51 protein-coding genes, 1 tRNA gene and 1 pseudogene (1 of these 53 running past the window's edge) are annotated in these 57671 nt (G+C 50.8%); 33 read left to right on the top strand and 20 right to left on the bottom strand.

The window, feature by feature from the left end; translation table 11 throughout:
• From D3P08_RS23770 to D3P08_RS23750, 5 genes are all read left to right on the top strand, one after another.
• Positions 1 to 86, top strand: the end of a protein-coding gene (locus D3P08_RS23770) for a LytTR family DNA-binding domain-containing protein (RefSeq protein ID WP_119602623.1). Its footprint begins 352 nt before the window's first position; 86 of the gene's 438 nt are visible here — the last part of the coding sequence; its start codon lies beyond the left edge, outside the window; its stop codon occupies positions 84 to 86.
• A gap of 12 nt (positions 87 to 98) precedes the next feature.
• The gene (locus tag D3P08_RS23765; RefSeq protein ID WP_119602622.1) at positions 99 to 536 is read left to right on the top strand and encodes a DUF3021 family protein; all 438 of its coding nucleotides are present in this window, start codon (positions 99 to 101) and stop codon (positions 534 to 536) included.
• Positions 529 to 1443 (top strand): ATP-binding cassette domain-containing protein, encoded by a 915-nt coding sequence (locus tag D3P08_RS23760; RefSeq protein ID WP_119602621.1) that lies wholly within the window; start codon positions 529 to 531, stop codon positions 1441 to 1443. Before D3P08_RS23765 ends, D3P08_RS23760 begins: the two co-directional genes overlap by 8 nt.
• Positions 1443 to 2297 carry an ABC transporter permease gene (locus D3P08_RS23755; protein WP_119602620.1) on the top strand — a complete coding sequence of 285 codons (855 nt, stop codon included), beginning with the start codon at positions 1443 to 1445 and terminating at the stop codon, positions 2295 to 2297. The genes D3P08_RS23760 and D3P08_RS23755 overlap by 1 nt, the downstream gene beginning before the upstream one ends.
• 289 nt (positions 2298 to 2586) lie before the next feature.
• Complete coding sequence (locus tag D3P08_RS23750; RefSeq protein WP_240647727.1) at positions 2587 to 3816, top strand: MDR family MFS transporter; 1230 nt, start codon at positions 2587 to 2589, stop codon at positions 3814 to 3816.
• Positions 3817 to 3884: 68 nt separating this feature from the next.
• On the opposite strand, the gene D3P08_RS23745 is transcribed toward D3P08_RS23750, so the two are convergent.
• Complete coding sequence (locus D3P08_RS23745; protein ID WP_119602619.1) at positions 3885 to 4733, bottom strand: P-loop NTPase family protein; 849 nt, start codon at positions 4731 to 4733, stop codon at positions 3885 to 3887.
• A gap of 253 nt (positions 4734 to 4986) precedes the next feature.
• Here D3P08_RS23745 and D3P08_RS23740 point away from each other — a divergent pair, with 253 nt between their 5' ends.
• The 4 genes from D3P08_RS23740 to D3P08_RS23725 all read left to right on the top strand — a co-directional run bounded on the left by D3P08_RS23740 (position 4987) and on the right by D3P08_RS23725 (position 8089).
• Positions 4987 to 5592 (top strand): DUF4652 domain-containing protein, encoded by a 606-nt coding sequence (locus D3P08_RS23740; RefSeq protein ID WP_162848586.1) that lies wholly within the window; start codon positions 4987 to 4989, stop codon positions 5590 to 5592.
• A gap of 33 nt (positions 5593 to 5625) precedes the next feature.
• Entirely contained in the window at positions 5626 to 6351 is a 726-nt protein-coding gene (locus D3P08_RS23735) for a hypothetical protein (protein ID WP_119602617.1), read from the top strand.
• On the top strand, positions 6348 to 7088 hold the full coding sequence (locus D3P08_RS23730; RefSeq protein ID WP_119602616.1) for a hypothetical protein: 741 nt from the start codon (positions 6348 to 6350) through the stop codon (positions 7086 to 7088). The genes D3P08_RS23735 and D3P08_RS23730 overlap by 4 nt, the downstream gene beginning before the upstream one ends.
• 107 nt (positions 7089 to 7195) lie before the next feature.
• A complete protein-coding gene (locus tag D3P08_RS23725) occupies positions 7196 to 8089 on the top strand; it encodes an aminoglycoside phosphotransferase family protein (protein ID WP_119602615.1) in 894 nt (297 codons plus the stop codon).
• Positions 8090 to 8141: 52 nt separating this feature from the next.
• On the opposite strand, the gene D3P08_RS23720 is transcribed toward D3P08_RS23725, so the two are convergent.
• On the bottom strand, positions 8142 to 8636 hold the full coding sequence (locus D3P08_RS23720) for an LURP-one-related/scramblase family protein (protein ID WP_119602614.1): 495 nt from the start codon (positions 8634 to 8636) through the stop codon (positions 8142 to 8144).
• A 169-nt stretch (positions 8637 to 8805) separates the two neighbouring features.
• Here D3P08_RS23720 and D3P08_RS23715 point away from each other — a divergent pair, with 169 nt between their 5' ends.
• From D3P08_RS23715 to D3P08_RS23705, 3 genes are all read left to right on the top strand, one after another.
• Complete coding sequence (locus tag D3P08_RS23715) at positions 8806 to 9318, top strand: STM3941 family protein (RefSeq protein WP_119602613.1); 513 nt, start codon at positions 8806 to 8808, stop codon at positions 9316 to 9318.
• 73 nt (positions 9319 to 9391) lie between these two features.
• Positions 9392 to 10867, top strand: a complete 1476-nt coding sequence (locus D3P08_RS23710) for an amidase family protein (RefSeq protein WP_119602612.1) — start codon at positions 9392 to 9394, stop codon at positions 10865 to 10867.
• A gap of 36 nt (positions 10868 to 10903) precedes the next feature.
• On the top strand, positions 10904 to 11974 hold the full coding sequence (locus tag D3P08_RS23705; protein ID WP_119602611.1) for a serine hydrolase domain-containing protein: 1071 nt from the start codon (positions 10904 to 10906) through the stop codon (positions 11972 to 11974).
• Between the two features lie 372 nt (positions 11975 to 12346).
• Here the strand turns inward: D3P08_RS23705 and D3P08_RS23700 are convergent, their stop codons facing one another.
• Entirely contained in the window at positions 12347 to 12883 is a 537-nt protein-coding gene (locus D3P08_RS23700) for a superoxide dismutase family protein (RefSeq protein ID WP_119602668.1), read from the bottom strand.
• Between the two features lie 97 nt (positions 12884 to 12980).
• Between D3P08_RS23700 and D3P08_RS27125 the strand changes: the two genes are divergently transcribed.
• The 3 genes from D3P08_RS27125 (at position 12981) to D3P08_RS23685 (ending at position 15903) form a co-directional block, all read left to right on the top strand.
• Positions 12981 to 14111 (top strand): hypothetical protein, encoded by a 1131-nt coding sequence (locus tag D3P08_RS27125; protein ID WP_147381846.1) that lies wholly within the window; start codon positions 12981 to 12983, stop codon positions 14109 to 14111.
• A gap of 274 nt (positions 14112 to 14385) precedes the next feature.
• Entirely contained in the window at positions 14386 to 15159 is a 774-nt protein-coding gene (locus tag D3P08_RS27445) for a cell envelope integrity protein TolA (RefSeq protein WP_162848585.1), read from the top strand.
• A 63-nt stretch (positions 15160 to 15222) separates the two neighbouring features.
• Positions 15223 to 15903 carry a serine/threonine protein kinase gene (locus D3P08_RS23685; RefSeq protein WP_119602608.1) on the top strand — a complete coding sequence of 227 codons (681 nt, stop codon included), beginning with the start codon at positions 15223 to 15225 and terminating at the stop codon, positions 15901 to 15903.
• Between the two features lie 63 nt (positions 15904 to 15966).
• Here the strand turns inward: D3P08_RS23685 and D3P08_RS23680 are convergent.
• Both D3P08_RS23680 and D3P08_RS23675 read right to left on the bottom strand, forming a co-directional pair.
• Positions 15967 to 16040 (bottom strand) — tRNA-Pro (locus tag D3P08_RS23680).
• Between the two features lie 89 nt (positions 16041 to 16129).
• Positions 16130 to 17110: a helix-turn-helix transcriptional regulator gene (locus D3P08_RS23675; RefSeq protein ID WP_119602607.1), complete on the bottom strand. Its 981-nt coding sequence runs from the start codon at positions 17108 to 17110 to the stop codon at positions 16130 to 16132.
• A gap of 166 nt (positions 17111 to 17276) precedes the next feature.
• On the opposite strand from D3P08_RS23675, the gene modA reads away from it, so the two are divergent.
• On the top strand, positions 17277 to 18077 hold the full coding sequence (gene modA / locus D3P08_RS23670; protein WP_119602606.1) for a molybdate ABC transporter substrate-binding protein: 801 nt from the start codon (positions 17277 to 17279) through the stop codon (positions 18075 to 18077).
• A gap of 3 nt (positions 18078 to 18080) precedes the next feature.
• A complete protein-coding gene (modB, locus tag D3P08_RS23665; protein WP_119602605.1) occupies positions 18081 to 18752 on the top strand; it encodes a molybdate ABC transporter permease subunit in 672 nt (223 codons plus the stop codon).
• Between the two features lie 77 nt (positions 18753 to 18829).
• On the opposite strand, the gene D3P08_RS23660 is transcribed toward modB, so the two are convergent.
• A complete protein-coding gene (locus tag D3P08_RS23660) occupies positions 18830 to 19672 on the bottom strand; it encodes an aldo/keto reductase (protein ID WP_119602604.1) in 843 nt (280 codons plus the stop codon).
• Between the two features lie 30 nt (positions 19673 to 19702).
• Positions 19703 to 20908 carry an MFS transporter gene (locus D3P08_RS23655; protein ID WP_119602603.1) on the bottom strand — a complete coding sequence of 402 codons (1206 nt, stop codon included), beginning with the start codon at positions 20906 to 20908 and terminating at the stop codon, positions 19703 to 19705.
• Between the two features lie 176 nt (positions 20909 to 21084).
• Here D3P08_RS23655 and D3P08_RS23650 point away from each other — a divergent pair, with 176 nt between their 5' ends.
• From D3P08_RS23650 to D3P08_RS23640, 3 genes are all read left to right on the top strand, one after another.
• Positions 21085 to 21420, top strand: a complete 336-nt coding sequence (locus tag D3P08_RS23650; protein WP_119602602.1) for a winged helix-turn-helix transcriptional regulator — start codon at positions 21085 to 21087, stop codon at positions 21418 to 21420.
• A gap of 79 nt (positions 21421 to 21499) precedes the next feature.
• Positions 21500 to 22306 (top strand): polysaccharide deacetylase family protein, encoded by an 807-nt coding sequence (locus D3P08_RS23645; RefSeq protein WP_119602601.1) that lies wholly within the window; start codon positions 21500 to 21502, stop codon positions 22304 to 22306.
• Positions 22307 to 22402: 96 nt separating this feature from the next.
• On the top strand, positions 22403 to 22882 hold the full coding sequence (locus D3P08_RS23640; RefSeq protein WP_119602600.1) for a hypothetical protein: 480 nt from the start codon (positions 22403 to 22405) through the stop codon (positions 22880 to 22882).
• A gap of 59 nt (positions 22883 to 22941) precedes the next feature.
• Here the strand turns inward: D3P08_RS23640 and D3P08_RS23635 are convergent, their stop codons facing one another.
• Together D3P08_RS23635 and D3P08_RS23630 are read right to left on the bottom strand one after the other, a co-directional pair.
• Positions 22942 to 23727 carry a DUF4367 domain-containing protein gene (locus D3P08_RS23635; protein WP_119602599.1) on the bottom strand — a complete coding sequence of 262 codons (786 nt, stop codon included), beginning with the start codon at positions 23725 to 23727 and terminating at the stop codon, positions 22942 to 22944.
• Positions 23720 to 24298 (bottom strand): RNA polymerase sigma factor, encoded by a 579-nt coding sequence (locus D3P08_RS23630; RefSeq protein ID WP_119602598.1) that lies wholly within the window; start codon positions 24296 to 24298, stop codon positions 23720 to 23722. The genes D3P08_RS23635 and D3P08_RS23630 overlap by 8 nt, the downstream gene beginning before the upstream one ends.
• 181 nt (positions 24299 to 24479) lie before the next feature.
• On the opposite strand from D3P08_RS23630, the gene D3P08_RS27440 reads away from it, so the two are divergent.
• Together D3P08_RS27440 and D3P08_RS23625 are read left to right on the top strand one after the other, a co-directional pair.
• Positions 24480 to 24623 carry a hypothetical protein gene (locus D3P08_RS27440; RefSeq protein WP_162848584.1) on the top strand — a complete coding sequence of 48 codons (144 nt, stop codon included), beginning with the start codon at positions 24480 to 24482 and terminating at the stop codon, positions 24621 to 24623.
• 170 nt (positions 24624 to 24793) lie between these two features.
• Complete coding sequence (locus tag D3P08_RS23625) at positions 24794 to 27118, top strand: ATP-dependent helicase (RefSeq protein ID WP_119602597.1); 2325 nt, start codon at positions 24794 to 24796, stop codon at positions 27116 to 27118.
• A gap of 68 nt (positions 27119 to 27186) precedes the next feature.
• On the opposite strand, the gene D3P08_RS23620 is transcribed toward D3P08_RS23625, so the two are convergent.
• Entirely contained in the window at positions 27187 to 31092 is a 3906-nt protein-coding gene (locus tag D3P08_RS23620) for a glycosyl hydrolase family 18 protein (protein WP_119602596.1), read from the bottom strand.
• Between the two features lie 481 nt (positions 31093 to 31573).
• Between D3P08_RS23620 and D3P08_RS23615 the strand changes: the two genes are divergently transcribed.
• Positions 31574 to 32629, top strand: a complete 1056-nt coding sequence (locus D3P08_RS23615; protein ID WP_119602595.1) for a M42 family metallopeptidase — start codon at positions 31574 to 31576, stop codon at positions 32627 to 32629.
• 51 nt (positions 32630 to 32680) lie between these two features.
• Here D3P08_RS23615 and D3P08_RS23610 read toward each other — a convergent pair whose 3' ends face one another.
• On the bottom strand, positions 32681 to 33232 hold the full coding sequence (locus D3P08_RS23610; protein ID WP_119602594.1) for an SRPBCC family protein: 552 nt from the start codon (positions 33230 to 33232) through the stop codon (positions 32681 to 32683).
• A 156-nt stretch (positions 33233 to 33388) separates the two neighbouring features.
• On the opposite strand from D3P08_RS23610, the gene rlmD reads away from it, so the two are divergent.
• Both rlmD and D3P08_RS23600 read left to right on the top strand, forming a co-directional pair.
• Entirely contained in the window at positions 33389 to 34909 is a 1521-nt protein-coding gene (gene rlmD, locus D3P08_RS23605) for a 23S rRNA (uracil(1939)-C(5))-methyltransferase RlmD (protein ID WP_240647725.1), read from the top strand.
• Positions 34910 to 35530: 621 nt separating this feature from the next.
• Positions 35531 to 37069, top strand: coding sequence for a multicopper oxidase family protein (locus D3P08_RS23600; RefSeq protein ID WP_119602592.1), 1539 nt, complete (start codon positions 35531 to 35533; stop codon positions 37067 to 37069).
• A 496-nt stretch (positions 37070 to 37565) separates the two neighbouring features.
• Here the strand turns inward: D3P08_RS23600 and D3P08_RS23595 are convergent, their stop codons facing one another.
• Entirely contained in the window at positions 37566 to 42827 is a 5262-nt protein-coding gene (locus D3P08_RS23595; RefSeq protein ID WP_119602591.1) for a sugar-binding protein, read from the bottom strand.
• A gap of 344 nt (positions 42828 to 43171) precedes the next feature.
• On the opposite strand from D3P08_RS23595, the gene D3P08_RS23590 reads away from it, so the two are divergent.
• Entirely contained in the window at positions 43172 to 43450 is a 279-nt protein-coding gene (locus D3P08_RS23590; RefSeq protein ID WP_119602590.1) for a hypothetical protein, read from the top strand.
• Between the two features lie 118 nt (positions 43451 to 43568).
• On the opposite strand, the pseudogene D3P08_RS27985 reads toward D3P08_RS23590, so the two are convergent.
• Positions 43569 to 43921 (bottom strand): annotated as a pseudogene (locus D3P08_RS27985) (putative zinc-binding protein).
• Positions 43922 to 44055: 134 nt separating this feature from the next.
• On the opposite strand from D3P08_RS27985, the gene D3P08_RS23580 reads away from it, so the two are divergent.
• The 3 genes from D3P08_RS23580 to D3P08_RS23570 all read left to right on the top strand — a co-directional run bounded on the left by D3P08_RS23580 (position 44056) and on the right by D3P08_RS23570 (position 46974).
• Positions 44056 to 44580: a GNAT family N-acetyltransferase gene (locus tag D3P08_RS23580; RefSeq protein WP_162848583.1), complete on the top strand. Its 525-nt coding sequence runs from the start codon at positions 44056 to 44058 to the stop codon at positions 44578 to 44580.
• A gap of 351 nt (positions 44581 to 44931) precedes the next feature.
• Positions 44932 to 45285, top strand: a complete 354-nt coding sequence (locus D3P08_RS23575) for a BlaI/MecI/CopY family transcriptional regulator (RefSeq protein ID WP_240647724.1) — start codon at positions 44932 to 44934, stop codon at positions 45283 to 45285.
• Between the two features lie 9 nt (positions 45286 to 45294).
• Positions 45295 to 46974: a M56 family metallopeptidase gene (locus tag D3P08_RS23570; RefSeq protein ID WP_119602587.1), complete on the top strand. Its 1680-nt coding sequence runs from the start codon at positions 45295 to 45297 to the stop codon at positions 46972 to 46974.
• A 77-nt stretch (positions 46975 to 47051) separates the two neighbouring features.
• On the opposite strand, the gene D3P08_RS23565 is transcribed toward D3P08_RS23570, so the two are convergent.
• Both D3P08_RS23565 and D3P08_RS23560 read right to left on the bottom strand, forming a co-directional pair.
• Positions 47052 to 47528, bottom strand: a complete 477-nt coding sequence (locus D3P08_RS23565; protein ID WP_119602586.1) for a GyrI-like domain-containing protein — start codon at positions 47526 to 47528, stop codon at positions 47052 to 47054.
• 24 nt (positions 47529 to 47552) lie between these two features.
• Positions 47553 to 48032 carry a hypothetical protein gene (locus D3P08_RS23560; protein WP_119602585.1) on the bottom strand — a complete coding sequence of 160 codons (480 nt, stop codon included), beginning with the start codon at positions 48030 to 48032 and terminating at the stop codon, positions 47553 to 47555.
• Positions 48033 to 48115: 83 nt separating this feature from the next.
• Between D3P08_RS23560 and D3P08_RS23555 the strand changes: the two genes are divergently transcribed.
• On the top strand, positions 48116 to 49084 hold the full coding sequence (locus D3P08_RS23555) for a helix-turn-helix transcriptional regulator (RefSeq protein ID WP_276311189.1): 969 nt from the start codon (positions 48116 to 48118) through the stop codon (positions 49082 to 49084).
• Positions 49085 to 49306: 222 nt separating this feature from the next.
• Here the strand turns inward: D3P08_RS23555 and D3P08_RS23550 are convergent, their stop codons facing one another.
• Together D3P08_RS23550 and D3P08_RS23545 are read right to left on the bottom strand one after the other, a co-directional pair.
• Positions 49307 to 50335: an S-layer homology domain-containing protein gene (locus D3P08_RS23550; RefSeq protein ID WP_119602584.1), complete on the bottom strand. Its 1029-nt coding sequence runs from the start codon at positions 50333 to 50335 to the stop codon at positions 49307 to 49309.
• 115 nt (positions 50336 to 50450) lie between these two features.
• Positions 50451 to 52463 (bottom strand): cohesin domain-containing protein, encoded by a 2013-nt coding sequence (locus tag D3P08_RS23545; protein ID WP_119602583.1) that lies wholly within the window; start codon positions 52461 to 52463, stop codon positions 50451 to 50453.
• A gap of 452 nt (positions 52464 to 52915) precedes the next feature.
• Here D3P08_RS23545 and D3P08_RS23540 point away from each other — a divergent pair, with 452 nt between their 5' ends.
• Positions 52916 to 53917 (top strand): tRNA dihydrouridine synthase, encoded by a 1002-nt coding sequence (locus D3P08_RS23540; protein ID WP_119602582.1) that lies wholly within the window; start codon positions 52916 to 52918, stop codon positions 53915 to 53917.
• Between the two features lie 34 nt (positions 53918 to 53951).
• A complete protein-coding gene (locus D3P08_RS23535) occupies positions 53952 to 54518 on the top strand; it encodes an SF0329 family protein (protein WP_119602581.1) in 567 nt (188 codons plus the stop codon).
• A 236-nt stretch (positions 54519 to 54754) separates the two neighbouring features.
• Here D3P08_RS23535 and D3P08_RS23530 read toward each other — a convergent pair whose 3' ends face one another.
• Entirely contained in the window at positions 54755 to 55072 is a 318-nt protein-coding gene (locus tag D3P08_RS23530) for a hypothetical protein (RefSeq protein WP_119602580.1), read from the bottom strand.
• Between the two features lie 598 nt (positions 55073 to 55670).
• Here D3P08_RS23530 and D3P08_RS23525 point away from each other — a divergent pair.
• Positions 55671 to 56519 carry a hypothetical protein gene (locus D3P08_RS23525; RefSeq protein ID WP_147381845.1) on the top strand — a complete coding sequence of 283 codons (849 nt, stop codon included), beginning with the start codon at positions 55671 to 55673 and terminating at the stop codon, positions 56517 to 56519.
• Between the two features lie 677 nt (positions 56520 to 57196).
• Here D3P08_RS23525 and D3P08_RS27120 read toward each other — a convergent pair.
• Together D3P08_RS27120 and D3P08_RS27545 are read right to left on the bottom strand one after the other, a co-directional pair.
• Positions 57197 to 57436 (bottom strand): hypothetical protein, encoded by a 240-nt coding sequence (locus D3P08_RS27120; protein ID WP_147381844.1) that lies wholly within the window; start codon positions 57434 to 57436, stop codon positions 57197 to 57199.
• Between the two features lie 28 nt (positions 57437 to 57464).
• Positions 57465 to 57671: hypothetical protein (locus D3P08_RS27545; RefSeq protein WP_206099001.1), on the bottom strand; the 207-nt coding region annotated here is incomplete at its 5' end.

Genomic DNA, 57671 nt, shown 5'->3' with positions numbered 1-57671 from the left:
AGCTGGAAGCGACGCTGGCGAACAAGGAGAAGCTCATTATTAACCGCCACTATGTTCAAGCGCTGAAGGAAAAAATCGAGTTCTAGGGAGGCTGTGCGATGTCGACGTTTAAAACTTATTTTACGATAACCTGTATGTCTTTTACGTTCCTTATCCTTATTTACGCGCTGCTGTCGGAGCTGGGGCTGTTCTCGCCGATGACGATGAACGAAATTTTACTCTACTTCCTTATGACGCTTTGCGGCTCGGTATTGATCGCGCTGACGGACCGGCTGCCGATCAGCAATGGCCCGGTCAATTCGCTCGTACGTATCTTGGATGTTGCCGTATCCGTCTTCGGCATCGGGATCGCCTTTGATCTGTTCCCGCTCGAGTGGTCGTACATCCTGCCGATTATCGGCATGATCCTCATTATCTATGTCGGCGTAAGCGCCGTTGTCATGATTAAAGGCAAGGCAGACGCGAGCGAAATTAATAAGCAGTTGAGCCGGAGAATGCAGCAACCAAACAAAGCAGGGGGAGAGAAGCATGAGTAAAATCATCGAAGTATCAGGGCTTCAAAAATCGTTCGGCGAGCTTCGCGCGGTGCAAGGCGTCGACTTCTACGTGGAGGAGGGCAGTCTGTTCGCCTTCCTCGGACCTAACGGCGCAGGCAAGTCGACGACGATCGATATGCTGACGACGCAGCTTAAGCCGGATGCGGGCGAAGCAACGATCAGCGGCTATAAGCTGGGGCGGGAGGACGACGGCATTCGCTCCTCGATCGGGATCGTGTTCCAAGACAGCCTGCTCGACCCGCTGCTTACGGTGAAGGAAAACCTGTTCGTAAGGGGGAGCTTCTATAACCTGTCCCGTTCCGAGCTGAAGGCTGCCGTCGCAAGAGCCGCGGCAACAGCCGATGTCGGCGATTTTCTGAACCGCCCTTACGGTAAGCTGTCCGGTGGACAGCGCAGACGCGCGGATATCGCCCGGGCGCTGATTCATACGCCGAAGGTGCTGTTCCTTGACGAGCCGACGACGGGCCTCGACCCGCAAACGCGTAAAAACGTATGGACGACGATTCGCCAGCTGCAGAAGGAGCAGGGCATGACCATTTTCCTCACGACGCATTACATGGAGGAAGCCGCCCAGGCCGATTACATCATCATTATGGACCATGGCAAGGTGCTCGCCGGAGGCACGCCGTATGAATTGAAGGAGCGGTATGCGACGGATCTGCTGAAGCTGATGCCGCATAATGCGGAGGAGCTGCAGGCTTATCTGCAGTCCAAGGCGCTTGATTATATGATTGTTTCGGGCGTCTACCATATTCCGTTGAAGCAAACGGCTCACGCGCTGCCTATTGTTGAAGGCTGCGGGGCCAATATCGCGGGAATCGAGATCGTAAGCGGCACGATGGACGATGTGTTTTTGAATCTTACAGGTACGGAGGTCAGATCGTAATGACGGTAATCGCGAGACGTAATTTGAAGCTGTTTTTCCGCGACCGCGGCGGCGTAGTCATGTCTTTTCTATCGGTATTTATCATATTGGGGTTATATGTGCTGTTCTTGGGCGACACAATGCGGAGCGGTCTGCCGGATGTGCCGGCGGCGGATTTCCTGCTGGACAGCTGGGTCATGGCCGGCATACTCGCGGTAACGACGGTCACTTCGACGCTAGGGGCGTTCGGCACCATGGTGGAGGATCGCACGCGTAAGACGATCAAAGATTTTACGGCGGCGCCGGTGAAAAGACGGAGCATCGTCGGGGGCTACATTTTAAGCGCATTTGTCATTGGAGTTGTCCTTAGTCTGGTTACGTTCCTTCTGGCGGAGATTTATATCGTCGCGCAGGGCGGGGAATGGCTGCCGGTTGGCGCAGTTCTGAAAATAATCGGTCTTATCCTGCTATCCGTGCTCGCCAGCAGCTCGATCGTCTTTTTCATCACCTCTCTGCTGCGCAGTCAGAGCGCCTTTACGACAACGAGCACTATTATCGGCACGCTGATCGGCTTTCTAACGGGCATCTACATTCCAATCGGATCTCTTCCCGAAGCCGTTCAATTGATCATTAAAATATTTCCGGTCTCCCATGCCGGCTCCTTAATCCGCACCGTGATGGTGGAACGCCCGATGGAGCTGTCGTTCGCGGGCGCGCCTGCCGAATCCGCCCAGGCGTTTAAGCTGGACATGGGCGTCGTCTACCAATTCGGAGATACGACGACTACTATGGGGAGCAGCATACTCGTTCTGGTTGGCACGGCCGCACTCTTCTATCTGCTGTCAATCGCGCTGATGGCTCGGAAAAACAAATAGACGATTCGCGGAAGTAGACTCATAGACGGCTTTGTATAATTTGTACAAATTTGTATTGTCGACAAATATCGAGTCATGTATAATGGGCATACGCTTCCAGCTGAAGTTCACATTTTATTCATAAACAAGCATTGACGCTTATGGGATGAAGGGAACCTTTTCTTGGAGAGGGTTCCCTTTGTGTATACCAATCGATTGAACCGATAAAAGAAGAATTGCTAGAGCCGCAGGCAACTTCTGAACATCGAGTTCCGTTAATTCTTTTACAGCTAGAGAAAGAAGGGGTTCGATGAAGCTAAGTCGTATGTTTAGCATGATTGGCCAATTTCATCCGATTGTAAATGTGCTGCTTGTCGGCACGATCTTTGCGAGGATCGGAAGCTCGATGAGCCTGCCCTTCCTCGCCATCTATCTTATAGCGGCAACCGATATGAGTCCTACGATGGTTGGCGTAACCGTCGGCATCGGGTCGCTTGCCGGGATGTTCGGCGGCTTCTTCGGCGGCTATCTCTCCGACAGGTTCGGGCGAAGGATCGTCATGCTGGCCGCCATTTATATGTGGGGCTTCGTATTTTTAGGCTTCGCTTTCACGGGAATCCCGATCCTCTTCGCGCTGCTTAACGCGGTCAACGGTTTATGCCGTTCCTTCTACGAGCCGGTCTCGCAAGCGTTGATGGCGGATCTTACGGAGAAAGAGAAGCGATTCTCGGTTTTCTCCCTGCGTTATCTGGCGATCAATATCGGCGTTTCCGTCGGGCCGCTGCTCGGCACGTTGTTCGCCGCAATGAGCGGCCGGCTGCCATGGATCATTACCGGCTGCGTCTACTTAAGCTACGGCATTCTGCTCCATATTCTCCTGAAAAAATTCGGCATCCGCAAAATTGAGGGGGAGAAGAAGGAGCAAGTCACGATGAAGCAGTCCTGGAATGTGATCCGCAGAGACCGAGCGTTCCGTTACTTCATTATCGGGGGGATCGTTACGGCGGTCGCGTATTCGCAAATGACGTCGACGCTGTCGCAATTCGTGGACGGGCAGTTTGCGAATGGCGTCGAGCTGTTCGCCTGGATGATGAGCGTCAACGCCATCGTCGTTGTCGCGTTCCAGCTCCCGTTCTCGAAGTGGGCGGAGAAGCATTCGCCGATGCGGGCGATTACGGTAGGCAGCCTCTTTTATGCGATTGGACATGTCGGCTTTGCCTTCAGCGGAAGCTGGTGGCTGCTCATCCTGTCTATGGTTGTCTTCACTTGGGGAGAAATTTTGACGTTCCCGGCCGGTTCCATGATCGTGGACCGGTTAGCGCCGGACGATTTAAGAGGCACGTACTTCGGGGCCCAAACCTTCACGAGCTTAGGGCATTTCCTGGGCCCGTGGCTGGGCGGCATTCTGCTCCAGGGCTTCAGCGGTGAAGTTTTGTTCGTAACGGTTGCGGTTGTCTCGATCGTCTCGATCTGGTTCTTCCGCGTGGGCGAGATGCAGTCGGAGAAGGCGAAGCTGGAGACGATGAGAGTAGGCGCATAAAAAACGAGTACCGGGTTAAATAAGATCAGCCCTCCATTCCGTAAACGGCAGGAGGGCTGTTTCTTAATTTATAGAATGCCAAAGGCTGTTAACTTGTCGGATAAATTGGACTTATGCTTCTCTTTATCGAAGGTCGAATTGTCGAGCAACACTTTTCCGAAAGGTAAGCTCGCAAATATCTCCCGCTCGATTTCTCTCCTCGCTTCAAGCACCTGCAGCGTCCCTTCTAATCCGTGCAGCTGATGCATTTTCCCATACCCTTGGTTCGTGTAGTAATCGATGAATCCAGCAGACCATTCCGCCGGGCGTTCCTTCACTGCTTTTTTAAACGAATAGCTGATATCAAGCTGATCGACGTAAAACAATACGGGATTCAATCGTTCAATGGCTGCGGTCAGCCGGTTCACATATTGAACGACCTTTTCCTTTGGTTCGCCATATTTGACCATGCCAATCGTTAAAGGGTTTTGAATAAAGCAGCATTCAAAAATATAGATTTTCTGCTCTGAGAGCGCTTTTTCCGAAAACGCCGCCCACCTGTCCGCGATCAGCTCCACATTTCGGTCGAAGGGGAGCTCATAAATATCCTTCTTGAAAATAACGCTGAGCAGATCGTCCGGCAGACCAGCCTCCGATTGTATTTTTCGATAGGGGAGGAAGATCTCCTTTCCTTTTGCCCACGCTTGATTGACAAAAGCCTTTCTTAGTTTCTCATTCTCGGTTTCCAGCAGCAATTGTTCGAACTCGTCTTTCGTGAACACGGAGACCCCGTCATAATCGGCAGGGTGATCGAGATTCCCCTCCGTAAACAATTCGACATTGCAAGCATTCGCTTTTAGTAGGTCATAAAGCAGGTTTGCCGTGGTGGATTTACCGGACCCGGGCAAGCCTTCTACAAGTAAAAGGTTTGTGCGCATCGTTGCTTCTCCTATTAGATTAGATTTGTCGATTTACCCTTCTACATACTCCACCGTACTCACCTCTAATTCGGATTAGCCAAATTGCAGACAATGGATATTCTATCTTAAGCGAGGAATTCTTTCTACCGCCTATTTCGATTTTTTGATGCAACCTCCAGCCAATAATGGGCGTCCTTAACAGGGTAAGGGGTCTGGCAATTACTCCTTGAGGATGATCGACAGACTTCAGCATCATTTGGGGGGTGATCACATGCTGCGTAAAATGCCTTTGCTTTGCTTGCTTATCATTTCACTGTTGACCGGCTGCAGTAATGATGCCGGAGGTTCTTCATCGGAATTAATTTTAGCTGAGACTGTCTTCTATCCGGAAAATGAGCCTCCATCGATAAAGGTCAAAAGGGGAGAGGATTGGAAAGAAATTAGTGCGGTTGATGACTATCCGTCTAAGCCAGTAATCAGCTCGGATAAAACGAAGCTTGCGTTTATTTCGCCTTATGAGTTTGAGTTGGCTGGCGAAGCATGGCTGTATGACGCGCAAAAGGATGAAAGTAAAAAGCTATTTTCGCTGGACGATGCCGGTGACGGGAATTCCGTCAAACAAATACTCTGGTTTGACGACGACAACTTGCTGATTCTAACAGGAAATACATACGGCACAATCTCCTTCAACCAAAATTTATATTTGTTGGATCTGAACGAGAAGGAGCATCAGCTGCTTTTACAGGTCCAACAGAATCAGGATATACGCGATTTGACGATTAAAGAAGCCTCCATTTCGATGAACGTTGCTACTTATAACGAGGACTTTACCGATTATGCTTCGGAAACCAAAGTAATAGAGATAACCGAGAAATAGATACGAAGGCTTTCGCCGAATAGGAGGGCGCACATGCAGATTGTATTTGGGCAGCCTGTCAACATGGTGCATCTAGCCGGGGTGCTGGCAGGCTGGTGCATCGTGCTGTACTTAACCATTCGCCAGTATAGGAAGCTGCCGAAGAAGCCCGTCGTTTGGAAGATGGTTATCGTCGTATGGGTCGGGCTATTCGCATTCAATCTTAATTTGCCAATGTTCGGCCAGACCGCTAAGCTGTCGATTCTCCCGCTCGGGGTGTGGATATTATATTTATTTTTTCGAAAAAGATCTTGGGACGCGTACCGCCGCTTCGCGTGGCTCGGGTTTGCCGCCAATTATCTGTTTCTAATCGTCACGTTATTGTCCGGGGCTGCTCATCAGGCTATATACGACAAAAGGGACCCCTCGACTTATTTGGCTGATGTAGGGAAGGCGGAGATTATAGGCATTCACCCTTCAGCGCAGGCTGTTGTGTGGGATCCGAGCGAGTTCGCGAGCTTGCTGGATACGCTTCAGATTGGGGATATGTCCGACTCCGCCGATTGGTATTATCAATCGAAGTTTGAGCATGAGCCGTACTATCAGCACGAACGGTTCCCTTATGCGTTGGTTGGCGCAAAGCCTAGCTGGGGGAGCGGACTCCGCGCTGTTGTCTATATCGAAATGGACGGGAAAGGGCTTCTTATCGCCGCCGCGGACAGGAGCTACTACTTTCGTTCCGAGAAGCCGCTGATTAACGGGGAGGCGGTTGAATCATGAAATGGAAGCTCATTATCGCATCGGCCGTTTTGCTAATCGCCGCAATCATCCTATTCTTCCGTCAATACGACGGCAAGCCGGGACCGCTCCCGGATGATGCGATGGCGGCCGCGGAAATTAACGAAGCGTTGTCGGTAAGAGAACGGAGAGGGGCCGAGGCCGAGCAGATTCTTGACCGGATCAAGCTTGATAAGCGGCATGCGTTCATCCCTTATATTTCGAAGGGAGGCTATTATGCCGTAAGCTTCTGGGTATGGGAGAAGCGTAAATGGCGGGTCGGCAGAATCGATACGGACAGCGGACCGCATATTTGGAAGCTCAGCCCCAACGATCCTTCCCGTTACTATCTCGTATGGAATATTCGGCCTCAGGGGGAGATAGAGGATTTCAGCTTTTACTTCATTCGGCAGAGAAACGCAGGAAGATCGGACGGCATCGACTATTATACGCCTCGGATCCAGCTGGAGCAGCCCGTCGATTTTGGTAAGCAGCCTTACGGCGCGATTCCTTATCCCGATCATTGGGCGAAGCTGCTGCGGGAAGAGCAGCGGATGAGCCGTACAAGGGGGCTGTTTTCCTTTGAATATCGGGAAAATACGTCGATTTACTGGCTGCCGGTCTTGGCGGATAATCCGCCTCGCTCGGGAGGGTTTAGCACCTTCGGCACTTCATTCTTAGAAAGCATAAGGACCGACTTTGTCAATATTTTGAATGAAAATGAACTGGAGCGGCCATGACGGAAGCCATAAAGAGAGCGGGTACGAAACAATGGTTATAACTAAATTTTCTCTTTCCTGGCTGTCTCGCTGGTCATTATGATGAAGGCAGATTGGAGTGAGAGCTAGTGAAGAAATTTGACAGTGAAATTGCAAATGCGCTGAATGCCGCGAAGAGGCTGGGGCTCGGCGGAATCACGCCGGCCGTCATTAGCAGAGGCGCTCATCTTATCCTTCATTTGTATCCCTATCCGATCGTCGCCCGCGTATCGACTGACGCAGCGGCTCAGGATTCATCAAGCGCTTATCGTATAGCTGATCGTGAATTAGCGATTGCGCGTTACTTGGACGGAGAAGGAGTTCCGGTCTTGAAGCCTGCCGGAATCGTTCCTGCAGGGCCTTATGACGCAGGCGGAGCGTGGCTGACGCTATGGGAGTTCGTCCCGCAGGCAGAGAGGATGAGGCCTTCTCCGGAAGAAGCCTTTAAAGCTATAACCCGCTTAACGGAGGCCATTCGGACCTTCAGCGGCACGCTGCCTATACTTGGCGTGTGGAACCGGGCTGCTTCATCCGCCGATAGACTGTCCAAGCAATCGGACGGAAGAATTAGCCGGCTGCTTGACCAATTTCACCGCCTGGACGAGGAGATGCGGTCAGGGGCCAGGGCGCTGCAGCCTTGTCATGGCGATGCCCATGCCGGCAACCTGCTCGCCGGACCAGACGGATGGCTATGGACAGATTTCGAGGATGCGTCGTTCATGCCTCCATATTGGGATATGGCTTCCTATGCGGCTAATCTGGCTTTATTCGGCGGATACCGGGAACCCGTCTTTGCCTTCATGCACAATTACGCGTCAGGGCGCGGCGAGCTGGAAGACTTCTGCTTCGCGATGAAGGCGCGTGTGCTCCTATCGACTATCGGTAATCTGGACTATGCTTTACAGGACCGCGGCGATAGGCAATTTGCAATGCGGCAGCTCGAGCTGGCGGAGGATTTTATAACGGGATTAAAGGTGTCTTAAGCCAAACAGCCCTCTTGCGTCCTTCGGCGGACAGAGGGCTGTTTTTTTGCGGCTAAGTTGCTGCGGCGCTGTTTTGTCTCTTCTGAATACTGTGGACCCCCATGATGACCGCGACAAGCTCATAGCTGTTAAGCTGAGGCGAATGGTTCCGGAGCTGGAAAGCGCCGGCCTGCAGCCATCCGCTGACCTTCTGAAAGGAGGCCACCTCGGACTCATGCCCGTCGAGAATGGAGTAGTCATGGGAGAAGGCGGGCGATTCGATGGTATAGAGGCCGCGGCTTCCCGCATCATATTCGTAACGTTTGCTGAACAAAGAAAATCGGGTATGCAGCAAGCCGACTTCAAAGCCGCTCTCATCAAGCACTTCCCATTTATTGCTGAAGAAACGGAACTTCCCGGCATACCGGAACGCGGAGTCCGGTCCATAGACCGAGACGGAGTAGGTCATCATGCTTTCCAAATCGAGCGTTCCGGCCGCCTCGCCAGCCGCATTCATAATGCCCGTTACACCTGAACTGAAAAACCGATCGCTGAAATACAATTCCATATCGTCCGTCACTCCTTACGTATTTGGCTATTATGAGTAATACGTTCAAAGAAGGGCGAGTGTTGCAGGACATAAGGGCTATTTTGGGGGATTTGGGGGTGTGCTAGAATGAGAAAGTTCGGCTGCTAATAGAATGGAATAACAAGGACAACAAGAACAGGAGATGGACATGAACGAATTTTATGTGTATGCGAGGAAAGGCAGGATGGTTTTGCTTGGATTGGGGGCGCTTATTTTTGTGCTAGTAGGCATTTTGTTCTTCGTGCTTGCGCCTGAAGCTGAAGCGGGAGAGCGGGGCATGCTGACGGTGATCGGCATTGTGAGCATTGTGTTTTTTGGCTTCTGTCTGGTGCTTTATTTGAAGAAGCTGTTCGACCGTTCGCCAATGCTGATCATCTCGAAGGAGGGAATCACCGATCAAGCGACCTACACGCCGGCGGGGCTTATCCGTTGGGAGGACATTAAAGACATCCAGGCTTTGCGCATGTTTAACCAGGACTATTTATGTATTTTTACGCATGACCCGGACTTGATCATGAGAAGATATACGGGCTTTCAGCGCATGCTCGTCAAGATGAACAAAGGCCTTAGCCCGGCGCAAGCGCATATTCCGTTAAAAATGCTGAAGTGCTCCCTTCCCGCCTTGATGGAGGAGATTAATAAAAGGGCAAGTTCGTTATAACTAAACTTTACATATAAACCGGCTCCGCTCCCATGTTAAAGTGGTCGTATATCTAGATGGGAGTGGACGAAAAGTGAGTGTTTCACTGAAGGAATGGATTGTGGAGGCGGACATACTTATGCTGCAGTCCGCAATGGAAGAGGGACGATACAGCTCGGAGGAGCTGGTGAAGGCATATATCGGGCGGATTGAGCAGCTCAATCCGCTTATTCATGCGGTTTTGGAGCTGAATCCGGATGCGGTTGACATCGCTAAAGCGCTGGATGCGGAAAGAAGGGACAGGGGAAGCCGGGGGCCTCTGCACGGCATTCCGATTCTGCTGAAGGATAATATCGACACACACGACCGGATGCATACGAGCGCAGGATCGATTGCCTTGGCAGATTCCATTGCGCCGGCGGATTCGACGGTCGCGCGGAAGCTAAGGGAAGCAGGGGCCGTACTGCTCGGCAAAACGAATATGACGGAATGGGCCAACTTTATGTCCAGCCGCATGCCTGCAGGATATAGCTCGCGCGGGGGCCAAGTGCTGAACCCATACGGGCCGGGAGAACTGTTCGTGAGCGGCTCCAGCTCCGGTTCAGCGGCGGCTGCTGCAGCCAGCCTTGCGGCTGCCGCGATCGGAACGGAGACGGCCGGTTCCATTGTCGGCCCTGCATGCCAGCACGCGCTAGCCGGGATTAAACCGACGGTGGGATTGGTGAGCCGGGCGGGCATTATCCCGATCTCGTATAACCAAGATACAGCGGGCCCGCTCGCCAGAACGGTATCGGACGCCGCGGTTTTGCTCGGCGCGTTGACAGGGGCAGACGAGCGGGACGGATGGACGCTGGCAAGCGAGGGGAAGTATTACCGCGATTACACGGTGTTCCTGGACGCGGAGTACGTCAAGCAAGCTCGAATCGGCATTCCAAGAGCTTATTACGAGCATTTGGACGATGAGCGGCTTGCGATTATGGAGAGGGCCATTGCGGACCTGCGGAGCTTGGGAGCAGCGATTGTGGACGACCTGCCTCTTCCGGTCGTTACGGATAATTGGAATCAGGGCGCCGTCAGCTATGAGTTTAAGCAGGGGCTCAATCATTATTTGTCCGGTTTATCCCCATCGGCGCCCGTCCGTTCGTTGAGCGAGCTGATTGCGTACAATGAGTCGCATGCGGAGCGCGCGCTGCGGTACGGGCAAGATGTATTGACCGCATCGGAGGCCGTCGATATGACGGAGGAGCAATATTTGCGCGAGCAAGAGAGCTATAAGGAAAAAGCGCGGCGCGAAGGGATCGACTATTTGCTGGAGCATTACCGGCTGGATGCGCTCTTGCTGCCCGGGGATGCGGATGGCAAATATATGGCGGCCCGGATGGGCTACCCGCTCATTTGCGTGCCCGCCGGCTATTCGGAGCATGGCATCATCGATCCGGATGGCGATCCGACCAAAGGGCCGTTCGGCGTTATTTTCTCGGGCGCGGCGTTTAGCGAGCCAACCTTGATTAAGCTTGCCTACGGCTATGAGCAAGCGACCAAACACCGCGTGCGGCCGGCTGTCAGCTAGCGCATGAACGCTTAGTTTGTGGAGGGACCGACCGTTATGAAGGTACAATTCGATATTCAAGCTATCGTAGAAGATTATAATCAATCCGCTGCCGTGCCTTTCTCGGGCGCGGTCCGGTTCAGGGACGCAGCCGGGCAATCGGCGGAGCGGGGCTTCGGTTATGCGAACCGGAGCGAACAGATCCGGAATGAGCCGGATACGAGATTTGGTATCGCATCAGGCTGCAAAATTTTTACGGCAGTCGCGATCTGCCAGCTCGCGGAGCAGGGGCGTCTGCGCTTTGAAGACTTGCTCGGGGACGTCCTGGAGCAGGAGTTTCCGCGCTTTGATCCGGCGGTTAACGTCCACCATTTGCTTACGCATAGCTCGGGCGTGCCGGATTATTTTGACGAGGAAGTGATGAGCGATTTCAGCGAGCTATGGCGGAAGGTGCCTGCTTACTCGATAAAGACGCCGTCCGACTTCCTGCCGTTGTTCCAGGACGGGGCGATGAAATTCAGCCCCGGCAGCCGATTCTCGTATTGCAATTCGGGGTTTATATTGCTCGGTTTGATCGTGGAGAGGCTTAGCGGGCAATCCTTTACCTCATATGTGGAGGAGCATATTTTCAAGGCATGCGGGATGACGGATTCGGGTTATTTTGCAATGGATCGGCTTCCGGAACGGACGGCCTTAGGCTACATCGACCGCGTGGACGGCGCTGATGGCGCTGACGGTGCTGGCTGGCGGACCAATCATTTCTCGCTGCCGATTATAGGCGGGCCTGACGGCGGAGCCTTTACAACGGCGCGGGATATGGAGAAGTTTTGGGACGCGCTGCTTGGAAACCGGCTGCTCTCGGAGGAGATGACGAGCCAGATGCTTACGCCCCACATGGTCGTAAGCGAGAAATCCCGCTACGGCTACGGCGTCTGGATGACGTACATGAACGGGGAGTTGTTCAAGTATTACGTCATGGGCAGCGACCCCGGAGTAACGATGGTCTCCTCGGCCTACGCGGGGGCACAGCCGGGCTGCCAGCTTCATGTGCTGGGCAATATCGAGCGAGGGGCAGGGGCGATTTCGTCGCGGATTGACTCTGCTCTCGCCGCGGTGAGGAGTCAGTAAGCCGTGAAAGTCGGCTTACAGGGGCGCGCTGGCCGCGACGGGGTGCTCGTAAGCCGTAAAAATCGGCTTACAGGAGCGCGCTGGCCGCGACAGGGTGCTCGTAAGCCGTAAAAGTCGGCTTACAGGGGCGCGCTGGCCGCGACAGGGTGCTCGTAAGCCGTAAAAATCGGCTTACAGGAGCGCGCTGGCCGCGACAGGGTGCTCGTAAGCCGTAAAAATCGGCTTACAGGGGCGCAATGGCCGCACCGGGGTGCTCGTAAGCCGTGAAAGCCGGCTTACAGGAGCGCGCTGGCCGCGCTGCCTCCATGCGGGCCGCTGCCAGTTACATAATAGAGCAGGGCCGTTCCCTCAATTGGGGAACGGCCCTGTTTGTTATTTGATGACGCCGCAAGCGATACGGGCGCCTGCATTGCCGGCTGGATCCGTCACGTAGTCGTCTTTTTTCTCGTGAATAATTAACGACGTGCCGCCGCTTTTTAGCAGAGAGTTCGGCTTGCCCGGCTTCAGCGTGACAGCTGCGCTTTCGAGCTTCACCTTCAGAGTCCCGTCCGACTTCACTTCGATGTTAGGCAAATCGCCGCTGTGGAAGCCCTTCGGATTTTTGAAGCCATGCTGCTTGTCATGCGGGTTGAAATGCGGGCCTGCCGACGTGAAGTCCGGCGTATCGCATTTGCCTTCGGTATGGATGTGAATCGCATGTGTTCCCGGCGGCAAGCCCTGCGCTTCTACGCCGATTACAACCTTTTCACCTTGCTGCATCAATTGGGCTCTGCCGATTTGCTCTCCCTTGCTGTTGATGATTGGGACGAGCATTTCACTAGGCGATGTCCCTTCCTCGGCACGGGCAGAATTAACGCCGAGGGAGCCCGCGAGAAGCAGCGCCGCAGAGAGAACTGCAATTTTTTTCATAGTGACCTCCTGTTTGTTAAGCTTGCAATTAGACCGTTCCAGGACGGTATCAGCTCTAGCATGTGCATAAAATTGGAAATTATACGATGGCCTCGAAATGACCGTATATTTTTCGCCGTTACAGGAATCGCAGCCGGCGCCTGCAGCCCCCGTAACGGCGTTTTTCGCCGTTACAGCAGTGCCGCGGGCGCCATCAGCCCCTGTAACGGCGTTTTTCGCCGTTACAGCATCCCAGCCGGCACCTTCAGCCCCTGTAACGGCGTTTTTCGCCGTTACAGCACCGCCGCCGGCGCCTACAGCCCCCGTAACGGTGTTTTTCGCCGTTACAGCAGTGCCGCCGGCGCCATCAGCCCCTGTAACGGTGTTTTTCGCCGTTACAGCACCGCCGCCGGCGCCATCAGCCCCTGTAACGGTGTTTTTCGCCGTTACAGGAATCGCCGCCGGCGCCTGCAGCCCCATTAACGGCGTTTTTCGCCGTTACAGCAGTGCCGCGGGCGCCATCAGCCCCTGTAACGGCGTTTTTCGCCGTTACAGCATCGCCGCCGGCGCCTCCAGCCCCTGTAACGGCGTTTTTCGCCGTTACAGCACCGCCGCCGACGCTATCAGCCCCCGTAACGGCGTTTTTCGCCGTTACAGCATCGCCGCCGGCGCCTGCAGCCCCTGTAACGGCGTTTTTCGCCGTTACAGCACCGCCGCCGGCGCCATCAGCCCTTATAACGGCGTTTTTCGCCGTTACAGCATCCCAGCCGGCGCTATCAGCCCCCGTAACGGCGTTTTTTGCCGTTACAGCATCGCCGCCGGCGCTATCAGCCTCTGTAACGGCGTTTTTCGCCGTTACAGCACCATAGCCGGCGCCATCTGCCCCTGTAACGGTGTTTTTCGCCGTTACAGCATCGCCGCCGGCGCCATCAGCCCCCGTAACGGTGTTTTTCGCCGTTACAGCACCGCCGCCGGCGCCATCAGCCCCTGTAACGGCGTTTTTTGCCGTTACAGCACCGCCGCCGGCGCCATCAGCCCCTGTAACGGCGTTTTTCGCCGTTACAGCATCGCATCCGGCGCCTTCAGCTCCCGTAACGGTGTGTGTTTTTCGCCGTTACAGACACCGCCCCCCGTACCGCGTCCCACCCTGCAGCGGCATTTTTCGCCATTACAGCTCCAAACGACACGAATCGACCCATTTCACCTGCTGTGGCGTTTCGCGATTACAGCTAAATTGACAAACTATTGATCTAGCATGGAGTCATAGAAAGGTTGTTCGGTGAGTATGCTAGTCATAGATAGAGTGTTGAACGCACGTTTGAACAGGTAGTTTTTTAGAAGGTTAACTCGGCGCACAAGGAGGGTTTCGCAGCTACGTTCGATCATCGGGGCAGGTTGAGAAGACCTAATGCTCTCGGTCTTTCGCGGGATGTTCGAATGGATGCAGAGGCAGGTTTTAAAAAAGCTGGTTTATACCAATCCTAAGAAACAGTAGAACTGAAAAAGCGCGGGAGGTTATATCTATGAAACTTTTGCTCATTATTGTGTTGTTCATTAGCGGAGCGCTTGGTGCAAATCAAACGGATGCCGGTAACGGTCAAAAAATAGAAGTGTCGGAGGGAATGGAGGTGCTGCAGCCGCTTGTTTCAGAGGCGCCGCCTGTTGCGGCTGCGGTGCTTTCCATCGAAGGGGAAGCGGCGGACGAGCCGAAGGCGGAACCGAAGGCGGAACCGAAGGCGGACGAACCGAAGGCGGAACTGAAGGCTGACCAACTAAAGGCGGAACTGAAGGCGGAACCACAGGCGGAAGAAGCGAAGGCGGAACTGAAAGCGGACCAACCGAAGGCGGAACCACAGACGGAAGAAGCGAAGGCGAAACCGAGCCCGAGCGCATCGGGCGGGTGCGAAGACAAGCCGATCTCAGTCTTCCATCACGTCGGGGGCGTCTCGCTGTACGATACGCCTCAAAGCGTGACGTCTAAACTCGGGGAGCCGGAGAAGATCGAGCAGGACGAATTTTGGCAGGAGCTTGACATCTATTATTATCCGGACGTACATGTGGCGTTTTATGACGGACTGGTGCAGTATGTGGAAGTCCCTTTGGCGGAACAAATAGAGATCAATGGCAAGTCGGTGCCGATGACGGAAGAGGGACTTAAAGCTTGCTTGGGGCAGCCTGATTTTATCGCGGAGGACGGAATCGTGTTCCAGCGGGATGAGGCGGTGCTTAAGCTGTTTATCGATGAAAGCACGCGAAAGCCGCTATATGCAAGCTTCTATCATATCGCAACGGTTTGATTTCTGAAGCCACCCAGCGGTATCGACGTATAATAATAGGAGTATCAAAAGGAGGGGATCGGCATGAAACCAAATTGGCGGCTGGCGGAGGATGCCCTAAGCAGTATTCGGGTGGAGGGCAATGAACGCAACGAGGAGGTCAGTTTGTTCGGTTACGCGGATGGCCTTCATTGTGTCGGACTTGGCACGGATGCAGCCGTATTCACCTATGATCCCGTTCCGGAAGTCGCATATAAAGTATATACCGATCATGCTCTGTACAAAAAAGAGCGGGAGAGGGACGTTTACCTGCAATTAAAAGGTATTCCGTATTTCCCCGCCTACTACGGCGAAGGCAGCAACTATTTGGCCATCGGCTACGAGCCGGGACCTACGCTGCTTGATTGCTTGCTTCAAGGAATACCCGTTCCTCCCGTCGTCATCTCGGATGTGGAGGATGCCCGGCGGCTGGTGCGCGAACGCGGCCTCAACCCGCGGGATATTCATTTGAAAAACGTTGTCGTACAGAACGGGAGAGCCAAAGTTATCGACGTCTCCGAGTATATGCTGGAGGGCGACGACCGCCGCTGGGAGCATTTGATGTGGGCGTACCAGATGTTTTATCCGAGCATGGAAGGAAAGAAAATTCCGTTATGGCTAATAAACTCCGTCAAAAGCGGCTATAAAAAGCTGGATCAAGCGAACTTGAACGTAGAGGAATACGCGCAGCGAATAAGCCGGTTATTTTCACGGTTCATGAAATAAAACAAAAACAAACAACCATCCTGCCCGCGTGAAGCGGAACGTGGATGGTTGTTTGCTTTCGTATCGGAGTAACTGGATTCGAACCAGCGACCTCACCCACCCCAAGGGTGCGCGCTACCAGGCTGCGCCATACCCCGAAAGCGTCATGATGAATGCCTTTACAAATGATTGTAAGTAGCCGCGGGGAAATCGTCAAGACCTTAAAGCGCACGCCTTTGAAATAGCTTTATGACTCGTAGAGCACCTCGCCGGTTAGCGACAGGTCATAGCCGGCAATTGCCCGCAGCTCCTGCTTGAACGTCTCGGAACGGAGGATGCGCAGCCATGCGCTGATCCACTGCTCGTTCTCCGGCTTTTTGAGCGCGACGAGATCGTAGCGCTCCTGGATGAGCGGGATGAAGTCGACGCCTTCGACGATAGAAGCCGCTCTGGCGGTGCCGATTCCGATGTCGGCTTCACCCGATGCTACCTTGGCGGCGACGGACAGATGGCTGTTGTGAATCTGGTCGTAGCCCTGCAGATTGCGAGGCGAAATGCCGTGAAGACGCAGCTGCTCGTCCAGCAGCACGCGCGCGCCGGAGCCCTTCTCCCGATTGGCGAGGCGAAGGCCGGATTTGGCAAGATCCGTCCAGCCGAATAGCTGCAGCGGATTGCCTTTCGGCACATAGAAGCCGGCGGGGCGCGAGAGCAGGTTAACGACAATATAGGACGAACCGACAAGCAGCCTGCGGATATAGGGAATGTTATATTCGCCGCTGTCCCCATCCAGCAGATGCGTGCTGACGATATCCGATTCTCCCCTGTACATGCTTATCAGGCTGTCCAGACTTCCTGCGTAAGAGCGAAGCGGACGAAAGCCTGTCAAAGCGCCTTCCATATGTCTGGCTAAAATGTCCAAGCTGATGTCCTGGCCGGTAATGACCAGCGTTCCCGGCGTACCTAGCCCGGATGGCGAAGGGACAGCGCCCGCGGCCTGATGTCTGGCGGCATCTCCGGGGGTGTCTGTCCGCCGTAACTCCTGGGCGGCAGCGGCTCCGGATTTATGGCGGTTTTTGTACGCCTCCAGGTCCGACGCGTCCACCCTCATCTGCTTGCCTACCCGATAAGAAGGAAGCTCGCCTTTTTTAATCAGATCGTAGACGGTTAGCTTTGATATTTTAAGCAGCTTTGCGATTTCTTCTGCCGTGTAGGAAATATCCTGCGACATGCCGTATCCTCCTGCGAGTTCGATTCCATTGGTATCATTGTAGCATATCGCTTTGCAGCCCGGCACACCGTCGATTTTGCTATTTACAAGGCGCTTCTTCTGCTTCTATAATTCGAATTAGATATAACTAGATATAATTAAATATAATTGGTGGGGAGCCAACCGGATGAGAAGTATGAAAGCAAGCTTTATGGTGTTGGTTTCGTTATGCTCCATTCTACTATTGAGCGCTTGTGCCGACACAGATTCCGCGGCTGAGCAGTCAGCGAATAAGGCGGAGCTTACCGTTTCGGCGGCGGCCAGCATGACGGAAGCGTTGAACGAGCTAAAGACCGTGTTCGAAGCCGAGCATCCGGGTGTTGCGCTGTTCTTTAACTACGGCGCGTCGGGCGCTTTGCAGCAGCAGATCGAGCAGGGGGCGCCCGCGGATCTGTTCCTCTCGGCCTCGGCTAAAAATATGGACGCTTTGGCGGATAAAGGATTGATAGCAGAGGGGCAAACGGCGAATCTGCTGTCCAACGAGCTGGTTGTCGTCATCCCGAAGGAAGAGGGGGTATCCGTCGCTTCCTTGCAGGATTTGCAGAAGGAATCGGTGAGCGCAATCGCAGTCGGCATTCCCGAAAGCGTGCCGGCGGGTGCTTACGCCAAGGAGGCGCTGACGAACGAGCAGCTTTGGGATAAGCTGCAAGCTAAGACCGTGCAGGCGAAGGACGTGAAGCAGGTGCTGCAATACGTGGAGACGGGCAATGCCGACGCGGGTTTTGTTTACAAAACGGACGCGCTTTCTTCGGAAACGGTGCAAATCGCATTTGCGGTTGATCCGGCAGCTTATTCGCCGATCTTGTATCCGGTCGGTATCGTGAAGGAGAGCGAGCATCCCGAGGAAGCGATGGAGCTGTATACATTTTTGCAATCGGCAGCGGCGATGGACGTCTTCAAAAAATATGGATTCAGCGAAGCGGAATAAGCGATGACGATCGATTGGCATTCCTTCTGGCCGCCCGTTCTTCTGTCGCTTCAAGTCGCGCTTCTGGCCAGCGTTGTGGCGGCAGTGCTAGGCATCGCCGCGGCATGGCGGATGGCGAAGAAGACGTTCCGGGGCAAAACGCTGCTGGAAACCCTGTTTATGCTGCCTCTCGTACTGCCTCCAACCGTTGTGGGCTTTCTGCTGCTGATCGCTTTGGGCCGACGCGGCTGGCTGGGCAGGCTGGCCGAATCGGTATTTGCCGAGCCGATCGTGTTCTCCCCATGGGCGGCGGTTATAGCGGCGACCGTGGTGGCATTTCCGCTTGTGTATCAGACGATGAAGACCGGGTTCGAAGAGGTGGACCGCGCGCTGGAGGAATCGGCCCGTTCGGCGGGCGCAGGGGAGTGGGCGGTGTTCCGTTATATCACCCTCCCGCTCGCGGGGCGTTCCGTACTTACGGCATACATCCTTGGGTTTGCTCGAGCGCTTGGCGAATTCGGCGCCACGCTGATGATCGCCGGCAATATTCCCGGCAAAACCCAGACCATTCCGACAGCAATCTATGTGGCGGTGGACGCCGGGAATCAGACGATGGCATGGGCATGGACGATTGGTATCGTGGTCATCTCCTTCATCCTGCTGCTGCTAACCGGCCGGTTAAGAAAGCGTGATTAGAGATGATCTAATACTCAGAGAAATGGAAGAAGCCGTCCTCTTCGTGAGGACGGCTTCTTGGCGCGTCATATTGCCGATTAGAAATCGAAATTGTCCGGATCCGGACCGACGCGCAGATTTTGGTTGAGCCCGTCGATGCGGTCCATATCCGCTTGCGACAGCTCGAAGTCGAAGATCGAGGCATTCTCGATGATGCGCTGCTCTTTGGTTGACTTCGGAATCGTTACGACACCGTGCTGCAGGTCCCAGCGCAGAATAACTTGCGCGACCGATTTGCCGTATTGGCCGGCGATCTCGGTTAACGCCGGATCATTCAGCAGCTGGCCCTGCATCAGAGGCGACCAGGCTTCAAGCTGAATGCCTTGCTCGCTTGTGTAAGCGAGCAGCTCCTTCTGCGTCAGACGAGGGTGGAACTCCACTTGGTTGACCATCGGTTTGATCTCGGCGCCCTCCATGACATCCTTCAAATGATGGATCTGGAAGTTGCTCACGCCGATCGCTTTAATCCGGCCATCCTTGTATAATTTCTCGAGTGCCCGCCAAGCGTCCTTATATTTGCCGGCTACCGGCCAATGAATCAAGTAGAGATCCAAATAATCCAGGCCCAGCTTGGACAAGCTTGTTTCATAGGCGGCAAGCGTCGATTCGTAGCCCAGGTCCGCGTTCCAAACCTTGGATGTGACGAACAAATCCTCCCGCTTTAAGCCGTTCTCCGCCATCGCTTGGCGGATGCCTTCGCCGACGCTGCTTTCATTGCCGTAGATGGCCGCCGTATCGATGCTGCGGTATCCGAATGCAACAGCGGAACGGATCGCGTTAACGAGCTCCTCGCCTTCTTCCACTTGAAATACGCCTAGTCCGAACCATGGCATGGATACGCCGTTAGCTAGTGTCGTCACGCTTTGCAAATGTTGTGTCATAAAGTAAATTCCTCCTGGATGATTTGATTATTATTTCCTCTCAAGCTTGGACAATATACCCGTCAAAATAACCGCAACGGCCACCATTAGGCCGCCGACCCACGGCGTATGCGCAAGGCCGATGCCGTCAACGACGAAGCCGCCGACTATGGAGCCAATCGCGATGCCGAGATTGAAAGCGGCGATATTAAGCGCGGATGCGACGTCGATTGCGGACGGCGTATATTTCTCGGCAAGCTTCACGATATACAGCTGCAGGCCGGGCACGTTCATAAAAGCGAATAGTCCCATCAAGGCTACTGCAATTAGGCCGGCGATACGGAAAGGGATCATGAAGGACATCGCGATCAACACCGCCGTTTGAATGATAAACATAATAAGCAGCGCGCGGATCGGGTCGCGGTTGGCCCATCTTCCTCCGATTTCATTGCCGGCCGCTACCGCTATGCCGTACAGCAGAAGCACGAGGCTGACCGTTCCGGCATTCAGCTTCATGACATCCTGCAAAATCGGCGTCAAATACGTGAAGGCGACGAAGGTGCCGCCATAGCCGAGAGCCGTAATCGCGAAGCCGAGCAGCAGTCTGCTATTGGTCAAAATACGCAGCATATCCGAAAATTTGGCCGGAGGCGGCTGCTTCAAACTGCGCGGAATGAGCATGGCGCTGGCCGCAATGCCGATGACGCCCAGGATGGCGACGCCCCAGAAGGTCGCCCGCCACCCGAAGTTTTGCCCGATGAAGGTGCCGAGCGGAACGCCGGTTACGGTCGCGACGGTCAGGCCGGTGAACATCAGCGCAATCGCGCTCGCCTGCTTCTCTTTCGGCACAAGCTGCACGGCGATGGTAGAGCCAATCGAGAAGAAGACGCCGTGCGAGAAAGCGGTAATGAACCGGGCGATCATTAATAAGGAAAATGAACCCGACAGCGCGGCGGTTGTGTTCCCCGCGATAAAGACGAGCATCAGTCCCATTAACAGCGTCTTCCGGTTCAGCCGGTTCGTTAGCGCGGTCAAGATCGGCGCGCCGGCCGCAACGCCTATCGCGTAACCGGAAATAAGCAATCCCGCAAGAGTAATGCCGATATGCAAATCGTCCGCGATGGAAGCCAGCAGGCCAACCGGCACAAATTCCGTCGTGCCGATTCCGAACGCGCTGACAGCAAGGGCGAGCAGCGCCAGCGACCCCGATTTGCCCGCGCTAGCGGATCGAGCGGGCGCAGTATATGTTTTGCTCATGTGGTGTACCTCCTTCTAGCAACCAATCTCGAAGTTCGCGGCATTGCATGATTTGCCGCATGGGTGTTAGTATAAGGCGGTGGGATTTATTTTGTAAGTACGTACTTTCAAGTGATATAGATACTTAGAAGTAATATAGGCACCAAAAAGTACCCTACTCCAAGGAGGCAGTCCTAATGGCATATAACATTCCGGTAGAAGCGACGTTAGATGTAATCGGAGGCAAGTGGAAGGTTGTTATCCTATGCCATCTCGACAAAGGGGATAAACGAACGAGCGAGCTGAAGCGCCTGATGCCGAATATTACGCAAAAGATGCTGACCCAGCAGCTTCGGGAGCTGGAGGAGGACGGCATGGTGAAACGGACGATTTATGAGCAAATTCCTCCGAAGGTGGTCTATTCGCTTACGGATTATGGCTGGTCGTTTAAGCCGATTCTCGATGCGATGTGCGCGTGGGGAGAGAAGAATGTGGAGCTCAACGGCGAGAAGGAGCCTGCTGTAAAAAGCTAATTCCCGGGGCTAGAGAAGGCCGCTTTTATGGGTTAAAATGGATGCGTATGATCCGATAAGAGGACAAGGAGAGGGAGCCATGAACAGCGCAAGCATTCGGTTCGACCGTTATCCGGGCGGACTTGGCAAGGCGGCGGTATTTAGCTTCGACGACGGACGTGAGCATGATCGTAGATTAGTAGACGCTTTTAATCAATACGGATTGAGAGGCACGTTCCATCTCAATTCCGGGTTCTTCGGCAAGGAAGGTTATATTCGAGCGGATGAAGTAGCAGGACTCTATCAAGGCCATGAGGTTTCGGCTCATACCGTGACGCATCCGTTTCTCGAGCAATCGCCGGATGAAGAAATAGCCGACGAGCTTCTGAGGGACCGTGAGGCGCTCGAAGCGTTAGTCGGTTACCCCGTGCGGGGGATGAGCTATCCGTTCGGCACGTACAACGACCGCGTAGTCGCGGCGCTGCCGGTGCTCGGCATCGAGTATGCGCGTACGGTTCAAAGCCACGGCGGCTTTCATATGCCGGAGGATTGGCTGCGCTGGCATCCGACCTGCCATCACAAAGATATGGTAGAAGCCGCTGAGCGATTTTTGGCATCCGCGCCAAGATTCAGCCGCATGGAGCTGCTTTTTGTCTGGGGCCACAGCTACGAGTTCGAACACGATAACAACTGGGAGCTCGTCGACCAAGTCGGCAAGCTGATCGGGGGCAGCGAGCTCGTATGGAAGGCGACGATGTCGGAGATTGTAGCGTACCGCAATGCGCTTGCCGGCCTTCGCTTTTCGGTGAATCGCCGAATCATCTATAATCCAAGTGCGCTTGACGTATGGGTTAGCGCGGACGGGGAATCCGTAACGATTCCTGCAGGTGAAGCCATAAAGCTGTAGCAGCTTTAAAAAAATTTTGGGAAATGAAACCATCTTAACCATTAATGCGTTTAAATATAGGGGATGTCCCAAAAATTGGACGAGAAGGGAATGGTTATGGTGGTAAAAGTTAAACGCTTCTCCAAGTTTTCATTATGCTTATGGCTTGTAATCGTAGTTTTAATGGCGCCTCAGCTTGCGGCGGCTAGCGGGAAGAAAGACGCGAAGACCCCGCCGCCGCCCGTGGAGATTCAGCCGATGGCCATCTACCCGACCTACACGTATTTGAAATCTTCATCTATCATTATTCTAGGCAATACAAACGGATCCATTACGATCGAAGCGACGACTGCAGCAAAAACGACGGTATCGGAAGTAGGCGTAACGATTCAGCTTCAGGAATGGACAGGCTCAGCCTGGGTGGATCTTATCCCGGCTTCAAGCAATGCCGTTAGTAACGGAACCTCTGTTACCGGCTATTTGACTCGATACTCGAGAGTGGGTTATTACTATCGGGTGAAGGCGACGCATTACGTGGAGCAAGGCGCGACGACGGAGCAGGTTATCGAATACTCGGCTTCGTTTCTGGCGAAATAATGATACTTGACTCATTAACAAGAAAGACGAAGCCCGGACGGCTTCGTCTTTTGTTTTGACTAAAATTCCATCTCTTCCGCCATTCGTATGACGTCTTCCTCACTAATATAACCCGCGATCTGAACAAAAATATCTCCGTATACAAACTCAAGGCTGGCTAAACCATCATCCGATAGAAATAAGACGGCTGCGACGCCTTGAACAGTCTTTTTCTTGACGGTGAGACCGTCGCTGCTGCCTGTTGACGTCATGGAGTCTGGGTATAACTGTTTGAAGTCAACGCTAAGGACCATGCCGTCGCTTCTCGTATAGGCATAATACAGGCGAGAAGGTTTGGTATCAAGAGGCGTTTGGGATGTCTCCACTTCGGTCAGGGTGTACTCCGACGGAACAAACGGAATAGTAGGTGGGTTGAATGTCATTTCCGGCAAGTCCGATGATGTGTAAGTTTGCGAACCAGCTTCCGTGCTGCTGGGTCTGATCATTTGCTCCGACGGGCTGCCGCCGGGTGCAAAGTCAGGCGGCGGCGGTGTAAGAGGCTTGGTCCCCGAATCCTCTAACGATCCGAACACGATTCGGTGAACGCCATCGACAATCGACGAATAGGCCATTGCGAGCGGCTTGAAAGCATTCGAGGCGGTAGGCGTACCGAAAATAAGCGCGCCGAGCAGGAAGGAAGCCGCGATATACGGCAGCATCCGAAGCTGGCGTTTTCTTTTCTTCCGTTTCTCGAGCGATCGCTGAACTTTCTCCCAGGATTCGCTGGGATCAGGGACGAAGCTGTGGTTCTTCACGCTCTCGTCAAACGCGCGGTCGAACCAATCGTCGAATTGCTCCTTATTCATGCTTATCACCCCATCTCTTACGGAACATTTTTTTCATTGATTCCCTAGCCCGGTACAGCTTGTATTTCACGCTTTCTTCTGAGGTTTCAAGCACCGCTGCAATTTCTCTGTAGCTCAGCTCCCGCTTCCAGCGAAGCTCAATGAGCGCCCGATATTCCGGCCGCAGCTCTTTCAAGCATTGAGAGATCGTTTCTTTCATCAATTCAAGCTCGACCTGTTGCTCTAAATCAGCCGGCTGCGTGGCGAAATGGACGCTCTCACTTATATAAACACTCTCAGCGTCAATGTCGTTGCGATTTTTTTTTGTTTTTCGGAAGTAATTGATGACCATATTTTTAACGACGACTTTTAACCAGCTTCTCAGCTGGGCCTCATTGTCCGCACGCGGTACGCTTTCAATAATTTTGAGGAAAGAGTTCTGAATAATATCTTCCGTTGCGGCATGCTCTTTCACCATATAAATAATGGGAGAATAGGCGAACTGGTAGAATTCCTGATAGACCTCTTTCTGAAGCTCCGGCGATAACGCGTAATAATTCGAGTTGGACAAGAGGAATAGCTTGCTATGCATTTCTGCGGCCCCCTTGCAATGATGGGTATTGCTCTATGAAATCTCACTTCCGTCATTATATCGTATCTCTGCTTGTTTGTATGAAAAATTTCTCAATATTGGGTGCTACTTTACTGCTGTTTTGCGTGTTTTATAAGTAGGGAATCTTTTCGGAATCAGCTTTTTTGCCGGGGGTGGTGGATTGAAAAGATGGGTGCTGCTGTTGCTCTTGCTTCTTTTTGTCTTGATACCCATCGTATTGGAAATGGAGCAGGATCTCTTACTTTCGGAAATGTCGGTGAACGCCGGCCCGTTTACGGCAAGCGGAGAGCGGAGTCCGGAGTAGATCGTGAATCTTTGGCCGAAGAGCCGATGCTAGCGAAGCGGAAAGCTTCAGCGCATGGGCTCTTTGTGTTATGCAAGATTGGAATAGACTGCTAGAGTTAAAGAGACGAACGCTAGGGGCGGATATGGTATAATGGCGTCATTGTTTACGGAAGCGGAAGGGATCAGGATATGGGAAACACGGGGAAGCTGGAACGGTTTTTGGAACGGAAGCGGAAGGAGCTTGGCGTTCATCTCAACGCTGTGCAGGCGCAGGCTGTCGGGCATACGGAAGGTCCGCTGCTCCTGCTCGCGTCGCCGGGCTCGGGTAAAACTACCACGATTATTATGCGGATCGGCTATCTGGTGGAAGAGCTGGGGGTGAATCCGGAGCGAATGAAAGCGGTCACGTTCAGCAGGGCGTCGGCGCGGGATATGAAGGACCGGTACGCCCGGTTCTTCCCAAGCTTGGCGCCGGTAGATTTCTCGACAATCCACAGCTTGGCGTTCGAGGTCGTGCGCGAGCATTTCCGCAAAGCGGGCAAAGCTTTCGATATTATCGAAGGCGCCTTGGATGCGGAGGAGGAAGCAGGCGGGGAGAAGGGACAGGGGCTTCCGCTGCATAAGCGGATCATTCTGCGCAATCTCTTCAAGGAAATCGTCGGAGAGAACGCGACAGACGACAATATGGAGGAACTGACGACCTACATTAGCTATGTAAAAAATAAACTGCTTCCGCCGGAAGAGTGGAGCACCGTCAAAACCGACGTGCCGGGGGCGGCTCGTATACTCGGCGAATACGAACGGTTCAAGCGTACCGGCACGGACAAGCTGCTGCTTGATTTCGATGATATGCTGACGCTCGGCAACGAGCTGCTGGCGAAGGACGAGGCGCTGCTGCGCAGATATCAGCGCCGTTACGATTACGTCCTGACCGACGAAAGCCAGGATACGTCCATGGTTCAGCACGCCATTATCGAGAAGCTGGCGAAATCTCACCGTAACCTATGCGTCGTAGCGGATGACGACCAGTCCATCTACAGCTGGCGAGGGGCGGAGCCTTCCTATCTGCTGAACTTCAAGGAGGTTTATCCGGAAGCGGCAACGCTCTTCATGGAGCAGAATTACCGCTCCTCCCGGGAAATTGTATCGGCCGCGAACGCCTTTATTAAGCGGAATATGAACCGTTACGCCAAGGAGATGTTTACGGACAACGGTTCAAGCGGCCCGATCGTATTCAAGCGTCTGAACGATTACCGGGAGCAAGCCAAATTCGTCGTACGCGAGGCGGCGAAGGCGGAGAAGCTGTCGGAGGTCGCGGTGCTCTACCGGAATAACGCTTCATCCATTACGCTGATGAACGAATTCGACCGGGCAGGCATTCCTTTTTATATGAAGGATGCGGATAACCGGTTTTTCTCGCATTGGATCATCGAGGACGTCCTTAACTTCATGCGGATGACCTATACGGATAAACGGGCCGATATCCTGGAGAGCATTCATCTGAAAATGAGCGGCTACATCAGTAAGCATCAAATGGCGGTGCTCCGATCGATCGAGAACGGCGAATCCGTCTTTGATAACCTGCTTCGTTTCGTGCAGCTGCAGGATTACCAGGTCAAGCTGCTGGAGGAAGCGAGAAATACATTCCGGGAGATGAGCGGCATGCCGCCGCGCCATGCGATTCGGGTCATTCGGACAAGACTCGGCTACGAGAAGGCGCTTGAGAAGATGTGCGAGCGGCTCGGCTTCCGCAAGGATTACCTTATCGGCATCCTGAATACGCTGGAGGATATTGCGGAGGGGCTCGAGACGATGGCCGATTTCGCCGCCCGGCTGAAATATCTCGAGACGGTGCTGAGGGGCGCCAAGTCCCGCAGAGGTCAAAACGCGGTGACCTTCTCCACCTTCCACAGCTCGAAGGGACTGGAATTCGATCAGGTCTTTATGGTGGATCTGATCGAAGGCGTCATTCCCGCGAAGGAAGACGGGAAGCGGGGAGCGGACGGCTCGGCGCCTCTCATGGAAGAAGCGGTACGGCTGTTCTACGTCGGCATGACCCGCGCGCGCAAGTCGCTGACGATGATCACGTACGGCCAGCGGGACGGCGAGCAGACGGAGGAGAGCTCCTTCATGACGGCGGTCCGGGATATTGCGGAGCCGGAGTGGAGGGAGAAGTCAGAGGGGGCCAGGGCGTCTCTAACCGTAAACGGCTTCAAGCTGCAATTCGGCGAAGAGGGCGGATCCTCTCGCGCCGGAGGCGGAACGCGGTTTAAGTCCAGTACGGCGAGCAGCGCCGCGGGCGCGGCTGCAGCCGCCAAGCTAGAGGCTAACCCGAACGCGGTTCAGGACCTCGGGGCTCTTGCCGCAGGCGCCGCCGTGCGCCACCGCGTCTTCGGCCCGGGCGTTATCGAAAGCGTGGACAGCGAGCGGATTGCCATTCGATTCGGCACCTCGAATGTGAAGGAGCTGTCGGCGGCGATGTGCCTGAAGATGGGGCTGCTGGAGCTCGCGTGAATGAGAAAAGCTGCCGTACTGCAGATTTGGGATCTGCGGTGCGGCAGCTTTCTTTTTGCTCATAGGAATTAAGCTTTATCAAGCTCCAAAGACTCTAGAATCCGAATGACGATGACGGCGGCTTGCGCTCTCGTCAGGTCGGCCTTCGGATCAAACTTCGAGCCTGACTTGCCGATCATGATGCCTTCTTGAACGGCCAGCGCTACTGCGGACTTCGCGTATTCCGAGATTTGGCCGGCATCCGCAAATTCGTTGAGCGTGTCGATATCCGCATCTGTCTCTACGCCCATGTAAGCCAGCACGTTGGACAAAATGATTGCGATGTCTTGGCGGCTGATGGTCGCATCCGGCGCGAACGATGCCTCGGACTTGCCCTTGATCAGGCCTGCTGCTTTCGCGGCGGCAATATCTCCCGCATATTCGGAATCAGCGGCCACGTCCTCGAACGGAGCTTCGCCGTTCACCGGCAGGAGGCCAAGACCTTTGACGATCATGGATGTGAACTCGGCGCGTGTAATGCTGCTGTGTACGCCGAACGTATCCGACGTCTCGCCTGCGAGCAGAAGCTTCGCCGCGGCGCGGGATACGGCGTCCGCCATCCATTCCGCTGCTGCGTCGGTGTACGAAACGTCAGACTGAACGATCGTATAAATGCTGTTGCCGTTACGCTTCAGCTCGGCCGTCATCGTGCCGTCATCGTTGACCGTAAACAGCGACGGTACGGGACGGAACTCGTTCGTGCCCGGGATGAATACGACGCCCGTCAGCTTCTTCGGATCGATATCGTCGCCTTCCAGCGTAAAGATGCGGCTGAACACATGACCGCCGAAGTCGGTCACTTCTTCGAATGTGCCGCTTGGCGAATGCTTCGAGATTTTGAAGTCGAGCGCGTCGATCAGAAGCTCGAGACCGCTCTCCTCCGCAAGCTCCTCGATGCCTTCCGCTACATCAGCGGCTGGAGGGGCAATCGAGATCTGGAGATCTGCGTCTGCCGGAAGCGCGCCAGCCGGAATAACGTACGTGACGCCGTTCCAGATGACGGACAGCTGCGCGTCTTCGCCCTTCTTGGCGAGCGCGGCGATAACTTCCTTCGGCAGAACTACGTCGATTCGTTTCGCTCCGTCCTCGACGGTAAGGTTGAAGCTTTTCAAATCTTTGGCTTCTTCTATTGCCTTGACCGCAGAATCTTTATTCACGCTTATCGTCCACTTGTCGCCGGACTTGGAGACTGACGCGGCAAGCTCGCCTTTGTCATTGCTCGGCTGGGCCGGCGGAGGCGTCCAGGCAACCGGCAAGGCGGACGTCGTGAGCTTCAGAACGGAGCCTGCGGAGACATCCTCGATTGCATCGCCTTGTTTCTTGACGGCTAAAACATAGATCGTATAAGCGGTGGATGCGGTTAGCTGGTCGATGACATAATTTGTACCCGTTGTGGACCCGAGGTACTGGTTATCCCTGAATACCTCGTAGCTGGCTGCGCCCTCAACCGCATCCCATTTGATATGGATGCTTGCATGGTTGACTAAAGTCTGCGTCAGGTTTTGAGGCGCTCCAATAGCCGTCTCATTATAAGCGCCGTCGATCGGCAAGTCCGCCACAAGCTGCGTCGTTAACGATTTGTTGCGGTCGCCGCTCACTTCCCAGCTCATAACGCCTGCCAGATCCAGCGACTGAACGAGCGAAGAAGCATACTTCATCGTCGTTGGGTCGTTGTAGCTGATGAACGTTCCGGTCTTACTGTTGTAGACGTAAGAAACCTTCGATGCTTCATTCCAATGATGCGTGAACTCAGGGTCGGTCAGATAGTTTTCTTCGACATCGGTATAGTCGAAGATGCCGGACTCCCATGTGCCTGGCTGAATAGCCGTACAAGCGGCGTATTGACCGCCTTCCGCGCAGCCGGTCCAGCCCTTGCCGTAGTAAGGGATGCCTAGCATGAGTTTATAGGGCGGTACTCCGCCGTTAAGGTGTCCGACCGCTCCGCCTCTTACATTGTTGCGGGCCGCAGCGGCTCGCGGATGCTCCTTGTCATAATAGAGGGGAGCGTTATGATGGGCAAGCAGCTCCCAGCTGCCGCTGTAGTCATACGTCATAATATTGATAAAGTCTAAGGATTTGACGGCATTCTCCAGATCGGCGTTAACGACAAAGTTATCCCCTTGGCCGGATGCAATGGTCAGCAGATAATATTTGCCGTCGACCGAGCCCGCGGCATCTAGAGCCTCACGGACGGTTTTCATCAAGAGCGTGAAGTTTACGTTGTCCTCCGGACGATGAACGTTATGCGACTCGCCGCCCTCAACCGGATACTCCCAGTCGATATCGAGTCCGTCTAATCCGTACTCGCGCAGGAAATCCACGACGGATTCCGCGAACGCCCGCCGTGTAATTTCATCAGCGGCCATGTTGGAGAAGTTTTTGGACCAGGACCAGCCGCCAACCGATACCATGAGGTTTAAATGAGGGTTGGCTTCCTTGATGGCCGCAAAGGATTCGAAATTCAACACGTCATACACGGGATCGCCCAGTACCATCTCGCCGTCATACACATAACCGGTCTGAAGCGGGATGGCGTCGTTCGAGCACGCTTGGCCGTTCGTGCTGACCTTCATCCAGCAGAGGTCTGAGAACGCATAGTTAATGTGCGTGATGTTCGAAACATCGATATCTTCCGGCTTGAAGTTTCTTCCGGTTGGCGACAGGGACCACGACGTGTAGTAAGTGACATTGGTGTATTGGGCTCCAGGAACAGCAGTGATGGCAGCGCTATTCGGTGAAGTCCACAGGCTGTTTTTCGCGACGACATGGAAGGAATAAGATTGGCCTTCCGTTAAATCTTCGACCACATAACGGTTGGAATCGCTCGTTCCGATTAGGGTGCCGTCTTGATAAATCTCATAGGATATAGCGCCTTGCGTCGGCGCCCAACCCAGCGCGACTGTCGAACGGTTAGCCGTCACGACCTGCAAATCTCTCGGAGCCGTCAGCTCGCCCCATTTGATCGTGACTTCGTTGCTTTTGTCGGATACGGTTGATTCCGCGGAGTTTTGGGCCGCGACAAGGAATTTGAGCTCTGTGCCGGCTGCTTGCTGTTCAGGCGTAAGATTGTACGTAAACTGGTTGCTGCCGTCCCAAATGCCGCCTTTCCAGGCGCCGTTCACCCAGTAGTCATAGCCGTCCGCCTTCGGACTGCCGGTAAAGCTCAGCGTAACGCTGGATGAGGTCACGCCGGTTACCCTCAGGTTCTGAGGAGGCGTAAGCGGATGCTCTTCATATTCCGTCGTATCCTTTAAAGTTGTAAACGTGACGACATTACTCTTTTGCGCATCCGTCAGATCCGGGAACCGAACGCCGTCTGGACCGAGCAGCAGCGAGTACGTGGTTTCAGGCTCCAAGCCGCCGACTAATTTGAATTGGCTGTTCGCCCAGATGACGTATCTGCCCTCTGTTGTCCAAACCCAGTAGTCGTCGATTCCAGGGGCGTTGACCCATTTGAGCGAAACCGAATTATGGGTAACCTCGACAACCTCCAGGTTTGTAGCGCCTGCTGCCGGAACCTCGGGCTCTTCCGCTTCTCCTGCAGCGGTCGTAAATTCGACTACGTTACTTTTATTGGCCGCCGGTCTCTGACTGTACCAAGTAATATAGAGCCGGTAGGTCGTCTCGGGCTGAAGGCCGGTCAGCGTCTTTGTACCGGAGTTTCCCCAAGTGAAATAAGCATCGTCATCCGCCATCCAAACATCAATGTCATTCAGCTCGGCGACATGATCCCATTCGATCGTAGCGCTTGTTGCCGTGACGGAGCTTTCTACGACTCGCAGATTTTGCGGCGCGGGGGCTTCCTCGGCAAGAGGCTCTGCTTCCTCAGCATAAGCTGCTGCAGCGCTAAAAAGCGGGCTAGCGAATAGAACTAGAGCAAGAAATGCGTAAAAAAACAGTTTCCTTTCTTTTTTGCGGACTGTGTAATTCACCATATCACCTCATCGTTTCGACGTAGCTTTACGCGGCATGCCGCGGCAAGTAGGCTTGCAAAGGACGTTGCATAGGACGTTGCATAGGTCTGTCATCTGGGAGTCGTGAACAAGGGTAGGGACCAACAGGTTGTGCTGGAGGTAGAAGTCGGTGTAAGCCTGCCGGCCGGTCAATCGGACAGAAGAAAGCATCGTTGTCCGTGAATGAGGAACCGTTCAAAGGTTGCTAGTAGCGCATCACCCCGTGTCAGAAATCGTTAATCATTTGTGAAGCTATTTCTATCATGAGTCGAGGGGCGAACAAGCGGAAGGGGGAGATTTTTATGATCGATGGGATAAAATTATCAGTACTGTTAATTAGTGATAAAAATCGTTGATAATCATCATTTTTTCAGGCGGGGCGCGGGCTCGGAGGGATTATGCATTTCCGATTCCGGCATGGTAACATAGATAAAACATCTGTTTTCGAAAAGGAGAGTCTAGCATGTCAACGGCGGCTTTGAAGCCTCAGCTGAATAGGCAATATATTGTGGAGCAGCTCGAGAAGCTCCTTAACATCCCGAGCCCGAGCGGGTATTGCATGGCGATTATGAAGCATTTGGGCGAGGAAGTCGGGAAGCTTGGCTTCACCATGGAACAAACGCCGAAAGGAACGGGAATCATCACGATCCCTGGCCAGTCGGATGAGAAGGTTATCGGGATATCCGCGCATGTCGATACGCTCGGGGCGATGGTTCGATCGATCAAACCGAGCGGAATGATTCGTTTTACGTCGATCGGGGGCTATGCGATGGAGACGGTGGAGGGCGAATACTGCCTGATCCATACGCGCGACGGCCGCCAATATGAGGGAACGGTGCTTACGACGAAACCATCCGTGCATGTTTATCCTGACGCCCGCGACATGAAGCGGGACGAGGCGAACATGGAGATCCGGATCGATGAGTCGGTGAATTCGAAGGAAGATACGGAGAAGCTGGGCATTGGCGTCGGCGATTTTATTTCTTGGGATCCGAGGGTGCGCATCCTGCCGAACGGCTGGATTAAATCGCGCCACCTGGATGACAAGGCGGCAGTTGCGGCGCTGCTAGGATTCATGGAATGGCTGAAGCGGGAAGGGAAAACGCCGCTGCATACCGTGAAGCTGGTTATTTCCACCTACGAAGAGGTTGGGCATGGGGCTTCCTATATTCCCGGAGATATTACGGAATTTATCGCGGTCGATATGGGCGCGCTGGGCGATGATTTGTCCGGGTCCGAGAAGCATGTGTCCATCTGCGCCAAAGATTCTTCCGGGCCATACGATTACGGTATGACTTCTAAAATGATCGAGCTTGCGAAGCGTGAGGAGCTGCCGCATGCCGTCGATATCTATCCGCAGTACGGCTCGGATGCGACGGCCGCATTGCGCGGAGGAAGCAATATCCGCGCGGCATTGATTGGACCAGGCGTTCACGCTTCTCACGGCATGGAGCGCACGCATGCGGATGCCGTTGTGAATACAGCTGCGCTGCTGCTTGCTTACGTAATGGAAGCTTAAAAAAGCGCGTCACGTCTCCTGATGAGAGTCAGGAGACGTGACGCGCTTTTGTTATTGCGATTTGCGTTTCTCGATATATTCGTCGAGCAGGTCGAACGTTTCGGTGAAGCCCTGCTTCAAATGGTCACGGAGCGCCTCGAAAACGCGGTTTTCCGCTTTTTTGGCGTCCTCCGGCTGGCCTTGGAGGGTGAGCTTCGTTCGGCCGTCTTCCGTTTGTTCAAATGTGACGGTGTTCACAATCTCAAGGGGCCAGTCTTTGCTGAAGTAAGCTCGAACCGTCTTGCCGGTCTCATCTGCAAAAGAATTCGCGTAAACCAGCTTCTCCGGCGCTTCAATTTCCCGATACGTAAATTTTCCCCACATAACGTTGCCCTCCGGGGATTGCTGCTTGTAATGAATGAATCCGCCTGGCGCAAGCTCCTGCCCGAGGATCGTCATCTCGTAGCCTCTCGGTCCCCACCAGTTTTTCATATGCTCGCCTTGCGTGAACAGCTCGAACAGCTCATCTCGAGGCGCGTCGAACACGCGCGTCATATACAGGCCGCGTTTTCCCGAAGGCGTGGGACCTGGGGAGGAGGCGGATTTTTTCTTTTTTAGAAACATCGAGAAGAATCCTCCTAAAGATCGTTGATGGTTATTGTCCTCATCATAACATAGCTTACGTTCCGGTTGGAGTCCGGATGGGCGAGCATGACGTTAGGGAGATGCATGAGGATGTGGTATAGTGGAGCTATTAAGCTTGGAAACGGAGAGAACGGCATGACAAGGAAAGAGGAGCGTCGTGCGCAAGGCGGCGCAGGAGATAAAAAGAGTTACGGAGGACAGGGCAAAGCTAGGGGCGAGCGTCCTGACAGGCAGCGGTACAGCGGGGGGACCGGAGGCGCCGCTGCCCCGGCGGTTAGCCGTAAGGCTTCGGCGGAAGATGTCAAAGCAGGAGACCGGATTGTCGTTACCATCAAGAGGATTGGGATTAACGGCGAAGGGGTCGGTTACTACAAGCGCAAAGCGGTCTTCATTGAAGGCGCGCTGCCGAATGAAGTGGTGAAGGCGAAGGTGACGCGGGCGGAAGCGGGGTATTTGAACGCGTCGATTATCGAAATTGAGAAAAAATCGCCGGACCGCCAAGTGCCGCCTTGTCCCGTCTACGCGGAATGCGGCGGCTGTCAGCTTCAGCATATGACGTATGAAGCGCAGCTCAAGGCAAAGGAAGAGATTGTACGGGAGGCGTTCCAGCGTTACGCAGGCATAGAATCGCTGCCGATGCGTCCGATCTTCGGGATGGAGAACCCTTGGGGCTACCGGAACAAAGCTCAGCTGCAAACAGGTCTCCATGACGGCGAAGTCGTGACGGGGCTTTATTCGGCCGGTTCGCACAAGCTGGTTGACATCTCCGGCTGCGAAATTCATCACCCTGTCGTAAACGGGGTCGTTGAGGGCGCGAAAGCGGTTCTGAAAGAGCTGAACATCCCGATCTACAACGAGCGTACGCGTGAGGGCGCCGTGCGCACAATCGTAGCTCGCGTTGGCCAGGCATCGGGACAAGTGCAGCTGACGCTGATCACAGCGGTCGACCGTTTGCCTGATACTCGCCGGTTGGTACAGCGTCTTCGAGACAAGCTGCCGATGGTAAAAACCATTGCTCAAAATATCAATAAAGGGAAAACGCCGCTTATATTCGGTGACCGCACAACGGTGCTGTGGGGAGACGAGCGGCTGAACGAAACGCTGGGGGACGTGCGGTTCTCACTGTCACCGAGAGCGTTCTTCCAGCTGAACCCGGAGCAGACGGTGAAGCTGTACAACGCGGCCAAAGAAGCGGCTGCGCTGACGGGCAAGGAGCTTGTCGTCGATGCCTACTGCGGCACCGGCACGATTGGTATGTGGCTGGCGCCGAATGCCCGCGAGGTGCGCGGCATCGAGATCATCCCGGAAGCGGTGCGCGACGCTCGCGACAACGCGGAGGCGAGCGGCATCACGAACGCGCGCTTCTACGAAGGCCGCGCTGAGGAGCTGCTCCCGCAGTGGGTCGCCCAAGGCATTCGCCCTGACGTCGTCGTCGTCGACCCGCCGCGCACCGGCTGCGAAATGCCGCTGCTGCAGGCGATCGCCAAGGCTAAGCCGAAGCGCCTGGTGTATGTGTCGTGCAATCCTTCGACGCTGGCGAAGGACTGCAAGGTGCTGCTCGGCAGCGGCTACCGGCTGGAGTGGGTGCAGCCGGTGGATATGTTCCCGCAGACTAGTCACGTTGAGAGTTGCTCACTGTTGGTCAGGAATGACTAATAGTTGAGGTGTATTGGCGTATACAGCAACGGAGCGGGCATTGTCCCGCTTCTTTTTTTGACTATAAGTTCGATTAGGGGCGGCTATTGATAGTCGTCTTTTGTTGTACCCCCACCCAGTGCCTGATGAATTAGTCATTGCATCTGAGCCGATGTTAAGGCTTGCCATACCCGCCTGAAATTTTTGCGAATATCTCCTGTACGCACAAAGAAAGCCCCAGCTATATCGGCGGGGCAAAACAAGGAGCGTGATGGTTCTATTATTAACATGAAGATTGCTAATATACCTGTCTTCCTATCGAAATAAAATGCTTTAGATAGTACCCCCAACCTTCATTACAGCCCTCATTTTCCGTAGCTTGCTTATCGCAAAATATACATAAATTGTTTTTTTATATAGAACTTCACTTTTATCGAACTATCATGACAATAGGAAGCTTCTGCCTCGGGTTCCGCACCTGGTGTGGTTGAAGATAATCGTCAAAAGCGCTCACGAAATCGTTCTAATAAAAAGCTTATTTGAAAGCTCCTCCATAATTGCTTGCGCTTGTTAACAACATAATGAGCGAACTCATTCGCATAAACTTACTTAGTTCATCGTAAGCGGGGAGGGGTCAATCATATGCCTGAAAAGATAAAGCTGCAAAAATTTGTGGATGAACTGCCTATTCCAAACACGTTATCTCCAAAGATGCGACATTATAATAATTCCTATTACGAAGTGACCATGAAGGAGTTTTCTCAAAAGCTGCATCGGGACCTCGGACCAACCCGTTTATGGGGTTATGAAGGAACTTTTCCAGGTCCTACGTTAGAAGTGATGAAGAATGAAGCGGTGTTTGTTAAATGGATGAATGAACTGCCTAATAAGCACTTTCTTCCCGTTGATACAACGATTCATGGTTCCGAAATAACTGTTCCAGAGGGTAGAACCGTCGTACATTTACATGGAGGAAGAACACCTGCCCATAGTGATGGTTACCCTGAAGCATGGTTTACGAGAAATTTTGAACAAACGGGACCTTTGTTTGAACGAGAGGTGTATACGTATCCAAACAATGAGCGAGCCACAATGTTGTGGTACCACGATCACACGATAGGAATTACAAGATTGAACATATACGCGGGACTCGCGGGACTCTATCTTATTCGCGACAAGCATGAACAATCCCTTAATCTTCCTAAAGAACAATATGAAATCCCTCTGTTAATTGTGGATCGCTCGTTCAACCCAGACGGATCACTTTACTACCCTAGCAAACCTGATCAAAACGATGCAGGTCTTCCTCAGCCTTCTCTTGTTCCCCCTTTTGATGCGGAGACGATTCTGGTAAACGGGAAGGTTTATCCATATTTGAATGTAGAACCAAGAAAATACCGATTTCGAATTTTAAACGCATCAAATAGTCGAATCCTTACATTAAAAATGGAATCCAATCAGCCTTTTTATCAAATTGGCACGGATGGTGGTTTTCTTGAGACCACGGTAAAAATAAATGAAATTATACTTATGAGTGCCGAGCGTATAGATGTGATTATTGATTTTTCTCAGTACTACGGTCAATCCATTATTCTCAAAAATGTCACCAAGAGTGCAACACCCGAAACACAAGATATCATGCAATTCAGAGTAATCGTCCCGCTAAGAAGTATAGATACCAGTTCCCTTCCTTTTTATCTCGGAGAAATCGAACGAATTCCAAGAAGTATGGCAAAGAGAACAAGATATTTAACACTTGTCAGAGTCAAAGATCAATATGGTCGATCTTTGAATTTATTGGATGGGAAAATGTGGATGGACCGAATATCGGAAAGAATTGAAGTAAACACAGTTGAAATATGGCGAATCATCAATTTAATCGATGATGATCCTCACCCGATCCATCTCCATTTGGTTGACTTTCAAATTCTTGATCGACAGCCTTTTGATGTTTCTCATTTTCAAAAAAACGGAAATCTTATTTTCACTGGGCCTCCTACTCCACCTAATCCCTATGAAATGGGCTTAAAAGATACGGTTCAGACCCCCTTTGGTTACGTTACATCCATTATAGCCCGTTTTGGCCCCTTCACAGGGCGTTATGTGTGGCATTGTCACATGCTGGAGCACGAAGATTACGAAATGATGCGTCCCATTGAGATTTTTGAAGCACACTGGTGAGGTTTATTCAGCGAAGAATTGCTATTCTGGCCGTATGGCGAGAGCACTTCATTAGGTAGTTCTCACTGAATACTCGACCCACGTGGAGTGCGTGGTAAGGATATATCGGGATTGAAGAAAATAGAATATGATGAGATGAACTTCCTGATTGAGGGGGTTCTTTTTGTATGATTAATTTTTAATATATTAAGCAGGGAATGCAGCAGAGTGTAGATATATGGAAAAATAGGGAGAAGATATGAACTGAACTACTAAAGCTGAATATGATTCAAAGCGGTAGTCCGGGAAATGAGGGATTATAGTAAAGACCGTCACTGATAGCGCGTGTATCGACAGCGGCACCCAAATGATAATGAAGTAGGCATATATCAAAACCTTATGCTACTGTCGTGTGTTTAGCAGCATCAGACCGGAGATTTTCTTTGTAAAATAGAAGGAGACCCTTCCGGCTGGATAATGCCCAGACGGAAGGGTCCGCATTTTTCTGTTTACGCCTTTACTTAGCCAGATATTCGACGAACCTTACAAAGATAGCGGCTACTTCGGCACGGGTAGCGGTACCTTTAGAGTCAAAGATGTTGTTACCCTTGCCCGTTACAATGTCGATGCCTTGCAGCGCCTTAACGGCCTCCAATGCCCATGAGCTGATCTCGCTTTCATCCGCGAAGGACTTAGCTTGGCTTTGAGGAATCCCATAGCCCTTGTAGTTCATGTAGTTGTACAGTATCACTAGCATCTGTTCGCGTGTCATCGATGCATTAGGATCAAACAGATCTGCGCTTACACCGTTGACTATGCCGTTTTCAGCCGCCCACTCGACTGCCGCCGTGTACCACTGTCCGTCCGTCACGTCGCTAAAGCGGGAACTCGTGTAGTCTGAGCGGTTTACGTTCTCAAGATTGGCCAGTACCTGTACGAACATCGAGCGTGTCATTGAGGTCCCCGGTGAGAACGTCGTGGACGTCGTGCCGTTGAAAAGACCGAATGTGTAGGCGGAGTTTACGTAGCTGTAGAACCAATCGTCCATGTTGACGTCATGGAAAGAATTGCCCGATATCACGATGAAGCCTAGAGGGGTGTCGTCATCGAACGCAAGCTTTGTACCCTTATGGATATTCAGCGATATGCCGTTGTCGCCTGGCAGTGTAACTTCGGCGCTCTTATCTGCCGGAATGGTCACCTTACCGTTTGAGTCTATCGTTGTGCCTTCAGGCACCTCAAGCTTCGTCCCGCCCTTGGTCGTAATCAAGCCACCGCCAGGCAGGGTAGTATTGCCCTTTGTGTCTGTGACCGCGGGCTTATCCTGAGGTGTGTTCACAGTGTAGCTAGGCTTCGACGATCCAGCGTCTGTAGCGTTGCCCGGATTGCCCGGATTGCCTGGATTGCCTGGATTGCCCGGATTACTAGGTACGTCTTGTTTTTTCTGAGCAAACATCCAATCAAAGACGTCTGTGTAGTCATTGTCCCAAGCCGGCAAATTAGGGGACTGTTTGATCGGAGCTATGCTCCAGGTCTCCTCAGTAAACGGATTTTCCATCGTAATCTCGTTGTAAAGAACCGCCGCTTCTACTTCGTGTGCGATATAGCGAGGCAGTGGAGGTGTGCTTTCCGGATTTGGTCTCTGATTTGGCTGATCATATTGATTGTATGGCCAAGTAAGAGCCTCATTGCTCTCAAAACGAGAAGCCCTCGCATTAGTCAATTTCGAAATATCGTTGCCCATGTTATCGACGTTATTGGCTCCAGAGTCATAGGTATTGACAAATAGCCAGTAGGCCAGATCTTTGTGAGCTGCGTTAGCACTTACCGACGGCCAGCCAGATGAAATTCCCATAGGTGCAGCTGCCGCGAAGAATCCAGGGTAGGTGTTAATTAAGTTGCTCGTAACCCCGCCACCCATTGAAAAGCCCGCCACATAAATACGCTTAGGATCTACTAACCCGCTGGCAACCATGTCGTCGATAATCGCCTTAATACTGCCTACTTGCGGGGCAGAACCGCCGCTATAGGAAATATTCAGAATATGGCTGGCATACTTATCGGGATTTTCCTCCATTTTCTTCATCAGAGCAACCGAACCGTTAGCGGATTTCATAGACGCTTTTTGGTCGATATGTGCTTGGGTGCCGCCGCGTGAAAAGCCGTGAGTATAGACATACAGCGGCATTTTCTTCAACTCTTTACCTTCTTTATCCTTGTGAAGGTAGCGTGCGTAATTGACCGAATCGCTCGTATGTGTTGTAAATTTGTCTAGGATCGGATTCACAACGTTTTCCTGTTTGAAGACGGTGTAACTAAGCGGAGCGCCTTCAGTCAGCACGATATCGCCGTTTTGAATAATGTTGTAATTTTGCTTGGTCGAGTTACTGCTGTACAGCGTTGTATTGCCGCCGACTTCTGAATAGAATTCAAGCTCAACGACGATGTAACGGCCGCTTGCCAGTCCGTCCTGATAATCCGGTGACTTGCTTACCTTCCCAAGATAGCCGCGCACTTTCGGTTCGTCATTGGCGTATACTCTTGAGATCTTGCGCGTTCCTTCAAAGACCACGGAGTCATCGACCAGGGTCGTGTTTCTAGCTGACACGGTAAACAAGCCCGGATAAAGTTCGGAACCTAACGCTTCTTTCCCTTCGCCTAAGTCGATGATGACAGCGGTTGTGTACTCGCCCCTAGCAAAGTTGTCATTCCATACGATAAAAGGAAGCTGATCAGCAGCTGGATCATCTTTAAATGTCACGTGAATTTTATGATCAGCGCTAATATTTGTTAAAGAAAAAGTATTATCGCCCGCTATCGTTACAGCCTCGTCATCTACCGTTACGGTATCTACAATTTTGCCGTGATTAGGGATAATCGTAAATGTTTTGTCTGAGCCGGGAACGACTCTCAGAACATTGCCGGGTGCGTTCGGCGTTATTTGGCCGCCCGTATCCGCCAATGTGGTGATTGAGAATCTCGTGTCCGCTTCATCGGCTAGAGTGAGTTCTATGCTGTCTTCAAATGCAGCATGGCCGCCAAAACCCGTGTCCGGATCTCCGAAAGCGGAAACGACTTCATAGCGATCCCCGCCGGTTTCCGTCGAGTTATTAATATAAACCTCGAAGGTAAACTCGCCTGGTTCCATGGTCAGGCTTCCTTTGGGGATTCTCATTTCTACGATGTATCCAGTGTCCGTGATTTCGGTCCACGCAGCTCTGTCCGTATGGGACAGCCCTGAAAAAATGCCCGTCGCACTGACACGCCATTGGTTTGAACCGCTGGATCCTGGGCCGACATAAAACTCTAAGCTGTCGTACGTATGATCCCCACCAAGTCCCTGATAAAGATTGCTATCCTCTACAGCTACGCGGGCATACACGTAGTCGTTGTCCCAAAGAAGCTTTACTGTTCCCGTGGCATGCGGTCTTGGGTCATCTGGTACAGTGCTTTTGTTGATGGGATACGCCATTGTCTTGGACCACAGCGGGTCGTTGGATCCGAGCTCAGGAGTTCCGAACTTTGCGGTTGGAGCATCAGGCAGCACGCCAAGTTTACTCTGTGAGAACATCCAATCAAAGACGTCTGCGTAATCATTGTCCCAAGCCGGCAAGTTAGGGGACTGTGCGATCGGAGCTATGCTCCAAGTCTCCTCCGTAAACGGATTCTCCATCGTAATCTCGTTGTAAAGAACCGCCGCTTCTACTTCGTGTGCGATATAGTCTTGCATGACAGGTGTATTGTCCGGATTTGGTCTCTGACTTGGCTGATCAAATTGATTATATGGCCACGTAAGAGCCTCATTGCTCTCAAAGTTCGAAGCCCTCGCGTTGGTCATTTTCGGCATATTCGTGTTTATGAAGGTATTAAGGTTCGTTTGGTATGTTCCAACGTTATGAACATTTAAAAACATCCAATAGGCCAGGTCGCTGTGAGCGTCGTTGTCGTTCGCGTTCGGCGAGCCGCTTACCGGGGCCATAGGCGCTGCTGCTGCAAAGAAGCCAGGGTAGTCGTTAATTAAGCGGTTCGTATACTGGCCGCCCCATGAGAAGCCCGCCGCGTAAATACGGTTAGGGTCTACTGCCCCGCTGGCAACCAGGTCGTCTATAACCTTCTTAACATTGGCCGTGGATGGAGTAGAAACGCCATTATAGGAAATATTCAGGATGTGGCTGGCGTATTTATTAGGGTTTTCTTCGATTTTCTTCATCAGAGCGACCGAGCCGTTAGCGGACTTCATGGACGCTTTTTGGTCTGTCTCAGCGCTTGTGCCACCGCGACTCATGCCGTGGGTATAGACATATAGCGGCAAACCCTGCATCACTTCACCGTTTCCATCCGAGTGAAGGTAGAGTGCACGATTGACCGAATCGCCCGTGTGTGTTGTGAACTTGTCAAGGATCGGATTCACAACGTTTTCCTGTTCAAAAACCACGTAGCTAAGCGGATTCCCTTCTGTCAGTTCGATCTCGCCGTTTTGGACAATGCTGTAAACCTGCCTTGTCGAGTTCGAGCTGCCATCCAGCGTGGTTTTGCCGCCGGCCGAAGAATAAAACTCAAACTCAACTACGATGTAACGGCCGCTTGCCAGTCCAGGCTGATAATCCGGTGAATGGCTTACCGTCCCCAGATAGCCGCGCACCTTCGGTTCGTCATTGGCGTATACCCTAGTGATCTTGCGCGTCCCTTCAAAGGTCACCGAGGCGCCGTTCAGGGTCGTGTTCCTGGCCGACACGGTAAACAAGCTCGGATTAAGCTCGGAGCCTTTCGCCGCCTTACCCTCGCCCAAGTCAATGATGACAGCCGTCGTGTACTCGCCACTGGCGAAGTTGTCATTCCATACGATAAAGGGGAGCATCTCCGCGGCTGAATCATTTTTGAATGTCACGTGAATGGTATGGTCAGTCTCAACATTTAAAAAAGTATAAGTGCCATCGGATAGAGTCACAGGCTCGCCGTCTACCGTTACGGTATCCACCATTTTGCCGTGATCTGGGATAATCGTAAATGTTTTGTTTGAGCCAGGAACGACTCTCAGAACATCGCCGGGTGCGTTCGGCGTTATTTGGCCGCCCGTATCCGCCATTGTGGTGATTGAGAATCTAGCGTCCACTTCATCGGCTTCAATGAGCTCCAAGCTGTCTGCAAATGCAGCGTGGCCACCATAACCCGTATCCGGATGTCCGAAAGCGGAAACGACTTCATAGCGATCCCCGCCATTTTCCGTCGAGTTATTGATATAAACCTCGAAGGTCAACTTGCCTGGCTCCAAGGTCAAGTTCCTTTTTGGGACTCTCATCTCCACGATATATCCAGTTTCCGTGATCTGGGTCCACGCTGCTCTGCCCGAACCGGACTGCCCCGAGAACACGCCCGTCGCACTGACGCGCCATTGGTTTGAACCGCTGCTTCCGGTGCCGACATAAAACTCTAAGCTGTCGTATGTATGATCTCCACCAGGTCCCTGATATAGATTGCTATCCTCTACAACCACGCGGGCATACAAGTAGTCGTTGTCCCAGAGGATCCTGGCTGTGCCCGTGGCATGGGGTCTGGAGTCGTCAGGCACAGTGCTTTTGTTAATGAGATGCTCCATTGTCAGGGCCCACAGTGGGTCATCTGACCCGAGCTCAGGAGTTCCGAACATGGCGGTCGGTGTTTCATTCGCTTCTGCATTTTCGATGTTGTCAGTGTCGGCGGCAAAGCTGACAGGCATTAGCGACGTCAACATTACCACGCAACAGAGGAACGAGAGCATTTTGCTAAATCGTTTAGACATAAATGAAATCCTCCTTTTTTTGATCCGGTGCGCCACGGCTTACCCGCATCGTATATGGACACTTGACACGCAAACAATTTATGTTTGCGCTTTCATTATAGAGAGCAACATCTGTTGTCACAATGTGCATGTTCATACTTAATTATCCTTTTTCTACTTATTTAAGATACTCTTACTCCATTCCTCCACTCTCCTTTCTTCCAGCGAAATATCTTCCTGACCAAAGTGTGTCATGACAGCGCATTAACTGGCATGCTTGATTACAATTTCATTCCCATCGGGATCAACAATAACCATTTGCTAATACCATCATCGATGTCATCCACAGTACGTGATAGCACCAGATGACGATGGAGATTGGTAAAGTAATTATTGTTAATCTGTTTGGTGTTTATGAACCTCAAGGTAAATCTCTTCAAAAGACATTTAATCAAATTCGAAATCAAGTTCAATATCAAAATCTGCTGCTAAGTAACCGGGTTAAGGTAGACGAAGCAATTAAAGCTGCAGACTATTGTTTTGGGGTGGGGGATGAGCCGGCAGTTATGGCAGCGCGCACCCACAATATGGAAGTTGTGCCGGAGTGTATCATGCCATTAAGATTTATAAAAGCACTCCCTTGATCTTGACGCATAAGTAACCTATATTACAATGGGTTACGTTGCATTGCTACTACTAAACTAAAGAAATCTGGCGGCGGCGGAGAGTGTAATGAAATCAACCGCGATACTGAAATTAAAATTATAATATTGTGCTCAGGAAATGATGGGGGTTAGGATCTTCTCCTATGCGCTTTGGCACGTCAAAGTCCGATAAATCAAAATGATACTTAGGCTGAACGTCGTGCCTGGCTGAACAGTTCTTGCAGCAGGACAAAGGACAACCGTCAATTGCAATAATGTCACGTCCTGACTTTGCTGTTTTGACAAGCGGTTTGACATCACCACCGACACCGGCGATGCAGGACATTTCCGATATTTTTTCTTTTCTCGGTCCATTTTAATAGCAATCAGCTTAGCGGTCTGTGCAGCCGAGGAACATCCAGAGCATGAATAGACAAGAGGCAAATCATTAAAGTCGGGGAATGGATTAATGGAGAACGGCGGAATGCGGGCTGAAAGGCTGTTATTAGCAAGAATTTTTTGTATGGAAAAGAAACCTTGAATAGGAGTGGCTAGCCTTACGGGCGATGTCCCCATTTTATTCGGTTAGTGAGGAGCTAATTACGATGATAGAAAAACTAAAAATTCAAGATTTCTCTAGAGTATATGAGCTAATGGAAATGAGTTTTCCAAGCGATGAATATCGGCCTTACGATGAGCAAAAAGCACTTCTTAGTAACCCTGCCTATTCTATATATGGGTTGTATACGGAATCTCAAGACATTAAGGCCTTTATCGCGGTTTGGGATTTTAACGAGTTCGCTTTCATCGAGCATTTTGCTGTAAATCCTAAGCATAGAAGTGGTGGAATAGGAGCATATGTACTGAGTGAACTGCTGAAACTGCTTAGTAAAACCGTTTGTTTGGAAGTTGAACCGCCAGAGACAGAAATAGCGAGAAGACGTATCGGCTTCTACCAACGAAACCATTTTTTCCTTAATGAATATCCATATATGCAGCCTCCAATCTCTCAGGGAAAGAAGGCTATTCCGTTGTTCATTATGACTTCAGGCAGCAAAGTGGATGAGGGTACTTTTGAGAAAATAAAAGGCTCGTTGTATGCCAAGGTGTATAAGTTGGAGACCACCTGATAAGATGTTTTAGCTTCATGTTGCGTATACCGTACATTAAGGTTGGAAAATAACGAGAAGCAATGGTGTCGCGCTCTCCTTGGTTAAGGGGGGCTTTTTTGGTGGAACAGCTTCGGCCGGAAGGCTGTCTTTTTCTATGTCATACAGCGCTACGCTAATGATTGACGTCGAATATTCGGCGTCTTTTTTGTTCTAAATACAGAGGCAGTCAATAAGGGCTGCATGGGGAAGAATGAACGGGTGTAAGAAAATGACAGGACTCTATCGACAAAACGATTCTACTCCAGTAGAATGATAATATGTGATTCTACAGTAGTAGAATGAATAGGAACGAGGTGCTTTCATTTGGTCATGAAGTTATTCGATAGCGAGCTTCATATTATGGAAATCTTGTGGAAAGAAGGCGATACACCCGCCAAGAGAATTGCAGAAATTACTAAAGAAAAAGTAGGTTGGAGTAAAACAACAACTTATACCATCATCAAGAGATGCCTGGATAAAGGGGCGATCGAGCGACGGGAGCCTAATTTCGTCTGCCATGCGCTGGTTACACGAGAGCAAGCGCAAGAACACGAAACAACAGAGCTGATTAATAAAATGTATGACGGCGCCCCCGACAGACTGATTGCTTCATTGCTCGGACAAAAACGACTGTCGGCAGAAGAAATCAGCCGCTTGAAACGTCTGATCGATAGCATGGAATGAGGTGAGGGGATGTCGTTACTTCAAATGAGTATTTCGGCTTCCGTCTTCATTCTTGCAGTTATGTTCATGCGTTCCTTGCTTCTTCACAAGCTGCCCAAAATGACCTTTATCCTTCTTTGGGGTGTTGCATTAATGCAATTGCTAGTACCTGTTTCCGTTCAATCGCCATTTAGCATTTTTATGGCAGCGGAACATTTAAACAAAATGGTTTCTGCGCCAAAATTGATTTCCTCGCCAGCGCCAGAAAGCTCAACATTTATGGATGGAACCATGGTAATCATGCCACCAAAGCCTCCCATTACAGAACATGTGACCGCGCCGATGACGCCATTGAAGACGGCTTCACAAATATCGCCTTTTGTATGGGTGTGGTTAGTTGGTTTTGCGTTGTGTGCTTTATTTTTTATCATTCCGCATTTCAGGTATCGCAAAATCTACAAAATGGCGGTGCCTATTCGAAACGATTTTATAACAAAATGGCAGCAATCAAATGTATTATGGCGAGATGTTCAAATCAGGCAGCTAGATCATATTTCAACTCCGCTTACATACGGTATATTTCGGCCTGTTGTCCTTTTGCCTAAAAATTTAGACTATGACGAAGAGAGCCAGCTTGCGCTTATCCTGACCCACGAATTGACGCACATCAAGCGATTCGACACACTAAAAAAATGGATTCTTGCCGCTGGCGTATGCGTCCATTGGTTCAACCCGTTTGTATGGGTCATGTATATCCTTGCCAACCGCGATATTGAGCTATTCTGTGATGAAGCAGTCATACGCAAGTTTGGGGAAAACACGAAACCTGCTTATGCAAGGGCGCTTGTGCGTTTGGAAGAAAAGAAAATCGGTATGTCGCCGATGATTAGCGGCTTTTCCAAAAACCCGATCGAAGAAAGGATTATATCCATCATGAAAACCAAGAAAATCACGATCGCCACGACGCTGCTTGCTATTGGGCTTGCAGCCTGCGTTGTTGTCGTCTTTGCGACTTCTGCACACAACAAAACGGAAACTGCTGCGAGTGTCGACAACCCTACAGCCGAAATTGTGCCCGCATTATATCAAGGTGCCCTCACTACCGAAATCGTGCCCGTATTATCTCAAGGCGCCGCCCTTACAGATTTAATGCCGCATGATTTAACGTTCAACAAGAAATATGATGTGCCGAAGTTGATTGACAGCCTAATGGCTTCAAAGTATCGTGCCGTTTATATGGACAACGAAATCTATCTTCGTGTCTTGAGGGATAACACAGTACAGATAAGCAAAGATAGTGGCGCAGTTTGGAAAACATATGATACGGATGAAGTCGATGCAAAAGAATTTGCGAAATGGCTGCTGATAAATGATCCGATCCCGGGCTATTCCATGAAAGACGTTCAGAGTCGCTTGGCGAACGGGGCAGAAGTCAAACATCTCGTGTTTGAAAATGTAAAAGAGATGTATTTCATCATCGACGGAAGCGGCGTACAGATTGAACTTATACAGCCTGAAAAAATATCTTCTGTTCTGATCGACGGTCAAAGAATGATGATTACTTCCGCTATATCAGCCCAGATGCTGAAATCATTTTATGACTTGTTAGTGTCGAGCAATATACTATCGGAAACTCATGCACGCCAAGATTATACGGATAGAATTGAGTATCTTGAAAAAAAACTCCCTAACTTTCTCGTGACAAAATAAGGGGGGACCGTTTAGAACGAACATGAAGAAGGGCCATCCCTCTAAAGGATGGCCCCACATTTGCCTTCACAAATAGCTTATTTTTTAACCACAGGCACCCAAAATTCGCCGTAGAACGTACCGTCGCCGTTATCGATGCGATAAGTTGCATTTGGACCGCCGATGTATGCATAATCCGTGATTTGGGACAAAACTTCGCCAAAAGCAAGGTAAGTCAGCTGATCAAACAAAGCTTCCTTCTCGCCGTTCCCTGCCACCACGATGTACTCGCTCTCTGGAAACTCGATAATGCGCGTTGCGTCACCCACAGATTTCCCAGCCTCAACCGCAAAATAATTCCACGGTTTGCCTTGATAAACCTCGTTGACCGACCATTCACGATCGTCTTTGGCGGCGCCTTTGAGCTTGTCAAAACGTCCATCGGCCTTGAGTCTGCTCCAAAATTCAGCTTTTTCCTTTTGCAAAGCCGACATGTCTTGGAAGTTCGACCGTAATGAGAACCCATAAGCGGTCAATGTGAAAGATTTTTTGTGTTCAAGCGTGTAATCTGTCATGCAAGCGCTCCTTTATCCAAGAGTTTAGCCGTTGACTTTTTTTACGCGTAGCCACATTTCGCCGTAAAATTCGCCATTCCCAGCTGCTTTGACGAAGGTGGCGTTACCCGGACCCACGTATTGGTAGTCTGGGATTTGCTGCAGCAAACCGCCGAAAACGTTGCCTGTAATTTCGTCGGCGAGACGGTCTTTGTCAGCTCCTGCGCCAGGCACGACGAGGTAGTCGCCGGCAAGGAAATCGAGGACGACCGCGCCTTCCAGATCGAACTCGCCCATTACGCCGAAGCCCCGCCAAGCCTTGCCGCTGAGGCTGTAGTTGATTTGATATTCTTGCCCGTCGGCGAGAGCGAGAAGTTCAGCAAGCTTGCCGTTTTCCGTAATTTCAGCTTTTTTCGCTGCCGTTTTTGCCGCATTGCCTGCCCAATCGTTATAATCTTCAAGTGTAACACCGAAAGCCGTCATTTTGTAGTTTTCCGAGATGGTTTGAATGGAGTAGTTCGTCATTTTTTTATCGCTCCTTTGAAGTTTTATTTACAAGATTGATTCTATTGGCTAAATGTATCAAAAAATGATACTATTTATGGACCATGAAGAAAACGGAACGAATTAACCTAATCATGCGCTATATCAATAATCGCGCGCGCTTTACGATTGCCGAGCTTCAGCGGGAGTTCAAGATTTCCCGAGCGACGGCGATTCGCGATATTAATGAGATTCAGGAGATGGGTTTTCCGCTGACGACTGAGCTTGGGCGCGGCGGCGGCTATTATGTCATGCAAAACCAGTATCTGCCCGCCGTCCGCTTCACGCCGGATGAGCTGAAGGCGATTTTTATCAGCTTCATCGCCTCGAAAAATTCGCAGCTGCCTTATTTGCATAATCGCCGCTCTATCACGGAAAAGCTTATTGGCATCGCGTCGCAAACTCAGCAAGACGAGCTGATCGAGCTGAATCATATCGTGCTTTTTGAAAATACGAATCCTGCCAATCCGAATCTTCTGGAGCTCGATGATGCGGCGCCTCCGGAGCTGAACCAGCTGATTTCGCTTGCTGTGCGGGATAAGCACTTGCGCTTGACCTATGAGCTGAGTCCCGGCTGGCCGCAGTTGATGGACGTTTATTTGCTGCATGTTTTCAACTCGAACGCTCAGTGGCTGGCCGAGGTTTATGATTTTGATACGGATGAGTTTCGTTATTTGCCTGTTGAGATGCTGCGGGACTCGGCCATTTCCGAGCAGAAGCTGAAATGGTCCGAGCAAGAGATTATCGATAAAAAACGGCTTCGCGCACGGGAGTCCAATCTGGTTGTGAAGCTGGATGCGACCGGCATTCGGCGTTTTAAGCGTATGCACCCGCCGGGGATTGTGTTGTCCCTTACCGGGATGTTCCAGTCGAGCGGGATATTTAATGTTCAATTGGATGTGTCCGATGATGAGGCGCTGGTGTATTATGCGGATTGGCTTTTGTTTTTGGGGGAAGGGGTTGAGTTTGAGAGGATTCCTGATGAGCTGCGCATGATTTTGGAGAGGCGTTTAGAAAAACTAAAGTTTCCTTGAGTTCTATCCGATCCGGTAGGGGAAAGGAAAACAGGAATAATTGAAATATCACACAGTAAAGGGGATGTCCCAAAAGTCATTAGCAATGACTAAGGGACGCCCCATTTAAATTAGTAAACAAAAAAGTAATCTCCCATTGTACAAATTGGAACATTATTTCGTCGATGGGACCAAGATTGAAGCGAATCGAACCGTTATACCTTCTTTGGAAGAGGGCAGTTGTCAAGAAATACGGTCTAATATTCTTAAAATCAAGGTAACTGCTTCTGCCCGAGTCGTATAGCCGCCTGGAGCGAATTTGTTATTGCTCCTTCCTTTGACTATGCCCAAGTCCGAAGCTGCCGCAATGGCTGGATAAGCCCACTCTGGCACTTGGTCTGCATCTTCATAGGCGAGAGGAGGACTCGAAGCAATGTTATCTTCGTAGCCTAATACGCGCATAAGCATGACCGTTATCTCGGATCGGGTAATCGACCGTGCCGGCCTGAACGTTGCGTCCTCGTATCCTTTTACCAATCCGGCAGCGGCCGCCTGCGAAACATGGGATTTTGCGTAGGCCGGAATTTGCTCATCGTCCTTAAAGGTCTGAGCCAAGTCGGATTGAGTTGACAGTTCAAGCGCTCTTGAGAGCATCGTGGCGAATTGAGCGCGGGTAACCTCTTTTTCCGGGGCGAATCTGCCATCCGGTAATCCGTTGATCCAGCCCATCTCGGTCGCCCTTGCAATGTCTTCCTCGGCCCAGTGGCCTTTCGTATCAAGATAGTTAATAGGTTTCTTTACTGGAATATTGATATTCAACAACAAGCCTGGTTCTGCCGTTGTGCTGCCACCCCCGCTGTCAACCAGCTTAATCCGTGTTAATTGAATTGCGGCATCGCCTTGGCCGATGGCTTCGAATTGAAGCGAGGCAAAGTGCACATGTCCGCTCTCGCCCTTGTTATTGCCCACCTTCGTGTGCGCGAATGTAATGGTTCCGTTCTCTACAATCGGAGGGACCGTGAACCCTTCCCAAGCAGTGGATGCTTTTCGGAAGCTCAATACTTTCGGGTCGTAGGATAGACGAAGCTCGTATCCGTAAACGTCCTTCACACTATGGCCTTCAACAGCGGCCGTAACTTCATCTCCAACGTTTACATGGCTGACGGAACCGCTCAATGAGAAAGTGGTTTTTTCCTCGGCATACGCCACGGCCGACCACATCGCGAATAGCAGAAATACGGACAGCAGCAGCGGCAATATACGAAACTTCAAGCGCATCGTCTCCTTGTTTATACAAATTGGAAATAGGATTGGATAAGCGAGGGACAGGTCGAAGGGTATCGACCGAGCCAAGCCTTGGCGATACCCTTCGATACTATTTATCCGCTTATTTATTCAGGATGAGACGTGCCAATCCGGATAGGTCTGCGATGTCGATCAGGCCATCATTATTCATATCGTACTTCTTCACTTGCTGCCAATCCGGGCTATTCGAAGTTTTACCATAAGCTTTGGCAACTAGGGCCAGATCGCCAACGCTTACTCTGTCGTCGTCGTTGACGTCACCCGGTATGGTTGGTTTGCGAATCTCAACCGCATGCGTATCTCCGTCTGCTTCCGCTTCCACTCCTTCGCCGTCGGCAAGGACGAGCTGCTTGACTTCGATATTTGCGACTCCGGCTGCTGCCTTGGCTTTGAAGCGAAGTTTAATGAGATTTTTATTCGGATGATTCACGCTGTCATTCATGTGAACGCTAAGAATTCGAATGCTTCCTTCCTTCTCATCCGTGTCCACAATTTTAAAGTTCTCGGAATCTAACGATAAGGGCTGACCGACAAGCTCCAGCTTACCGGAGTCGTATTCGATCGTAACGTCCTGCGCATATACGTCCTTATTCACGTATTGCAGACCGTAAGTGACATCGAATTGTTGGCCCGGCTGCACCTGCTCTGGGCCCGATAGAATGGCGGAGGCGGAGACGACGGTTACCTTAGCCGTCGCTTTCTCGACAGTACCATCAATTGTGCCTTGTACCTCAAATGTCCCTGGCGCGTTGTAGAGCTGCGGATCAATGGCATCCCATACAACCGGACGGTCTTCCGTAGCGATTCCGGTCGCGTTGTGATTAACATCTACAGCTACTTTTTCAGGCAGAACAGGAGCAATCCCGGCTGCCGTAGTAACCTCTACATCGGCTATCCCTCTTATTTTGCTCTGGGAGAATAACCAGTCGATCAGCATGCCGCGCTCCGGATGTATGTATTCGTTATAGACCGGAAGCCATACGGCGTGCCCGTCAAATCGGTGTCCGTTATAAGGAGGGTCGTTTAATTGGTTAAAAGGAATGATGGTCAATAGGGAGTCGTTCCAGTAAGGCGAGTAGGTTTTATCCATGTTCACGACTGAGTTGTACAAGAAGTCTTCTTCATCGACAAAAGTCCAGAGCGGCAAATTGGCTACCGCCTTCGCATTTTCCACGTTGCCAGGTCCGCCTGCAGGACACAACGGCGCAGCTGCGGCAGCGAAGTCGGGGAATGTCTGCAGGAAGGTCCAAGTGGAGCCCCCGCCCATTGAAAATCCGGTAATGTAGACGCGGTTCGGGTCAACCTTGCCGGCATCGATCATCTCATCGATGACAGCTTTAACTTTATGCATGCTTGCAACCGTCGTTGCGTTACGAGGTGCTAGAACATGAGTGGGATATTTCGCCTGATTCTCGGGGTTGGCCCATACGGTGCCGCCGTTACTGAATCGGATAGGCGTATAGATATCGTTGCCCTGTCCGCCGCCATGGAAGAATACGACCAGAGGCAGCGGGCCTTCAGCATCCTCGTTATAGAAGTAGCTGTAATCCAGCCCGTCATGGTTTGCATATTTGTATTGATCGAGCACAGGGCTTACGGCACCGGTCTGAGTGAATGTCGGAACGATCGATGACCCATCTACATAGTCAAGCTTTTCTCCGTTATACGTGATCGTATACTGCAAATCGAAGGTGTAGCCTCCATCGCTCGTCGTACCGCCGTCGCCCCAACCAACGTCGGCAAAATCGACGACAATATACCGTCCGGTATCGGAAGGAGAGCCGGAATCATTGACTTGGCTAGTATAAACATCCGTGACCACGCGGGGGCCGTCATAAGCTACAAAACCAGGATCGACTTTTCTTGTAGCTTTCACATGTACGTTAAAGTCAGACACAGACAACGAGGAACCGCTTACAATGTTGCCCGCGTCAATAATGACAGCATCCGTACGCTCGCTGAAAGCAAAGTTCTCATTCTTAAGAATAAAAGATAAGGCTCCTTCAGGCGTATCATCGGCCGCGAAGGCCGAAGGGACGTTGAATAACAGGACTGCGAGAAACAAATAAACCGTCATGTATCTTTTCTTAAACATTTTACACTGCTCCCTTCGAAACGAAATGTTTTAGAAAGCTGCGTTACTTCTAGTAAATAAATTCATCCCACCTTCCATTATTTAAAATATGTGTAAGTTATAGGGGATCTTGTTGTATACGCTTTCAGTATATTCACTCTCTATTGGAGGAACAATGTGCATTTGTCTACACCCTTATCCGTTGTCTACTTCATTGTTGCTTTTGCGGCTCTCCTATAGAGGGTTATGATGGGAGTAGAAATGCAGGCTGAAGTAATGGAGACTAGGGGAATGAACCGATTGGCCATTTTATGGCCTCTTTTTTAATCTATTGGCTAAATTTGCTCCTTTCGGGATTATGATATACTAAGCTATATAACGCTGTAAGTGAAGAGGAAGCAAGGGCAGAGACAGGTTGGTTTTACGACTTCGGGATAAAAAGATTGTCCTATATGCATAGAGAGGTATTGGATATGACAAGTAATTTTTGGCTTGATTTGCCGCGGCCTTTTTTTATACTGGCGCCCATGGAAGATGTGACGGATGTTGTTTTCCGCCATGTCGTAAGCGAAGCGGCCAGACCGGATGTGTTTTTTACGGAGTTTGCGAATACAGAAAGCTATTGTCACCCGGAGGGGAACCACAGTGTGCGCGGGCGGTTGACTTTTACAGAGGATGAACAGCCTATTGTAGCTCATATCTGGGGAGATAAGCCGGAATACTTTCGGCAAATGAGCATCGGTATGGCGAAAGAAGGCTTTAAAGGCATTGATATTAATATGGGTTGTCCTGTAGCGAATGTAGCAGAGAATGGAAAGGGGAGCGGCCTGATATGCCGCCCTGGAATCGCGGCGGATATTATCCAAGCCGCCAAAGCCGGGGGACTGCCGGTCAGCGTAAAAACAAGGCTAGGTTTTAGTGAAGTAGACGAATGGCGCGACTGGTTAACCCATATTTTGAAGCAAGACATTGTAAATCTGTCCATTCATCTGCGGACAAGAGAGGAAATGAGCAAAGTAGCCGCTCATTGGGAATTGATTCCGGAGATTAAGAAGCTTCGCGATGAAGTGGCGCCCCATACGCTTCTAACTATTAACGGGGATATCCCGGACCGCCGGACGGGCATGCAGCTCGCTGAGCAATACGGTGTAGACGGTATTATGATCGGGCGAGGTATTTTTCAAAATCCGTTTGCTTTCGAGAAGGAGCCGAAGGACCACAGCAGTGAGGAGCTGCTCGATTTGCTGAGGCTGCATCTGGATCTCCATGATCACTATTCAGCATGGGTACCGCGTTCATTCAGAGCTCTAACCCGATTCTTTAAAATATATGTCCGTGGATTTCGAGGGGCTAGTGAATTAAGAAATAGCTTAATGAACGCAAAGTCAACAAATGAAGCGCGCGCGCTGCTCCATGAATTCAAAAGCAAGGAGCATGCCGGGACGGAAGAACGCGGAGCCGTGGAGAGGGAATAAGTCCTAATAAGTCCGTCCGTGTGGAGGGGATTGCATGTCTTGGAGCAAATTAAAGCAGCAGCTGGAGGGCTTTCTCTGTCCTGCGTTAGTTGGAAGGGTAGAATACCGCGCGCCGGGTTACCGTTATTTAACGGATAAATCAGGTATTTGTTATATTTCGGTAGACAAGAAGAACGTACTCAATATGAGTGATAAAAACAGCTTCATCCGATGGTATCAAACAGAGCTGGAGATTAAGAATGATCTTGCTATCCAAATTCCGATCAGCGGCGACGAGATTGAAGAGGTCAGAAAAAATACAAAGGGGACAGTGCCCGAAGACCGTTTAATCGTAATGGCTAGAAGCCGAAAAAGTTCAGAGTATGCAAAAGAGCTTCTATTAGCACAGGCTGCTCTAAGTAAATCCAATTTCATCGTTGAGGCTAATAAGTATTTATCAACTCCTTTAGAGGAAAGCATCGAGAGCAAAGATATCTTATTGAATATTCTAGCTCTGGTGGACAGAAGACTAGGGAAAAAACGGATTTTAAACATGTCCGAGAAGATGAAGCTGAAACATCCCATTGTACAGTATTTTTATGAACTGCGGCGTAATGCATGATGAAGCGAATAATAGAAGCCGACCTCTCGCTGGAGAGGTTTTTTTATTTTGAACAGAAGCCGGGATTTTTTTTCTACATGCTTGGGTACCTCTAAGTCTGATAAAAAGAATGGATGCACGGGTGTTCGGTGAAAATCAGCGGCAGTACAAGACCTGATAAATAAAGTCTTAGATTGCCATTGTTGTCGTTGAACTAACGTTCCCAGTTAGTTTAGCCGATAGCAAAACGCGTACCGTTACCGAATTACTTCATCCAAACCGAGCCGATCTACTAAAATGTCTCCATCTTGGAGTTTGAGCACAGCGCGTTCAGATTTATAGTCCCAGCCACTGCTAATGGCGTAATGAATTAACTTAGCACAAACCATTGGTTGGCAAAGATTCGTTTCCCAATTGATTTTCCAAGAGAAGAAAATCCAGAAATATGATGTTTTCGTATTGGAAGGATAAATCTTAAAACTAATGTGCTCGTTTTCAGAACTTTGGTCGATTACACAAAGAAATGGATGATTGTCGACTACAATTTTCTTGAATTCCTTTGTAAAAAGCTTCATTAGTTTTTTAATTCTCCTCATTAAAAGTTACATATCCAATTCAGTTGGACTAAGCTGACTGGCCTGCTGCCCTTATCCCATTTTGGAACTATCCTCTCCCAAGCAATCGCCCTTTCACATCATCATGCTGAACGATTTGCGTAATAATACTTGACTCTTTTTTGCGAACTTCTTAAATTCGTCATGACTTAAGTTATTCGCGAAGTCATTCAACTATCCTGCCCGTTAACGTAATGAAGCTGCTAATCGGCGCTGGCAGCTGTTCAAAGAAAACAAAGTTTAGACTGGAGTTATAGATTTAACGCGGTTTTTGAGTTGAATAATCGTCAGCTTTTGAGAAATAAGTTTTAGACTGAATCAAGAGGATAGTTTCAACAGTTCACAACAATGAAAAATTAAAGTATTAGACTCATAGTTAGCCAAATCAACATGGGAATCAACAAAGGATATTGCTTCCACTGGTTCAAGATTTGACGCTCATATATCAAAACTTGCTTCCAATCACCCCCTATATACATAGTATATTTAATACTCTAAACTGAATTATGTTCGATGTAGCGCGCACACGAAAATTCAGAGTATGGAGAGGGAAAGTAACTTGAATTCGTTCATTTCAAAATTATCATTGGGTTTAACTGCTGCAATAATTGTAGCTACAATACCTCTAACTGGAAGTGCGTTTGCTAAATCTACACAAAGTGAAGAAGTTTATTCGTATTTGAAGTTTGCAGGATATCCGAACGAAGTCATTGCTGAACTTGATGATGCACAAAAGCAAGCTATCTACAATGAAAAATTGGTATACTCCAGTCACACTAAAGAAAATAATTTTGCTTTCGAGAGTGCAGCAAATACACCTCAATTTTCTACATTTACAACTACTGGAAATTGGACGAGAACACTTGTAGCATCGAAAGTAACTACACCAACAAAAGGCAAGAATGAGTTCGTTTTGGATTATAACTGGACATGGAATAATAATCCTGACTTTGCCTTGATGGATAAATTCGGTATTGCATGGTCTGATGATTTTGATGCGTACCCTGAGTCAGCAGTGTATGCCTACAGAGCAACTGGTTATAATAGTGTAAGAAACGAAACAAGGGATTACTCTACTGGAAATGTTCCTGGATATAAAGAGTGGAATTCGGCAGCTGGTGTTGGTTGGGAATACGACATTAAAGATTTTTTCTATTACAACAATTTAAGTTACGTTGTAAACACTCATAAAGGATGGGGAAGAATCAAAATTGGAAAGTACAGCAACAAGTCTGGGACAACAGAATCGACATCCGCTGTTGGTTCCTATTTCCATAAATATGGGGCTTTTACTGGAACGCTGTCCTTCAGTCCAGCTCCGTCTGTTTCGATTTCATATGCTACTAACTATGATAAATTTGCGGACGCTGGTGCTGCTCCATTCTCTTGGACAAACTATAATTGGTAGTTTTCGGGCGGAATTTTTCCGCCTTTTCAATTTTCGCTGAGGAGATAAAAGTATGGATGTTTTTGGATTTTTCATGGTGGTTTTGTTTGTTGTTTTTTTCATGGTCACACTCAAATCACTAATAGAGAAAAGTAAGTATTTCGGACTGTTAACGTTTATAACCGCAATCGCAGCTGGGGTTATTTTTATGCTACTTTATTATTTGATTGAAGGCTAAATTTTTTATTTAATTACTCAACTTTCGCAGATTGAAATATGCAGATAAACCTTGATGTAATTAGGCAATTCGGCAATCCATTGTAGGAGTTGACGTTGATGTCAGCAGAAAATAATGCGTTAGACTAGATAACCTTATTCCATGCGGCTTTTGAAATTGTTGTATCGTCAGACTCCTTAAAATATGTTTTAGACTGAGCCGAGAACTTGATACAGCGACAGCCAAGGATGAAAAAATAAAGTCCTAGCCTGTCGCTGTTTTATTCTATCGTATCCCGCTAAAAAGGGCTCTCCCAGTCTAATACTTTATTTTCTCTGCCTACAACTTATATTCCGAGTCTTATACTTTATTTTTCAGTCAACACTTTATTTTCTTTGGACAGCAGCTTCACCCTCGTGGCTTATTTAGCTATCGTTCTCCGTTAGCGCAATCCCGTTAACTGAAAAATTGATTATAGCTATTAATTCTCAATTATATATTTCTCCCATAGTTCCAGTTCATCATCATTAGGCTCAACAAGCAATTCATCTGATGAAGAGGCTCTTTCAACGTAATGAACATCATCAGGATGTTGCCAAGTTGATTCGCATTCGCTACAACATAGGATTAGCTTGTTTGACTTAGCCTCTTTTTTGATTTCAACCCAGCCTTGGGCACAAATTAAACACCATTTCACTTTGTTTTTATAATAGTTATTCATTTCCGCACAACCATTCTCAGAGTTTCCTTCAACTTGCCCCATAGCTAAAAGAAAAAGGAGCAGCTTCCGGAACGCAATCTGCCCTATAATTCATTGAACTAAAGTCTCCGATAGAATTCCTGTAAAACGAATATTTTGGCGTTTGAACAAAAACGAGCGCCTCCGGTAAGATGGAGTTGCACACGAGGTCAAAAGCCTCAAAAAGCCCATCAGGAGGTCGCTCTACTATGAAGTT

Origin of the sequence: Paenibacillus nanensis (genome assembly GCF_003583765.1) — a bacterium.
Taxonomy (GTDB): domain Bacteria; phylum Bacillota; class Bacilli; order Paenibacillales; family Paenibacillaceae; genus Pristimantibacillus; species Pristimantibacillus nanensis.
The sequence above is the reverse complement of the archived record's forward strand: the minus strand, read 5'-3'. Positions and strand labels throughout refer to the sequence as shown.

Excerpts from the sequence above, each read along its gene's own strand:
- D3P08_RS23655 (WP_119602603.1), bottom strand. The coding sequence starts at position 20,908 with ATGAGCAAAACATATACTGCGCCCGCTCGATCCGCTAGCGCGGGCAAA.
- D3P08_RS23720 (WP_119602614.1), bottom strand. The coding sequence starts at position 8,636 with ATGGAATTGTATTTCAGCGATCGGTTTTTCAGTTCAGGTGTAACGGGC.
- D3P08_RS23685 (WP_119602608.1), top strand. The coding sequence starts at position 15,223 with ATGAAACCAAATTGGCGGCTGGCGGAGGATGCCCTAAGCAGTATTCGG.
- D3P08_RS23630 (WP_119602598.1), bottom strand. The coding sequence starts at position 24,298 with ATGCATAGCAAGCTATTCCTCTTGTCCAACTCGAATTATTACGCGTTA.
- D3P08_RS23580 (WP_162848583.1), top strand. The coding sequence starts at position 44,056 with ATGATAGAAAAACTAAAAATTCAAGATTTCTCTAGAGTATATGAGCTA.
- D3P08_RS23595 (WP_119602591.1), bottom strand. The coding sequence starts at position 42,827 with ATGTCTAAACGATTTAGCAAAATGCTCTCGTTCCTCTGTTGCGTGGTA.
- D3P08_RS23535 (WP_119602581.1), top strand. The coding sequence starts at position 53,952 with ATGTCTTGGAGCAAATTAAAGCAGCAGCTGGAGGGCTTTCTCTGTCCT.
- D3P08_RS23715 (WP_119602613.1), top strand. The coding sequence starts at position 8,806 with ATGAACGAATTTTATGTGTATGCGAGGAAAGGCAGGATGGTTTTGCTT.
- modA (WP_119602606.1), top strand. The coding sequence starts at position 17,277 with ATGAGAAGTATGAAAGCAAGCTTTATGGTGTTGGTTTCGTTATGCTCC.
- rlmD (WP_240647725.1), top strand. The coding sequence starts at position 33,389 with ATGACAAGGAAAGAGGAGCGTCGTGCGCAAGGCGGCGCAGGAGATAAA.
- D3P08_RS23700 (WP_119602668.1), bottom strand. The coding sequence starts at position 12,883 with ATGAAAAAAATTGCAGTTCTCTCTGCGGCGCTGCTTCTCGCGGGCTCC.
- D3P08_RS23620 (WP_119602596.1), bottom strand. The coding sequence starts at position 31,092 with ATGGTGAATTACACAGTCCGCAAAAAAGAAAGGAAACTGTTTTTTTAC.
- D3P08_RS27445 (WP_162848585.1), top strand. The coding sequence starts at position 14,386 with ATGAAACTTTTGCTCATTATTGTGTTGTTCATTAGCGGAGCGCTTGGT.
- D3P08_RS23555 (WP_276311189.1), top strand. The coding sequence starts at position 48,116 with ATGAAGAAAACGGAACGAATTAACCTAATCATGCGCTATATCAATAAT.
- D3P08_RS23610 (WP_119602594.1), bottom strand. The coding sequence starts at position 33,232 with ATGTTTCTAAAAAAGAAAAAATCCGCCTCCTCCCCAGGTCCCACGCCT.
- D3P08_RS23590 (WP_119602590.1), top strand. The coding sequence starts at position 43,172 with ATGACGATGGAGATTGGTAAAGTAATTATTGTTAATCTGTTTGGTGTT.
- D3P08_RS23640 (WP_119602600.1), top strand. The coding sequence starts at position 22,403 with ATGGTGGTAAAAGTTAAACGCTTCTCCAAGTTTTCATTATGCTTATGG.
- D3P08_RS23570 (WP_119602587.1), top strand. The coding sequence starts at position 45,295 with ATGTCGTTACTTCAAATGAGTATTTCGGCTTCCGTCTTCATTCTTGCA.
- D3P08_RS23705 (WP_119602611.1), top strand. The coding sequence starts at position 10,904 with ATGAAGGTACAATTCGATATTCAAGCTATCGTAGAAGATTATAATCAA.
- D3P08_RS23755 (WP_119602620.1), top strand. The coding sequence starts at position 1,443 with ATGACGGTAATCGCGAGACGTAATTTGAAGCTGTTTTTCCGCGACCGC.
- D3P08_RS23530 (WP_119602580.1), bottom strand. The coding sequence starts at position 55,072 with ATGAAGCTTTTTACAAAGGAATTCAAGAAAATTGTAGTCGACAATCAT.
- D3P08_RS23615 (WP_119602595.1), top strand. The coding sequence starts at position 31,574 with ATGTCAACGGCGGCTTTGAAGCCTCAGCTGAATAGGCAATATATTGTG.
- D3P08_RS23660 (WP_119602604.1), bottom strand. The coding sequence starts at position 19,672 with ATGACACAACATTTGCAAAGCGTGACGACACTAGCTAACGGCGTATCC.
- D3P08_RS27120 (WP_147381844.1), bottom strand. The coding sequence starts at position 57,436 with ATGAATAACTATTATAAAAACAAAGTGAAATGGTGTTTAATTTGTGCC.
- D3P08_RS23740 (WP_162848586.1), top strand. The coding sequence starts at position 4,987 with ATGCTGCGTAAAATGCCTTTGCTTTGCTTGCTTATCATTTCACTGTTG.
- D3P08_RS23765 (WP_119602622.1), top strand. The coding sequence starts at position 99 with ATGTCGACGTTTAAAACTTATTTTACGATAACCTGTATGTCTTTTACG.
- modB (WP_119602605.1), top strand. The coding sequence starts at position 18,081 with ATGACGATCGATTGGCATTCCTTCTGGCCGCCCGTTCTTCTGTCGCTT.
- D3P08_RS23760 (WP_119602621.1), top strand. The coding sequence starts at position 529 with ATGAGTAAAATCATCGAAGTATCAGGGCTTCAAAAATCGTTCGGCGAG.
- D3P08_RS23650 (WP_119602602.1), top strand. The coding sequence starts at position 21,085 with ATGGCATATAACATTCCGGTAGAAGCGACGTTAGATGTAATCGGAGGC.
- D3P08_RS23645 (WP_119602601.1), top strand. The coding sequence starts at position 21,500 with ATGAACAGCGCAAGCATTCGGTTCGACCGTTATCCGGGCGGACTTGGC.
- D3P08_RS23635 (WP_119602599.1), bottom strand. The coding sequence starts at position 23,727 with ATGAATAAGGAGCAATTCGACGATTGGTTCGACCGCGCGTTTGACGAG.
- D3P08_RS23565 (WP_119602586.1), bottom strand. The coding sequence starts at position 47,528 with ATGACAGATTACACGCTTGAACACAAAAAATCTTTCACATTGACCGCT.
- D3P08_RS23750 (WP_240647727.1), top strand. The coding sequence starts at position 2,587 with ATGAAGCTAAGTCGTATGTTTAGCATGATTGGCCAATTTCATCCGATT.
- D3P08_RS23545 (WP_119602583.1), bottom strand. The coding sequence starts at position 52,463 with ATGTTTAAGAAAAGATACATGACGGTTTATTTGTTTCTCGCAGTCCTG.
- D3P08_RS27125 (WP_147381846.1), top strand. The coding sequence starts at position 12,981 with ATGACCGTATATTTTTCGCCGTTACAGGAATCGCAGCCGGCGCCTGCA.
- D3P08_RS23735 (WP_119602617.1), top strand. The coding sequence starts at position 5,626 with ATGCAGATTGTATTTGGGCAGCCTGTCAACATGGTGCATCTAGCCGGG.
- D3P08_RS23675 (WP_119602607.1), bottom strand. The coding sequence starts at position 17,110 with ATGTCGCAGGATATTTCCTACACGGCAGAAGAAATCGCAAAGCTGCTT.
- D3P08_RS23540 (WP_119602582.1), top strand. The coding sequence starts at position 52,916 with ATGACAAGTAATTTTTGGCTTGATTTGCCGCGGCCTTTTTTTATACTG.
- D3P08_RS23575 (WP_240647724.1), top strand. The coding sequence starts at position 44,932 with ATGAAGTTATTCGATAGCGAGCTTCATATTATGGAAATCTTGTGGAAA.
- D3P08_RS23560 (WP_119602585.1), bottom strand. The coding sequence starts at position 48,032 with ATGACGAACTACTCCATTCAAACCATCTCGGAAAACTACAAAATGACG.
- D3P08_RS23745 (WP_119602619.1), bottom strand. The coding sequence starts at position 4,733 with ATGCGCACAAACCTTTTACTTGTAGAAGGCTTGCCCGGGTCCGGTAAA.
- D3P08_RS23625 (WP_119602597.1), top strand. The coding sequence starts at position 24,794 with ATGGGAAACACGGGGAAGCTGGAACGGTTTTTGGAACGGAAGCGGAAG.
- D3P08_RS23600 (WP_119602592.1), top strand. The coding sequence starts at position 35,531 with ATGCCTGAAAAGATAAAGCTGCAAAAATTTGTGGATGAACTGCCTATT.
- D3P08_RS23730 (WP_119602616.1), top strand. The coding sequence starts at position 6,348 with ATGAAATGGAAGCTCATTATCGCATCGGCCGTTTTGCTAATCGCCGCA.